53 protein-coding genes, 1 tRNA gene and 1 rRNA gene (1 of these 55 cut by a window edge) are annotated in these 48,309 nt (G+C 54.9%); 21 read left to right on the top strand and 34 right to left on the bottom strand.

Annotated features, from left to right (window positions below; genetic code table 11):
- A 5S ribosomal RNA gene (rrf, locus tag E3E51_RS12245) occupies window positions 1–76 on the bottom strand; the annotation flags it as partial.
- A gap of 55 nt (window positions 77–131) precedes the next feature.
- Here rrf and E3E51_RS12240 point away from each other — a divergent pair.
- Together E3E51_RS12240 and E3E51_RS12235 are read left to right on the top strand one after the other, a co-directional pair.
- Window positions 132–1,667: a hypothetical protein gene (locus E3E51_RS12240; protein WP_167913376.1), complete on the top strand. Its 1,536-nt coding sequence runs from the start codon at window positions 132–134 to the stop codon at window positions 1,665–1,667.
- Window positions 1,668–1,671: 4 nt separating this feature from the next.
- A complete protein-coding gene (locus E3E51_RS12235; protein ID WP_167913375.1) occupies window positions 1,672–2,046 on the top strand; it encodes a ribonuclease P protein component 4 in 375 nt (124 codons plus the stop codon).
- A 47-nt stretch (window positions 2,047–2,093) separates the two neighbouring features.
- Here the strand turns inward: E3E51_RS12235 and E3E51_RS12230 are convergent, their stop codons facing one another.
- Together E3E51_RS12230 and E3E51_RS12225 are read right to left on the bottom strand one after the other, a co-directional pair.
- Window positions 2,094–3,254, bottom strand: coding sequence for a cell wall-binding repeat-containing protein (locus E3E51_RS12230; protein WP_167913374.1), 1,161 nt, complete (start codon window positions 3,252–3,254; stop codon window positions 2,094–2,096).
- A gap of 239 nt (window positions 3,255–3,493) precedes the next feature.
- Window positions 3,494–4,063, bottom strand: coding sequence for a cyclase family protein (locus E3E51_RS12225; protein WP_167913373.1), 570 nt, complete (start codon window positions 4,061–4,063; stop codon window positions 3,494–3,496).
- A 53-nt stretch (window positions 4,064–4,116) separates the two neighbouring features.
- Between E3E51_RS12225 and E3E51_RS12220 the strand changes: the two genes are divergently transcribed.
- The gene (locus E3E51_RS12220) at window positions 4,117–5,382 is read left to right on the top strand and encodes an adenosylhomocysteinase (RefSeq protein WP_167913396.1); all 1,266 of its coding nucleotides are present in this window, start codon (window positions 4,117–4,119) and stop codon (window positions 5,380–5,382) included.
- Between the two features lie 28 nt (window positions 5,383–5,410).
- The gene (gene tsaA, locus E3E51_RS12215; RefSeq protein ID WP_167913372.1) at window positions 5,411–6,079 is read left to right on the top strand and encodes a tRNA (N6-threonylcarbamoyladenosine(37)-N6)-methyltransferase TrmO; all 669 of its coding nucleotides are present in this window, start codon (window positions 5,411–5,413) and stop codon (window positions 6,077–6,079) included.
- On the opposite strand, the gene wtpC is transcribed toward tsaA, so the two are convergent.
- Window positions 6,051–7,085, bottom strand: coding sequence for a tungstate ABC transporter ATP-binding protein WtpC (wtpC, locus tag E3E51_RS12210; RefSeq protein ID WP_167913371.1), 1,035 nt, complete (start codon window positions 7,083–7,085; stop codon window positions 6,051–6,053). The genes tsaA and wtpC overlap by 29 nt on opposite strands.
- The gene (gene wtpB, locus E3E51_RS12205) at window positions 7,078–7,824 is read right to left on the bottom strand and encodes a tungstate ABC transporter permease WtpB (RefSeq protein ID WP_167913370.1); all 747 of its coding nucleotides are present in this window, start codon (window positions 7,822–7,824) and stop codon (window positions 7,078–7,080) included. Before wtpB ends, wtpC begins: the two co-directional genes overlap by 8 nt.
- Before the next feature lie 357 nt (window positions 7,825–8,181).
- On the opposite strand from wtpB, the gene E3E51_RS12200 reads away from it, so the two are divergent.
- Window positions 8,182–8,748: a hypothetical protein gene (locus E3E51_RS12200; RefSeq protein ID WP_167913369.1), complete on the top strand. Its 567-nt coding sequence runs from the start codon at window positions 8,182–8,184 to the stop codon at window positions 8,746–8,748.
- Between the two features lie 35 nt (window positions 8,749–8,783).
- On the opposite strand, the gene wtpA is transcribed toward E3E51_RS12200, so the two are convergent.
- From wtpA to E3E51_RS12180, 4 genes are all read right to left on the bottom strand, one after another.
- A complete protein-coding gene (wtpA, locus tag E3E51_RS12195; protein ID WP_167913395.1) occupies window positions 8,784–9,821 on the bottom strand; it encodes a tungstate ABC transporter substrate-binding protein WtpA in 1,038 nt (345 codons plus the stop codon).
- Window positions 9,822–9,957: 136 nt separating this feature from the next.
- Entirely contained in the window at window positions 9,958–11,313 is a 1,356-nt protein-coding gene (locus E3E51_RS12190; protein ID WP_167913368.1) for an ATP-binding protein, read from the bottom strand.
- A gap of 22 nt (window positions 11,314–11,335) precedes the next feature.
- Complete coding sequence (locus E3E51_RS12185) at window positions 11,336–11,893, bottom strand: HD family hydrolase (protein ID WP_167913367.1); 558 nt, start codon at window positions 11,891–11,893, stop codon at window positions 11,336–11,338.
- Window positions 11,894–11,895: 2 nt separating this feature from the next.
- Window positions 11,896–12,210, bottom strand: a complete 315-nt coding sequence (locus E3E51_RS12180) for a GTP-binding protein (protein WP_167913394.1) — start codon at window positions 12,208–12,210, stop codon at window positions 11,896–11,898.
- A 49-nt stretch (window positions 12,211–12,259) separates the two neighbouring features.
- Between E3E51_RS12180 and E3E51_RS12175 the strand changes: the two genes are divergently transcribed.
- The gene (locus E3E51_RS12175; protein WP_167913366.1) at window positions 12,260–12,817 is read left to right on the top strand and encodes an Era-like GTP-binding protein; all 558 of its coding nucleotides are present in this window, start codon (window positions 12,260–12,262) and stop codon (window positions 12,815–12,817) included.
- Here E3E51_RS12175 and E3E51_RS12170 read toward each other — a convergent pair.
- From E3E51_RS12170 to E3E51_RS12160, 3 genes are read right to left on the bottom strand one after another with little or no spacing between them, the layout of a single operon-like run.
- On the bottom strand, window positions 12,814–13,218 hold the full coding sequence (locus E3E51_RS12170) for a secondary thiamine-phosphate synthase enzyme YjbQ (RefSeq protein ID WP_167913393.1): 405 nt from the start codon (window positions 13,216–13,218) through the stop codon (window positions 12,814–12,816). The genes E3E51_RS12175 and E3E51_RS12170 overlap by 4 nt on opposite strands.
- Window positions 13,218–13,511 carry a hypothetical protein gene (locus tag E3E51_RS12165; protein WP_167913365.1) on the bottom strand — a complete coding sequence of 98 codons (294 nt, stop codon included), beginning with the start codon at window positions 13,509–13,511 and terminating at the stop codon, window positions 13,218–13,220. Before E3E51_RS12165 ends, E3E51_RS12170 begins: the two co-directional genes overlap by 1 nt.
- Entirely contained in the window at window positions 13,490–14,773 is a 1,284-nt protein-coding gene (locus E3E51_RS12160) for a prenyltransferase (protein WP_167913364.1), read from the bottom strand. The genes E3E51_RS12165 and E3E51_RS12160 overlap by 22 nt, the downstream gene beginning before the upstream one ends.
- 119 nt (window positions 14,774–14,892) lie before the next feature.
- On the opposite strand from E3E51_RS12160, the gene E3E51_RS12155 reads away from it, so the two are divergent.
- The 3 genes from E3E51_RS12155 to E3E51_RS12145 are packed head-to-tail and all read left to right on the top strand — an operon-like array spanning window position 14,893 to window position 16,458.
- Entirely contained in the window at window positions 14,893–15,993 is a 1,101-nt protein-coding gene (locus tag E3E51_RS12155) for a TRM11 family methyltransferase (RefSeq protein WP_167913363.1), read from the top strand.
- 43 nt (window positions 15,994–16,036) lie between these two features.
- Window positions 16,037–16,246 (top strand): hypothetical protein, encoded by a 210-nt coding sequence (locus E3E51_RS12150; RefSeq protein ID WP_206204575.1) that lies wholly within the window; start codon window positions 16,037–16,039, stop codon window positions 16,244–16,246.
- A gap of 23 nt (window positions 16,247–16,269) precedes the next feature.
- The gene (locus E3E51_RS12145) at window positions 16,270–16,458 is read left to right on the top strand and encodes a PIN domain-containing protein (RefSeq protein WP_167913289.1); all 189 of its coding nucleotides are present in this window, start codon (window positions 16,270–16,272) and stop codon (window positions 16,456–16,458) included.
- An 80-nt stretch (window positions 16,459–16,538) separates the two neighbouring features.
- Here the strand turns inward: E3E51_RS12145 and E3E51_RS12140 are convergent, their stop codons facing one another.
- Window positions 16,539–16,967, bottom strand: coding sequence for a CoA-binding protein (locus tag E3E51_RS12140; RefSeq protein ID WP_167913362.1), 429 nt, complete (start codon window positions 16,965–16,967; stop codon window positions 16,539–16,541).
- Between the two features lie 67 nt (window positions 16,968–17,034).
- On the opposite strand from E3E51_RS12140, the gene E3E51_RS12135 reads away from it, so the two are divergent.
- A complete protein-coding gene (locus tag E3E51_RS12135) occupies window positions 17,035–17,472 on the top strand; it encodes a hypothetical protein (protein WP_167913361.1) in 438 nt (145 codons plus the stop codon).
- 138 nt (window positions 17,473–17,610) lie between these two features.
- Here E3E51_RS12135 and E3E51_RS12130 read toward each other — a convergent pair whose 3' ends face one another.
- From E3E51_RS12130 to E3E51_RS12100, 7 genes are all read right to left on the bottom strand, one after another.
- On the bottom strand, window positions 17,611–18,306 hold the full coding sequence (locus tag E3E51_RS12130) for a DUF3800 domain-containing protein (RefSeq protein ID WP_167913360.1): 696 nt from the start codon (window positions 18,304–18,306) through the stop codon (window positions 17,611–17,613).
- A 77-nt stretch (window positions 18,307–18,383) separates the two neighbouring features.
- Window positions 18,384–18,701 carry a hypothetical protein gene (locus E3E51_RS12125; RefSeq protein WP_167913359.1) on the bottom strand — a complete coding sequence of 106 codons (318 nt, stop codon included), beginning with the start codon at window positions 18,699–18,701 and terminating at the stop codon, window positions 18,384–18,386.
- The gene (locus tag E3E51_RS12120) at window positions 18,698–20,008 is read right to left on the bottom strand and encodes a restriction endonuclease subunit S (protein WP_167913358.1); all 1,311 of its coding nucleotides are present in this window, start codon (window positions 20,006–20,008) and stop codon (window positions 18,698–18,700) included. Before E3E51_RS12120 ends, E3E51_RS12125 begins: the two co-directional genes overlap by 4 nt.
- Window positions 20,005–21,501, bottom strand: a complete 1,497-nt coding sequence (locus tag E3E51_RS12115) for a type I restriction-modification system subunit M (RefSeq protein ID WP_167913357.1) — start codon at window positions 21,499–21,501, stop codon at window positions 20,005–20,007. Before E3E51_RS12115 ends, E3E51_RS12120 begins: the two co-directional genes overlap by 4 nt.
- Before the next feature lie 3 nt (window positions 21,502–21,504).
- Window positions 21,505–24,030 (bottom strand): DEAD/DEAH box helicase family protein, encoded by a 2,526-nt coding sequence (locus E3E51_RS12110; RefSeq protein ID WP_167913356.1) that lies wholly within the window; start codon window positions 24,028–24,030, stop codon window positions 21,505–21,507.
- A gap of 40 nt (window positions 24,031–24,070) precedes the next feature.
- A complete protein-coding gene (locus E3E51_RS12105; RefSeq protein WP_206204574.1) occupies window positions 24,071–24,460 on the bottom strand; it encodes an NfeD family protein in 390 nt (129 codons plus the stop codon).
- Window positions 24,461–24,462: 2 nt separating this feature from the next.
- On the bottom strand, window positions 24,463–25,113 hold the full coding sequence (locus E3E51_RS12100) for a SprT family zinc-dependent metalloprotease (RefSeq protein WP_167913355.1): 651 nt from the start codon (window positions 25,111–25,113) through the stop codon (window positions 24,463–24,465).
- 39 nt (window positions 25,114–25,152) lie between these two features.
- Between E3E51_RS12100 and E3E51_RS12095 the strand changes: the two genes are divergently transcribed.
- Window positions 25,153–25,953 (top strand): radical SAM protein, encoded by an 801-nt coding sequence (locus tag E3E51_RS12095; RefSeq protein ID WP_167913354.1) that lies wholly within the window; start codon window positions 25,153–25,155, stop codon window positions 25,951–25,953.
- A gap of 220 nt (window positions 25,954–26,173) precedes the next feature.
- On the opposite strand, the gene E3E51_RS12090 is transcribed toward E3E51_RS12095, so the two are convergent.
- The 8 genes from E3E51_RS12090 to E3E51_RS12055 all read right to left on the bottom strand — a co-directional run bounded on the left by E3E51_RS12090 (window position 26,174) and on the right by E3E51_RS12055 (window position 34,786).
- Window positions 26,174–27,502, bottom strand: coding sequence for a glycerate kinase (locus E3E51_RS12090; RefSeq protein ID WP_167913353.1), 1,329 nt, complete (start codon window positions 27,500–27,502; stop codon window positions 26,174–26,176).
- A 23-nt stretch (window positions 27,503–27,525) separates the two neighbouring features.
- The gene (locus E3E51_RS12085; RefSeq protein WP_167913352.1) at window positions 27,526–28,542 is read right to left on the bottom strand and encodes a TrmB family transcriptional regulator; all 1,017 of its coding nucleotides are present in this window, start codon (window positions 28,540–28,542) and stop codon (window positions 27,526–27,528) included.
- Window positions 28,543–28,551: 9 nt separating this feature from the next.
- Window positions 28,552–29,655 (bottom strand): ABC transporter ATP-binding protein, encoded by a 1,104-nt coding sequence (locus E3E51_RS12080; protein WP_167913351.1) that lies wholly within the window; start codon window positions 29,653–29,655, stop codon window positions 28,552–28,554.
- Between the two features lie 9 nt (window positions 29,656–29,664).
- On the bottom strand, window positions 29,665–30,498 hold the full coding sequence (locus E3E51_RS12075) for a carbohydrate ABC transporter permease (protein ID WP_088180868.1): 834 nt from the start codon (window positions 30,496–30,498) through the stop codon (window positions 29,665–29,667).
- Window positions 30,495–31,346 carry a sugar ABC transporter permease gene (locus E3E51_RS12070; protein ID WP_167913350.1) on the bottom strand — a complete coding sequence of 284 codons (852 nt, stop codon included), beginning with the start codon at window positions 31,344–31,346 and terminating at the stop codon, window positions 30,495–30,497. Before E3E51_RS12070 ends, E3E51_RS12075 begins: the two co-directional genes overlap by 4 nt.
- 13 nt (window positions 31,347–31,359) lie before the next feature.
- Complete coding sequence (locus tag E3E51_RS12065) at window positions 31,360–32,649, bottom strand: ABC transporter substrate-binding protein (RefSeq protein ID WP_167913349.1); 1,290 nt, start codon at window positions 32,647–32,649, stop codon at window positions 31,360–31,362.
- Window positions 32,650–32,768: 119 nt separating this feature from the next.
- Window positions 32,769–33,782 (bottom strand): Gfo/Idh/MocA family oxidoreductase, encoded by a 1,014-nt coding sequence (locus E3E51_RS12060; RefSeq protein ID WP_167913348.1) that lies wholly within the window; start codon window positions 33,780–33,782, stop codon window positions 32,769–32,771.
- Entirely contained in the window at window positions 33,779–34,786 is a 1,008-nt protein-coding gene (locus E3E51_RS12055) for a Gfo/Idh/MocA family oxidoreductase (RefSeq protein WP_167913347.1), read from the bottom strand. The genes E3E51_RS12060 and E3E51_RS12055 overlap by 4 nt, the downstream gene beginning before the upstream one ends.
- Window positions 34,787–34,877: 91 nt before the next feature.
- Here E3E51_RS12055 and E3E51_RS12050 point away from each other — a divergent pair, with 91 nt between their 5' ends.
- Window positions 34,878–36,020 carry a glycosyltransferase gene (locus E3E51_RS12050; protein ID WP_167913346.1) on the top strand — a complete coding sequence of 381 codons (1,143 nt, stop codon included), beginning with the start codon at window positions 34,878–34,880 and terminating at the stop codon, window positions 36,018–36,020.
- On the opposite strand, the gene E3E51_RS12045 is transcribed toward E3E51_RS12050, so the two are convergent.
- Window positions 35,999–36,949 carry a carbohydrate kinase gene (locus tag E3E51_RS12045; protein ID WP_167913391.1) on the bottom strand — a complete coding sequence of 317 codons (951 nt, stop codon included), beginning with the start codon at window positions 36,947–36,949 and terminating at the stop codon, window positions 35,999–36,001. The two genes, E3E51_RS12050 and E3E51_RS12045, sit on opposite strands and share 22 nt — an antisense overlap.
- 88 nt (window positions 36,950–37,037) lie before the next feature.
- Here E3E51_RS12045 and E3E51_RS12040 point away from each other — a divergent pair, with 88 nt between their 5' ends.
- The 4 genes from E3E51_RS12040 to E3E51_RS12025 are packed head-to-tail and all read left to right on the top strand — an operon-like array spanning window position 37,038 to window position 42,278.
- Window positions 37,038–38,516, top strand: coding sequence for a fucose isomerase (locus E3E51_RS12040; protein WP_167913345.1), 1,479 nt, complete (start codon window positions 37,038–37,040; stop codon window positions 38,514–38,516).
- A 3-nt stretch (window positions 38,517–38,519) separates the two neighbouring features.
- On the top strand, window positions 38,520–40,385 hold the full coding sequence (locus tag E3E51_RS12035) for an amylo-alpha-1,6-glucosidase (protein ID WP_167913344.1): 1,866 nt from the start codon (window positions 38,520–38,522) through the stop codon (window positions 40,383–40,385).
- Window positions 40,372–41,301, top strand: coding sequence for a glycoside hydrolase family 130 protein (locus tag E3E51_RS12030; RefSeq protein WP_240924336.1), 930 nt, complete (start codon window positions 40,372–40,374; stop codon window positions 41,299–41,301). The genes E3E51_RS12035 and E3E51_RS12030 overlap by 14 nt, the downstream gene beginning before the upstream one ends.
- Before the next feature lie 38 nt (window positions 41,302–41,339).
- Window positions 41,340–42,278, top strand: a complete 939-nt coding sequence (locus E3E51_RS12025; RefSeq protein WP_167913342.1) for a DUF835 domain-containing protein — start codon at window positions 41,340–41,342, stop codon at window positions 42,276–42,278.
- On the opposite strand, the gene E3E51_RS12020 is transcribed toward E3E51_RS12025, so the two are convergent.
- Window positions 42,275–42,694: a DUF371 domain-containing protein gene (locus tag E3E51_RS12020; RefSeq protein WP_167913341.1), complete on the bottom strand. Its 420-nt coding sequence runs from the start codon at window positions 42,692–42,694 to the stop codon at window positions 42,275–42,277. The genes E3E51_RS12025 and E3E51_RS12020 overlap by 4 nt on opposite strands.
- A gap of 91 nt (window positions 42,695–42,785) precedes the next feature.
- Here E3E51_RS12020 and E3E51_RS12015 point away from each other — a divergent pair, with 91 nt between their 5' ends.
- From E3E51_RS12015 to E3E51_RS12005, 3 genes are all read left to right on the top strand, one after another.
- The gene (locus tag E3E51_RS12015; RefSeq protein WP_167913340.1) at window positions 42,786–42,941 is read left to right on the top strand and encodes a hypothetical protein; all 156 of its coding nucleotides are present in this window, start codon (window positions 42,786–42,788) and stop codon (window positions 42,939–42,941) included.
- Window positions 42,942–43,414: 473 nt separating this feature from the next.
- Window positions 43,415–43,618 (top strand): 30S ribosomal protein S17e, encoded by a 204-nt coding sequence (locus E3E51_RS12010; RefSeq protein WP_167913339.1) that lies wholly within the window; start codon window positions 43,415–43,417, stop codon window positions 43,616–43,618.
- A gap of 127 nt (window positions 43,619–43,745) precedes the next feature.
- Window positions 43,746–43,853 (top strand) — tRNA-Met (locus tag E3E51_RS12005).
- A 434-nt stretch (window positions 43,854–44,287) separates the two neighbouring features.
- Here the strand turns inward: E3E51_RS12005 and E3E51_RS12000 are convergent.
- The 3 genes from E3E51_RS12000 to E3E51_RS11990 are packed head-to-tail and all read right to left on the bottom strand — an operon-like array spanning window position 44,288 to window position 46,470.
- Entirely contained in the window at window positions 44,288–44,902 is a 615-nt protein-coding gene (locus E3E51_RS12000; protein ID WP_167913338.1) for a rhomboid family intramembrane serine protease, read from the bottom strand.
- Complete coding sequence (locus E3E51_RS11995; protein WP_167913337.1) at window positions 44,892–45,659, bottom strand: bifunctional fructose-bisphosphatase/inositol-phosphate phosphatase; 768 nt, start codon at window positions 45,657–45,659, stop codon at window positions 44,892–44,894. The genes E3E51_RS12000 and E3E51_RS11995 overlap by 11 nt, the downstream gene beginning before the upstream one ends.
- A 1-nt stretch (window position 45,660) precedes the next feature.
- A complete protein-coding gene (locus E3E51_RS11990; protein WP_167913336.1) occupies window positions 45,661–46,470 on the bottom strand; it encodes a DUF63 family protein in 810 nt (269 codons plus the stop codon).
- 73 nt (window positions 46,471–46,543) lie between these two features.
- Here E3E51_RS11990 and E3E51_RS11985 point away from each other — a divergent pair, with 73 nt between their 5' ends.
- Together E3E51_RS11985 and E3E51_RS11980 are read left to right on the top strand one after the other, a co-directional pair.
- Window positions 46,544–47,584 carry an NAD(P)-dependent glycerol-1-phosphate dehydrogenase gene (locus tag E3E51_RS11985; protein WP_167913390.1) on the top strand — a complete coding sequence of 347 codons (1,041 nt, stop codon included), beginning with the start codon at window positions 46,544–46,546 and terminating at the stop codon, window positions 47,582–47,584.
- Between the two features lie 33 nt (window positions 47,585–47,617).
- Window positions 47,618–48,052 (top strand): UPF0179 family protein, encoded by a 435-nt coding sequence (locus E3E51_RS11980; protein WP_088180730.1) that lies wholly within the window; start codon window positions 47,618–47,620, stop codon window positions 48,050–48,052.
- On the opposite strand, the gene E3E51_RS11975 is transcribed toward E3E51_RS11980, so the two are convergent.
- Window positions 48,049–48,309 carry the final stretch of a biotin-dependent carboxyltransferase family protein gene (locus tag E3E51_RS11975; RefSeq protein WP_167913389.1) on the bottom strand. It continues 744 nt past the right edge of the window, so only the last 261 of its 1,005 coding nucleotides appear in the window; its start codon lies beyond the right edge, outside the window; the stop codon is at window positions 48,049–48,051. The two genes, E3E51_RS11980 and E3E51_RS11975, sit on opposite strands and share 4 nt — an antisense overlap.

Genomic DNA, 48,309 nt, shown 5'->3' with positions numbered 1-48,309 from the left:
ACCCGGGATCGCTGGCGGGCTTAACTTCCGGGGTCGAAACGAGACCGGGTGTGACCCCGCCGCTATGACCGCCGTACCGATACATACCTGCCGCGGAGGGTTTATAAACTTTACGGTCAATGAAACCACCGATGGAGAGGGAGATACTGGAACTGCTGATGCTGGAGAGGACAAGGGAGCCGCTGAGTCCAGGCAGACGGCTCAGGGAGTTTCAGTTGAAAATCCAGCGGATTAAAAACGGCGAGGACGTTGAGATAGCCGGTTTTCTGCTGGGCAGAAAGCCCCCCAACGCCCCCAGGGACGCCGCGTACTACCTCCTGTCCCCCCTCTCCCCCTCGGAGCTGGCTGGGCTCGGGAGGGACGAGTTCAGGACGTATCTGGTGATACGGGCAACGGAGGGCACGAGGGTCAGCGGGAACGTCAGGCCAGGAAGCTACGTCGTGGTGAATGGAATCGCGGACGCGTACCGCTGGGGAAACCTGAGGATGATCCACGCCGCCTCAATCGAAGGAAGGGACTATTCCGAGTACTGGAAGGACTACCGGGAGTTCGCGCTGAGCAGGCGCGAGGTGGTTGACCTGTTCGAAAGGACCATCTACGTCCGCAAGGACATGATGAAGGCCCTCATCTATTCACTCTACGGCGTCCCGTACATCCTCTGGGGAAGCGAGGCCCCCCAATGGGGCGAGGGCTTCGAGTACACCGTCTACAAGTACGGGGAAAACATGGGGCTCCTAGCCCTCTGGAAGGCCCTGAAATACTTCCAGTCAAGCCTGCCGTGGGAAGTCCGCCTGAGAAAAGAGACCGTCCTCGAAATAATCGACCCGGCACTGGACATCGATTTCCGGATACGCAATCCCAACTGGACGGACATGAGATACTACACTCCTTCCTCCAGGAGGGGACTGGTGAGAGTGCCGAAATGGAGCGAGGGGCATATAGTGAACAAAAGGGCGATCGGTCTGCTGCCCCGGGACGTCGAGGCAAACCCAACAGACCCCCTGGCCAAAATCTCCGAAACACCCTTTGTCCTCATGCCTTGGGAGGAGAAGCCATACTTCGAGGAGAACAGGGAATTCCGGCAGCTGATTCCCAACCTGCTCGTGACCATTTTCATCAACAGGGAGCGCTATCTATCAATGAGCCACGAGGAGCTGAGCAGACTGAGGGACGAGCACCTGAAATGGAGGAGATGGGGCAGGAGAGAGTACAGAGAAACGTTCGAGAAGCTGACGACTCCCAGCGGCGTGCTCCACCTGGGGATGAGGTTCTATCTCGACAGCAGACTCTTTGGGGCCATCACCCGGTTCTACGGAAAGGTAACCGACAGGGCGGTTAAAGACGTTAGGGAGATTGACGATACGATACTGAACGAGTGGAGCTTGTTCTTCGACGAACTCGTTAAAAAGCGGCCGGAGGTTATAATGGAGCTGGAAAAGGAGTACGAGCGCTACATCCCCTACGACGTCCGTGCCCAGAAGGCACTTCGGATATTCCACGACCTCGTTTCCACAAGCCCCCTCGGAGAAGTCACCAGGGAAGAGTTCCTGAGTGAGTTGCTGAAGAACGGCTTTAACGAACGGGACGCCCTCAACTTGATTGAAAAGTTTATAGCCACCGGCTACATTTACGAGCCGTTTCCTGGAAAGCTGATACTGATACGGTGATACCATGAGCAAGAAAAAGTTCATCCGCCAGAGGGAGCAGAGGGAAAAGCGCAGAATCGCCCGCGAGAGGATTGAGACCCTTTTCACACTCGCTGAGAGGGTCTTCCCCTACGAGCCGGAGCTGGCCAACCGCTACGTGGAGATAGCCCTCGCGGTTCAGCAGAAGGCCAGAATCCGGATGCCGAGAAAGTGGAAGCGCCGCTACTGCAAGCGCTGTCATTCCTTCCTCGTTCCGGGCGTCAACGCCAGGGTGAGGCTCAGGAACGGTCACGTTGTCATCAAGTGCCTCAACTGCGGCCACATCATGAGGTACCCGTACATCAGGGAGCAGAAGAAAAGGAGAAGGGAGCGGCAAAAAGAGGCTGATTCAAGCCGCTGATTTTACATCCCATACCCTTTGGTGGTGCTCAACGTGTGTTAGCTTATTCACGGCCGCGAGGAACCCATTCCGTGGGTTTTTTGGGCACTGTCCTTAATGTCCTGCCTCCCTTTCCGATAGGCATCCTTTATCATGGCCTTTATCTGGTTCATGAGTTCCTTGGCCTCATCGTACTGTCCGTTCTGAACCGCAACCTTGAGCCCCTCCATCAGAGTGTTGATTGAGCCCACGTCTATTCCCGCCCTCTCCATGACGCTTATCTGGGCTTCCAGTTTTGCCATCTCATGCTCCAGGGCAACTTTTTCGCCCCTCTCCATCATCGCCTTTATCTCACCGTTAGCCGTCTTGAGGCCAAACTCCGTCCGAACCTGGAGTCCGAGCATCAACCGGTACGCCTCGGCATAGTTTCCGGCCTGAAGCGCCTGGTTGGCCTTCTCCATCGTCATCTCCATGACCCTAACCTGCTGCATGAGCTGGGTGGAGTTGGTTTCGTTTGCCATCCTCTCGATAGTTTTGAGCCTCTCCTGAACTTGAACCATCAGCTGAAGAACCGTCTCCTTGGTGACGTTGGCCTGAACCTCCATGGCGGTACAGTTGCACTCGCGGAGCTGCTCCTTAACGTGCTCCATGACCCTCTCAGATGCCTGCGTCTTGACCACAGTGGCCGTTTTCACCTGGAACCGCTCCATGACTCCCGTGACGTTGGTGCTCTTGTTAACGTAGACAATCACCGCCCCGTTCTGAACCGCGAGCTGAAGGGCGTTCTGAATGGCCAGGCTGTCGTTCCCGGGGGCTATGACGCTCCCGTTGAACTGGAGCTGGAACTTTACCCTCGCCTGTTCCATGACCATGAGGTTGGTCTCGTACCTGTTCTGGCCGCCCCAGCGTTCGACGTTGATGTTGAGTTCCTCCAAGTCCGCAACGTATTCATCGACCACCGCGTCAGGGCCGCCGATTATTATCACCTCGTCCGGGGCGTAGCTCATAATCTCCGCCGTAACGTTCGGATCGTAGACGCCCCACGTTGTCGTGACTATCACGGCTCCGGTTTCATTGGCCAAGTACTCGGCGATTGCCTTGTCGGCCGCGTTGTCGCTGACCAGTATCACTGTAACGCTCCCTTCCGCCGCACTGACGCTTCCAACTGTCAGCGGCATTCCCAACATCAGCAGCCCAAACAGGATTGCCGCCAGTTTCTTCCCAATCATAGCTCTTCACCTCGCTTGTCTTTATGAAAAAAGGCTTATTTAAGCTTTTTTAACGAAATCGTCCACGTACGTTGGCGATTGTTTAGAAAAAAGTCTTGAGAACCGAGGTTTATCTTTTAACTGTTAACAAAGGTTTCACAACGTTTAACTCTGTTTAATCTAGATTAAGCTGGCACGAATATACGAATAAGGGAACAATAATTCTGCATCAAGCGAAACAAGCGAAATAAGTGTGCATTTCACTCCACAAAGGCTACCGCCCTGACGGGGCTTCCCGAGCCGCCCTCTATTCTCAGGGGAAACGCTGCAAAGGTGAATTCCAGCCCGATGAGGAGTTCCAGATTGGCCAGGTTCTCAAACACAGGCACCTCTGCACTCAGGAGTATCTTGTGAACGGCGTCGTCGCCGATGCTCATGGCATCAGTCCCGACGGCCCTTGCACCCTCCGCCACCAGAAACAGCGCCACCTCCGGGGAGAGCTCTCTGCCGCCCGTCAGGAAAAGCACCATCTTTCCAAAGTAGCCGCCGTCGGGAATCTCGTCGAGTCTTACCGGCCCATCCCCATCCCTGACGTCCAGAACTATGCCCTCACCGATGAACTTCTCAAGCGGCATCTCGTCGATGGTCTTACCCCCGGGCACGAAGTGCGCCGGCGCGTCAACGTGGGTGCCTGAATGCTCCCCCATCTTCAGAACGTTCATGTAGTAGCCGTCCCTGTCGATGACGGCCCAGAGCTTCACACTCACGGGCGGGTCGTCCGGGTAAACCGGGGTGTTCTCCGAGATGGGGAGGGAGAGGTCGATTATCATAGCGACACCAATCCTTTTTAACCCTCCAGATTAAAAACCCTGCGGTGATGATGATGAACTGCACGAGGGACTACTGCGTTAAGGACATCAACCTGGCCCCCAGCGGGGAGAAGAAGATAGACTGGGTCTCGCGCTTTATGCCGGTTCTCCAGACGATAAGGAGGGACTTCGAGGAAAAAAAGCCCTTCAAAGGGGTCAGAATCGCGACGACGCTGCACCTTGAGATGAAGACCGCTTTCCTGCTCCTCACGCTCAAGGCTGCTGGTGCGGAGGTTTCAGCGGCGGCGAGCAACCCGCTCTCGACACAGGACGACGTTGTCGCCGCTCTGGCAAAGGCGAGGGTCAAGGTCTACGCGATCCGCGGGGAGGACAGGGAGCAGTACTACGAGTTCATGCACAAGGCGCTCGACATAGAACCGAACATAATCATAGACGACGGTGCGGACATGGTCTCGACGGTGCTGAAGGAGAGAACAGAGCTGATAGACGAGCTCTGGGGTGCGAGCGAGGAGACGACGACCGGAGTAATAAGGCTCCGTGCCATGGAGAAGGACGGAGTTCTGAGGTTCCCAATCATAGCCGTGAACGACAGCTATACCAAATATCTCTTCGACAACCGCTACGGCACCGGCCAGTCAACGTGGGACGGAATCCTGAGAACCACCAACCTGCTGATAGCGGGTAAGAACGTCGTCGTTGTCGGCTACGGCTGGTGCGGCAGGGGCATAGCCATGCGCGCGAGGGGACTCGGAGCGACGGTGATAGTGGTGGAGGTTGACCCGATTAGGGCGTTGGAGGCGAGGATGGACGGATTCCTCGTCATGGACATGACGGAAGCGGCGAAGGTGGGCGACATCTTCGTCACCTCGACGGGCGACATCAACTGCATAAGGAAGGAACACTTCGAGGTAATGAAGGATGGGGTAATCCTCGCCAACGCCGGCCACTTTGACGTGGAGATAAGCAAACCCGACCTTGAGAGCCTGGCGGTCGAGATAAGCGAGCCGAGGCCCAACATAACCGAGTACAGGATGGCGGACGGAAGGAGGCTCTACCTTCTCGCTGAAGGCAGGCTGGTTAACTTAGCCGCCGCTGACGGCCACCCAGCGGAGATTATGGACATGAGCTTCGCCCTGCAGGCGAAGGCGGCCGAGTACATATTGAACAACCACGAGAGGCTTGAGCCGAGGGTCTACGTGCTCCCTAGGGAGATAGACGAGATGGTGGCGAGGATAAAGCTCGCCTCGATGGGGATAAAAATCGAGGAGCTCACCGAGGAGCAGAGGAAATACCTGGAGAGCTGGGAGCACGGCACCTAAGTCCTTTTTTTCTTTTCGGGTGGTGGCCATGAACTTCGAACCCTTCAAACTCGTTCCCGTCGGCTACGTGAGAAAGGACGGAGAGACCTTCATCGAAATCCTTCCGGGGTTCAGCGATGCCCTCCACGGTCTCAACGAGGGGGACTGGATAAAGCTGATCCTCTGGTTCCACGCCAGCGATAAACCGGAGAGAAGGAGCGTCCTGAAGGTTCATCCCTACAACAACCCGGAGAACCCGCTCAGGGGAGTTTTCGCCACGCGCTCACCGGTCAGACCAAACCCGCTGGCCATCTATGCCGTCAGGATAAACCGCATCGAGGGAAACAGGCTCTACATCGACTGGATAGACGCGATGGACGGAACCCCGGTCGTGGATATAAAGATACTCGTGGAGAGGCTGGACTGCCCGAGGGAGACCCCGATTCCAGAGGAGGAGCTTGACATACCTGCATCAAGGCAGGTTGGAGAGGTCAACCTGATACCCCGGAAAAGCGAGCACCTCGATGAGCTGGAAGAGGTCTCGCCCGAGGAGTACGAGGCGCTGGTTCTTGAGCTGGGACCGAGGACGGAGGCCCTGACAGCGAGGGAACTGGTCGAGCTGATCAACGCCCTGGAGGAAATATACGAGAACCTGCCCGTGGAGATAAAGGACAGGCTAAGGGGAAACCTCAGAACACGTGCAACGCGCTCGCCTTGAAGCTGACGTAGACCTCCCGTCCCTTCATTATTCCCATCTCCAGCATCGAGGAGCGGGTTATGAACGCTCTCAGATGCAGGCCGCCGATTCTCAGATGAACCCTGACGAGTGGGCCGAGTTCTTCAACCGACTCGACCAGGGCTTTAAACTCGTTCCTCGCGGACGTTCTAATTGGCCCTAACGAGAGGATTATGTCCTCGGGCCTCAGGCCAACGCGAACCCTTCCCCTCGCCTCTGCCGGAAGCTCTATCTCGACGCCGTTGCTCCTCAGAACCCTTCCCTCCGCGGTGCCCTCTATGATGTTCTCGAAGCCGAGGAACCGCGCGACTTCTTCACTAGACGGTCTCGAAAAGACGTCCCTAACGGAGCCGGTCTGGACGAGCCTCCCGTTGAGCATGACCCCCACCCTGTCGCCCAGGCTCACCGCCTCCTCGAAGGAGTGGGTAACGTGCAGCGCGGTAAAGCCGAGCTCTCGCTTCCAGCGCTTCATTTCGCCCAGAAGCCTCGCCCTGGTTTGGACGTCGAGGTTCGCGAAGGGCTCGTCCATGAGCAGAAGCTCGGGCTCCACAACGAGGGCCCTGGCTATGGCCACGCGCTGGCTCTCACCGCCGCTCAGGGTTTTTGGCTTTCTGTGGAGGAGGTGGGCTATGCCCAGAACCTCAGCTATTTCCTTAACTTTCCTCTCGATTTCCGCCCTCGGAACCCTACGGAGCTTAAGCCCGAAGGCTATGTTATCGAAGACGCTCATGTGGGGAAAGAGGGCGTAGTTCTGGGGGATGTAGGCGAGGCCGCGCCTCTCCGGCGGCCAGTTGGTTATGTCCTCACCGTTGAGAAAGACCCTCCCGGCGTCGGGTTCGATTATGCCCGCTATTATCTCAAGGAGCACCGTCTTCCCGGCCCCGCTCGGGCCGAGGATTATGAAGTGCTCTCCCTCGCTCACCTCAAAGCTTATCTCCCTCAGCCGGAACTCCTTCCAGTCCTTGGAAACGGACTTTACCTCAAGCATTGGCCTTCCTCCCCACGAGCCAGCGCAGGATAACGAAAACGGTGAGGCTCATCACGATGAGGATAACGGAAATCGGTCTCGATGCCCTCAGGCCGTAGTTGTTGAAGTACTCCATGACGAGAACCTGGGCCGTCTTCGGGTAGTACGCGACGATGAGTATCGCACCCACCTCGCTTATAGCGCGGGCCCACGTCATTATGGCCCCGCTCGCTATGGCCGGAAACGCCATCGGGAGTGCCACGGAGAAGAACGCCCTCAGGCGTGAGGCACCGAGGGTTCTGGCAACGTGCTCCAGCCCCTCGTCAACCGCCAGAAAACCATCGCGCGCGGCGTTTATCGCGAACGGTGCGGAGACGAAGAGCATCGCGGCTATTATCCCAGTGTAGCTGTCGAGGATTGCGCTCGAAAAGGTAACGAGGAGCATTATTCCAACGACTGAGTGCGGAATGACGATGGGAACATCAACCAGGGCCTGGACGAGGCTTTTCCCTGGAAACTCTTTTCTCGCGAGAACGTAGCCGAGGGGGACGCCGAAGAGGAGAGCTATGAGAGCTGTCGCCGTCGCTGTAAGGAGGGAGTTCCTGAGGGCTTCGATAACGTAGGCGTCGTGAAGGGCCCTGAGTAGCATGTCGAAGTCCGAGAGCTGTTTGGCGAAGATAACCACTAACGGAAGGGCTATATAGACGATGAGGAAGCTCCCCATTGCCGCGAAAAAGTAGAGGGTGTAGTCGCGCTTCATCTCTCTTGAAATCTTGGTTAATTTAAAAAACGTTATTGTTTAATGATTATGTTTAACTCTGGTCTACTCGGCCAGCCGGGAGCAGGGCAGGGCCGACTCTCTTGGGCCATCGTAGGAATGAATCCCAGGAACACTCGGTGGTGAGGTGTCATAAGGGCGTGTGAATCCACCGGATTGAAGGCCTGGTGCTCACTTCAAGATGGAAACATTTATATTAAACTACAGCATATCCGGTAATGGGCTATGAAGCTAAGTGGAAAATTATTTGCAGTGTTTATGATTGTGAAAAAGACAGTCTCGGCGTGGGGAAATGCTAAAACATTCGAATTGTTATCTTGAAGGAAGGGGGGTTCATCCATGAGAAAGGCTTTGAAGCTCTTCGTTGCCCTATTTGTATTTATTATAACTTTTCCCCTAGTTCTCACACATGCAAAAGTGCTCTACTATGACCTCCGGTACGGGGAACCGGTGGAGGAAGGAAGGCTTCCGGACGAGGTGAAAAGCTTCTCCTTAGAAGGTGAACCCAAATGCCGCGTTAAGGTTCGTGAGGGCGTGATGCTGATTGAAACGGAAAATACAAGTTTTGAGCTGAACACTGGGATGAATGTTAAGTACTCTGAAGGAAGCTGCCTGCTTCGCGGTGGTAGGATATACGCGGTCTTTGTTGAAACAGACGGCATTGTGGGGGTAGAAGGCCTGTACAGGGACATAGACGTCGTGTACCATATTCAGAGGCACCATGTTGTTGCGTTTAAAGGTAATGGGGCCGTAGAGTGGCAGTACCTGGAAACGGCAGGATGCAGGCCTGGTGGGGGTTGCTATCCCCCTGAGGAGCCCCGTATGAACATCCAGGATGGGAAGCTGTACGTGACCTTGGAGCCGCCAGAGAACAGAACGCTGGTGTTCAGTTTGGAGTCAACATGAGGGGTGAAAACATAAATAAAAGGAGGGGAACAGATTTACCCCTCAACCTTGACCTCGTCCTTGATCTCATCCGGAACGTTGCCGAAGGCAACCGGCGGCCAGATGAAGTCCTGGTGGTTCTCCTGGAAGACCCGCCTGCCGTTCTCGCCCAGGAGGTACTTGAGGAACTCCATCGCCAGCTCCCTGTTGGGCGCGTCCTTCGGAACGGTAACGCCGTAAACGATGGGCTTGGCCTTGATGACCTTGCCGGTGGACCCGATGTAGATGCTGACCTTCCCGTAGAAGTCGGCCTTGTTGAAGTCCTTGAGGTTTATCTCGTTCGGGAGGGTGATGTAGCTGAGGTTGTGCTGCTCGGCCACGCTCTTGTAGATGAAGAAGTAGTCGAGGCTTCCGCTCTCGACGAGGGCGGTAAGGTCAGTCTCCTTGGGCCTTATGACGACCCTGTCGTTCTTTATCTGGATATCCTTAGGGGCGACCACCATGCTCCCGTTGAAGTATATGTTCGTGTTCTTCTCGACCAGGGTCTCGAATACCGGTTTGTCGTAGTAGTAATCGGCCAGCTTCATGACCATGACGGAGCGGTAGCCGCAGGGGTCCTGGTTGGGGTCGGAGAAGCCAAAGGAGACGTCGTCCCTCGCCAGTATCTCGTACCACTTCTCCGGGTGGGCCTTCATCTCGTCAGCGTACCTGCTCTTCTCAGTGAACGCTATGACTATCTCGTTGGTGGCGAAGATGACGTAGAAGTCCGTGTAGTTGGGAATCATGAGCTGGGGAATGAGGGTGTAGTCCGCAACGCCGACCACGTCTGCCTTCTTGCCCAGGTCAGTAACCTTTCTGACGGCCTTGACGCTGCCGCTGGCCTCGTCCTGGAAGGTCACCCTGTAACCGAGGTTCTTCTCAGCGTAATCCGAGAACTCCTTCTCAAGCTGCTGGAAGGGTATACTCAGCGAACCCGCGTGGAAGACCACGAGGGTTGCCTCTTTGAGCTCTGAGTTCTCGGAGCCGTTTATGCAGCCCGCCGCGATAACGGAGAGCACGAGAAGCGCAATCAGAGCAATGCCTTTCCACCTCATTGGAACCACCAATGGAATGGGCAGAATCGTGTATTTAAGCATTTTGAGCAAACAAAAAAGTTAACGTTAACGGTTTTGTTTTCCCCGGATGAAGAAAGACTGTGGTCCTGTCGATTGAAGGATTGGAAGGCCCTCCTTACCGGGCCCCCATAAAGAGATCGCCAAGCTCAAAGATGATGAAGCCTTCCTCCTCAAATTCCTCCCTGCCCTCAACGCTCCTGGCAACGAGGCCGAATCTATTCATTTCCACTCCGGTTTTTACGTTTCCTGCCTTCTTTTTGAGTCTTTTGAGAACCTCAGCTGCCTCCCGGCAACTCAGGCCGCCCCATTTGACCTCGAAGAAGTACGCGGTTTCGTCCTTCAGGCCGACGAAGTCGATCTCCTCACCCTTTCGCCACCATCTACCCCCCTTCTCAAAGGCAAACTTTTTCCACAGGAAATCCGAGGCAGTCTTTTCAAAGACTGGACCCATGTAGTGGTCAAAATCCTGCCTGACGCGCTCCAAAACATCACCGTAAAACTCCCGTTCGATTCTTTCCCTGTCCGGATAGACGAAGCGGAACCAGAAACGGAAGTAGTTGTCGGCAAACTCGTAGCGCGTGTTCCTTCTCGTCTCCGGTTCAAAGGCAGGGTAAACCTTTCTGATCACGCGAATCCTCGCGAGGTTGTCGAGGTAGCGCGAGACAGTACCCCTGTCGAAGCCCGTGAAGCTCACGATGTCGCCGAACTTGGTCTTTCCGAAGGCTATGGCTTTGAGTATCGAGAAGTAGCGCGCGGGTTCCCGGAATTCCTGTCTCAGCAGGAATTCGGCCTCAGTGTAGAGCGGGCTTTCCTTCCGAAGGAAGAGCCTCTCAACGTTTTCCCAGAAGGAAGAGTTTCCATCGAACTGGTTCAGGTACAGAGGTATCCCATCGGCAACGCCGTAAACCCTCATCCAATTCTCTGGGGAATAAGCGGGAAGAAACTCCGGAACGTGCCAGTATCTTAGGGGTGTCACGTCGAGCTGCATGGTTCTGCGACCATAGAGTGGACTTCTGTGCCCAAGGAGCCTTTCCATCATCCCAGTGGACGAACCGATGAGGACGAGCTTAATCTTCGAGTTCTGGAGGTGGAGATCCCATGCTTTCTGGAGCAGGGAATGAAACGCTGGGTTCGCCTCAACGAGGTAGGGGAGCTCGTCTATAACGACCACACCATCTCCCCGCTCCGCAAGGAGCTGAAACAGCTCAAGCCAGCCAAGATTCGAGCGGGCAATGAGGTCATCCCCCAAGAACCCCGCAACCTTTTTCCTGAACTCGGCGAGATTTTCGTTTTCACTCCTCTCATCGGCCAGGAAGTAGAGGTGATGAAACCCCTCCACCGCTTTCAAGATGAGGGCAGTCTTCCCAACTCTCCTCCTGCCGTAAATCACTATCAGCTCAGCTTTATCGCCCTTAAAAGCCCTTTCCAGGGCTTCAAGTTCGCTCCTCCTATCGATGAATTGTTGCATCATGATTAGACTAATCGCCTTACAACTATTTAACCGTTCTCCTTATCTCCGCAAGCTCCTCAACAAGCTCCCGGAAGTGCTCGTAGAACTCGCTCTCCTTAAGGGAATCCAGCGCACCCCAGAACTCGTCGAGGTCTTTGAAGCCGGCCTTTTCGTACTCGTGGGCCTGAACCAGCATCTCCAGCTTGTCGGCGAACTTTACGAGCCTGCCCTCCAAGCTAAGTCCCTCTTCGTACTCTCGCCAGAGCCTGAAATACTCCTTTGGGTTTGGAGTCTTTATGAAAAGCTCCATCGCGGCCTTCTTCTCGGCCCTGCCCTTGTCGAGGTAGTACTGCGCCGTCAGGGGTATGTCGGTGACCCTTGCCTCGGCGAGGTCGTGGAGAACCGCTATCTTGAGGGCCCGCTCAACGTCTATCTCAACGCCTCTCGCTTTTAGCTCGTCGGCCAGGAAAAGAGTTATCAGGGCAACGCGGTAGCTGTGGTCGGCTATGCTCTCCGGGTTTGAAACGCCTCTGAGGAGCCAGCCCGTTCTGGGAAGTTTTTTCAGGTTCCCAGCCTCGATAAAAAGGTCGATGAGGGACATTTTCATTCCTCCGTCGTGAAAACCGCCCTTTTGGTTTCGATGGCGCTCGCCATTATGCAGTCTCCCAGAAAGCGGCCGTAGACCTTCACCCACTCGCCCTTTCCGAGGCACGGGCTTCCAGAGAATTCGACCCGGAGGCCGGAAACTTTAAAGGTCGTACGGTAGCCAGGCAGTTCCATGGGAAGGAACTCCACCAGGGGCTTGTCCTCTATGGTCCCCTCGATTACGACGTTCTTACCGCGAAAACCTCCGGAATTCAGCTCATCAACCGTAACGATGTAATAGTAATGATGACCGAGTTTGACCCGCTTGGGCATGCTCATCACCTTTAAAGGCCAATCCTGCAAATATCAGTGGGGTGATGGTATGATAAAGGTTGCGATTATCGGTGCCGAGAACGCCGGCAAGTCAACCCTCATGAACGCCCTCATAGGCGGCAAAATATCGGAGGTGGAGAACCTTCCCGGAACGACCAAGGGTGTAATCAGAAAACGCTTCGGAAAGCTCAAGATACCGAAGAGCATGAAGAACCCCCTGGGAGGGGCCGACGAGTTCGTGCTCATAGACACCGCCGGCCTCTTCGACCCCCAAAGGGAGCTGAGGGGCAAGGTTCTGAGCGAGGAGAAGTTCCGGGAGATAATCGACGAGATAGTCTCCGCGGACATAGTCATTCACATGGTTGATGCCACCGTCGGCCTGCACAGGGGCATGGAGAAGCTCCACCACATGCTCAAGTTCCGCTACGAGAAGCCGATAATCGTCGTCATCAACAAGATAGACCTCGTGACAAGGGAGCGGGTCGAGGAACTCAGGGAAACGATAAAAAAGCGCCTTGAGCAGGATGCGATACCCCTCTCGCTGGTCACCTACGAGGGGTTCAACGAACTAATCAAGAGGCTGGCGTACTACGCCCAGTACGTCTAGCACCTGCATATCTTCACCAGAACCCTCCTGTGCCTCGGACCGTCCAGTTCGATGAAAAGGATTCTCTGCCAGGTTCCGAGGAGCAGTTCACCGTTCTCTATCGGCACGACGACCTCAGGGTTCAGGAGAAGGGTTGCCCTTAGGTGCGAGTGGGCGTTGCTGTCTATGCGGTCGTGGGCATAGCCGGCGCCCTTTGGAATCAGCTCCTTCATCTTTGCCCTGATGTCCTGGATAAGCCCCTCCTCGTTCTCGTTTATGATGAGGCCCGTCGTGGTGTGGGCGGTGAAAACGACGGCGATGCCGCTGGTCACGTCACTCTTCCACACGAGGTGCTGAATCTGCTCGGTTATATCCACAATATGGAACCTCTCACCGGTTGAAACTTTGACCTCGAACAGCATTACTCCCACCGGATGAGTGCTTTCTTTATCTCAAGTAAAAGCTTATCGGTGGACTCAATCGGCCCGGAAACGACCGCCCTCAGAAGGACGGCCTTCTCGTAGGCACCAATCAAGTCCTTTCTGCCGTTGTCCACTACCTCGGAGCGGAGGGTTCTGTATATCTCCTCGACGGCGTCCCTGAACAGTATCTCGTCGGAGTAGAACTCCTTGTTCGTCAGGATGATGGTTATGAGGTAGCTGACGAAGTCAACCTTGTCCTCATTTCTCCCTATCAGTGCCTTGAGCCGTTCCATGACTTGACCCTCCCGGGAAGCTCCTGTTCCAGGGCCTTGATGAGTATCTCAGAGACCAGAATTGAGGAAAACCTCGGGTTCCTGACCTCAAGTGCGGCATCGATGGCCCTCTCAACCTCCCCCCTCTTGAGGAGGTGGTGGGCAACATCAGCCATGACGACGGAACGAAGCTCCCCGTTTTTTAGGAGCAGTCCTATCCGTATGGCGGCCTCAAGCTCGCCCATCAAAACATAATACCTGGCTATCTTGGCCCAGACCTCCTCGCTGGATGTGCTCTTGCCAACGGCCTCGACAACTTCCCAATCATCCCTCCGGGGGTTTCTCAGTATGACGTTCATAAGCTCCCTGCCAACGAGGGTCGCCTCCTCCTCGTTCAGCGCCGAGATGAAGGGCGGGAGAACGTCGTGGTCCCTCTTGAGAAGCTCAAGGGCTATCCTCACGAGGATGGACGGGGAATCCTCCAGCTCCCTCACCATCCTAACCGCTGCCACACCCTCTCCGACAAGCGCTAGGGCAAGGGCCAGCTCTACTGTGAACTCATCCCCGAACTTCTCCACGAGGGCACGGGCCACCGTTTCGATGGAGTCGATATAGTGCCCAAGAAGCCCATTTTCCTTCAGGTAAAAGACGACCTCCTTGAAAGTCTGAAGGGCAACGTCCTTTCTACCTATTTCCTCCAGGAGTGACACCGCGTTTTCGTAGGTTTCAAGGTAGAGATAGGCGCGTATAAGCTCACGGACACCCTCGGAACGGTGGGGCTCCATGTCAAGGTAATCCAGAATCAGCTTGCTCTTTCTCAAACGATAGGCAGCCTTGAGGCTTTCATTCCCTATCATCCTGGTGTTGAATCGCATAATCTCAAGGAGAAGGTCGTTCTTCAGTTTGCGGTTCTTTATCTCCATGGCATAAGTTAGGGCCTCACCAACTTCTCCCAAAGCAAGCATGTAAGCCGCGGCTCGTCTCATAAGGGAATCCCGCTGGATCGGGGGAAGAACCCGGGATTCCTCCATAACCGTTGTATATATCCTCTTGGCAGATTTAAGGCCCGCCCTACCCATAGAATATCCAACAGAGAGGAGAGCTTTAAACATTGTAAAGGGGTCGTCTATTTCCCTGGCAGTCTCGACCGCACGAAGGAATGCATCCTTGTAAGAACCGTGCTTGGCATTGGCGAGTTTTTCACCTATTTTAGCGTACGTTGCAGATTTCACATATGGATCTGCAATAACCTCAACAGATGCGAGCACTTCATTGATTAACATCCAATATGCCCCCAGGACATTGTGAATACTGCCAAGATCCCCTGGATGTATTTACGCATTTTATCTTATTAAGTTAACCCCTTAGGAACGTTTTTAAAAGCTCCTTTCAATGTTTAACCATGTACGCAGTCATATTTGGCAAAAATCGAGCCCTCAGCGAGGCGGAATTTTATTCCTTTGCTAAGAGATTCGACCTCAAGGTTCGGTCAGTCCATTCAAGTCGTTACTGGTTGTTATTTGATTCATCAACCAAAGTGGAAAGATACTTCAACCGCCTCGGCGGCTCTCTGAAGCTCGTCAGGATAGTCGGAGAGGGCGAGGATGCCATAGGCAATCTAGAATACGCGAGGCTCTTCACGGTCAGCCTCTACGGTGAGAGCGACTGGAAGCTCTGGCGGAAGCTGGGGAGCGCGGTAAAGAGGGAGTTCAAGGCGAAAGGCTCCTCGAAGTTCTTTAAGCCGGCAAAGACCTACGCCATGCCCGCCGAACTTATCCTCAAGGGCTTTCCAGAAGTCAAGGACTTCGTCTTCCTCTTCCGTGAGGACGGTGGCTTCTGGGTCGGCGAGACCGTGAAGGTCACCGACCCCTTCGAGCTGAAGAAGCTCGACGTGGAGAGGCCCGTTCAGAGGCCCATCCTTTCCATCCCGCCCAGGCTCGCGAGGATAATGGTGAACCTGACCGAGGTGAGGAAAGGCTCCTTCCTCGACCCATTCTGTGGAATAGGAACGATAGTCCAGGAGTTCGTCCTCCAGGGACTGAGTGCCTACGGAAGCGACCGCGACCCGGAGAGAATACGGGACGCCAAGAAGAACCTCACGTGGCTCAGAAAGGAGTTCCGTCTGAAGAACTCGGCACACCTTGAGGTCTGCGACGCGAGAAAGCTGAAGCGCTGCTTCCGCCAGCGGTTCGACGCGGTGGTTACGGAACCCTACCTCGGAAAGCCCCTCAAGAGGAACCCGAGCAGGGGCGAGGCGATAAAGCTCGCCAACGAGCTGGACAGGCTTTATTATCCCGTCTTCGAGAGCATCTCCGACGTTCTTAAGAGGAACGGAAAAGTGGTCTTCGTCTTCCCTGCCTACAGGCTGAGCGGAGGGGGAATATACAGAAAGGAAAGGAAGTGGCTGACCAAGCTCGGCTTCGAGGTCGTTGGAAGGTACACCGACTACGAGGAGAGGCACAGACTCGTTAGGGACATCCACGTGCTGAGGTATCGGGGCTAAAAATCGTTATAAGGAAAAAGTGAATAGTTCTACCGGTGGTTGAATGGGAAGCATAGTTGTGAGAGTGCCCCCCACAGTGGATGAAAAACTTGCAAAGCTGATAGCCAAGGCCATAGTAGGCCGTTTGGAGAGCCTTGAGCGGGTAAACGAACTCCTCAAGAACTCAGAGTTGACGGAGGAAGAGGCAATAGAACTCGAAGGAAGGCAAAGGCCGGACTGGGCGAGTACCTTGAGAGAAAAATATTCGCCATAGAAGAGCTGTACAAGCATAAAGCTGTGATAACGAGGAAGGCGAAGATAAGTCATGAAGACTTTGAGTTCCTGATTTCTACACTGCGGGAGCACGTAATGTTTGTTGGAGAGGAGTTCTACGCCGAGTTCATCCCCGTTGCCCTGGAAATAACCCCCGACAAAGACGATGCCGATTTTATTGCGCTCTCGTTAAAGGTAAACGCCCCGCTCTGAAGCAACGATAAAAGGCTGAAAGAGGTAAATGAAGTTCAAGTTCTAACAACGAAAGAGATCCTTGAACTTCTCGGCATCGATTAGCCGATCAGCCTCGCGTGCTCCTGCTTTATGCAGCGGTGGGCAGCCACGGTTAGGCCAGCCTCCTTGGCCTTTTTGAACGCTTCCCGGTTGTACGTGTTGAACTGGAACCAGACGACCTTCGCGCCCTTCTTTATCGCCTGGTTTATGTACTCCATCGTGAACTCCGGGCGAACGAAGAGGTCAACAATCTCTACCTCGTCGGGAATATCGAGAACGCTCGGATAGCACTTCCTTCCGAGGACTTCGGAATAGTGGGGGTTGACTGGATAGACTTCGTAGCCGTGTTCGAGGAGGTAGCGCATGACGTTGTTCGCATCGCGCTCTGGCTTTGGGGAGGCTCCAACGAGGGCTATCTTACGGTACTTCGTCAGAATCTCTCTAACATCATCATCGGTCAGCCTATCAACGGGCATTATCCTGACCATGCTATCACCGGAGGAGTTTGGAAGCCAACCTTTAAAGCTCTAACCAAGAAGTTTTTTCGGTGAGAACATGGCGCTCTACGAGGAGAGGCTGACGAGCAGGGTTCTGCAGGTCGTTCTAATTGTTCCCATAATCTCAATGCTCGCAGGCCTCTATGCGACGTATCGGGTTGGAGAAGGCGTTGAGATAATGCTCGCGGCCACTGTGGGGGTTGCGGTTCTGCTCCTCGACGTCATGGCAATCAGAATCGAGATAGACGAGCGAGAGCTGAGGATAAGGGGCATCCTTGGGCTTATAGTCAGGAAGACGGTACCCATCGAGAACATGGCGAGCTTCCGGGTCGGAGAGGGCTGGACCTCCTGCTACGGGACGGTGCACTTCAACCTGCCTGCTAAAGGCTGCGTCACGATACACCAGAAGAAGGGCTGGACGGTTTCTTTCACGACCAACAACCCGGAGGAGGTCGCTAGAGTTCTGGCTACCCTCGGCGTTCCACGAGAACCCTAAATTAGAAGAAATGCAAAATGTTTAAAAAGAATGCAACAAATATATAATGGAGATGAGGGTAAGTCCCGGTGTCCGCCGCGTACCTTGAGGTACGCGCAAACGGCGGCCCGGGGTCCGATTCCTGCTTCTTGTTTGGTTTCAGTAGATTTGCTTGAATCTGAGAACTCTTCCTGAGCTCTCGAACTTTGCGAGAAGGTTTCCCTTTCCATTGAGCTTTCTGTAAAACGCGTTGACAACGAAGTCAGCGACCTGAATCAGAGGTTCTCCCTGGGAGTCCTTCTGATGCACGAGCACGTTAACTTCGTATGGGAAGGCGTCCCTTATCATCTTCCTGATGTACTCCTCCAAGTTCTTTTTCCGGAATTTTGTTGTGTGGTACCTGTCAAGGAATATCTCAACGGTTAGGGCCTTGTCGGAGGTGTAACCAATGCTTTGGAGGTAGCTTTTTAGCGACTCGATTATCAGAACCCTCGCAAGATAGTTGTAGTGAACTGCCTTCTGGAAACTGTTCTCCTTAATGTAGTCGTAAGTGTTCGCCTTGTTTACGTAGACCGCTGAGACATGAGCGCTTTGGCACTTATAAAGCTCATCGAGAACGAATTTCCTTATTTTGTCGTTGCTCTTTGAGGCCTTAAGTTCAGGTATGTCCTTTTTCTTCTTGCCGAGTTTCTCTCTGGCCTTCTTGGGAATCCTGCGGATTTTCTTAACGTCTTCCGCTTTAGCTACGATGGCACCCATAACGAAGTACCTGCTACTGCCTTTTGAAAAGCCCATGTCGCCCGCTTCGTCGAGGATGATGTAAATGTGAACCATGAGCCTTCCCTCGCAGTACAAACGCCGTTTTCTGCGGAATAAATATACCTTGCCGTTGTCGCTGTTAACCCTTTGTTAAAGTTTGGATTCATGATTTGTCATTCTGTTAGTGACCTAAGCTTTCCGTAGAGGACGAACAGGGTTATGCTGAAGTACAGCAACAGTTCAGGAAGGCTTAGAAAAGTGGGGCCGATGTAAATCAACCCCAAGAGCCAGCCTAATAGATATGACATGGACCAGAAGGGCATTTTGTCAATCAGGCCTATTGTCAGAAGTATCGAAAGAACGTTGAACAAAAAGGATACCCATGGAAGACCAAAACTGTAAGCGAAAGCCCTGACTACGAGGGAGAGAACAAAGCCGCTGACTATCTCAAAGATTGCCCTCTCAAAGCCGTATTCCATTCCCGGAATCACAGCTCACCCCTAAACGCCCTGTCAAGCACCGCGGGGAAGAGCTTCTTAAGCTCCTTCTCCCTTTCCTCGTAGAGCTGTACCAGCCTTTGGGCGTGCTCGTGTATCGAGTCGAGGTAAGCAACGATGCGTTTTTGTTCTTCGAGGGGCGGGAGGGGGATTTTTAAATTGAAAAGGTCCCTATCGGTTATGGCTGGATAGTTAGCGCCCCTCATCATTGGTTTTATTTTTTCAATTGCAAAATCCGAGACCAGATAATAAAACATCCATTGGGGAATTGTTTTTTCAGGATTTGCCCTTAGAACTGCAAATCCTGTTGAACAAACTTGATTATCAAGCCAGTCAGGAACTATGGCAACATTCTTAAGATATGGTCTCGTTGTTGCAAAGATGACATCACCAGCTTTGACAAGCTTTCTAGCTCTGCTCGGTGCCTCTTTTCCCTTTAATAACTTAGGTTTTGAGATTTGATACGTTGCATTATCAATGCTTGCAATGTCAATGTACCAGAATTCCAGATTAGGGGTCTTGGTCGGGTTTACACGTTCAGTATCAGTCGCAATGTCCTTAATTTTTACCCACTCCCATCCTCTCTCCTCGGCCTTTGAGAAAACCTCGTGCAGGGCGGAAGCCATCAGCCTTTCCGCTTCCTCCCTCGCTTCTCTTGCGAGGCGCTTTGCTTCCTCTATGCGTTTGTTAAGTTCGTCGAGCTTCGCAACGATGCGCTTTTGTTTGGAGAGGGAGGGGAGGGGAACAGGAGTTTTTATAAGTGTCCGTTGATTAATTTTTGCCATGCTCTGACTAGTCCCTTTTGCGTTTGATGCAAAATATTGGCGAGAATAGGGGCTCCTAAGCCAGTAAACTAAGAATTTTTTATCAACTACTTCTTCGTTAACTCGAATTCTCATCATTAAATCGGGAAATATGACATCTCTCTGGTTTCCCGTGTAAATTGATGAAAGACCCACAAGTTCTTTAGTGTTAGCTCGGCTGACTAAAATATCTCCCGATTGCAAAAAGAACTCTCTAATTTTATTCTCAAGTGGGGCAGGTTTAAGATGGGGGGTATCGTCTTCAATCTCTATTGTAGATAGAGCACTCAAAGAAAGAATCCATACACCCGTAGGATTCTCGGCAGGCTGAGGAGAATACCCATTCTGAACAGGCTCCTTTAGCAAATTCCCAAGCCTCACCCATCTCCACCCTTCGGGCAACTCCCACGGGCCCTTAAGCCCCTTCGGCTTTTCGGGCTTTTTCTTCTCCTTCGTGCCCTTCTCCGAAATGAACTCGGTAAGCGGTCTCTCCCTCATGGCTTCTCACCGAGGATGGATTTAATCTCGCCCAGCAGCTCCGCTATCTTCCTTTCCTTCTCCTCAAGGCTCGCGATAATCTCTTCGGGAGCGGGATACTCTACCGTTAGCTTCCTGTTCGGGTTCTTCGCGCTCAGGTCGTAGTCGTTCTCCTTGATATCCTCGATGCTCACGACCCACGAGTTCTCCGAGATGGCCTTCTTCTTCCACTCCTCGTCGCCGGTTTCGAGATATTTCTTCCAGGCCTCGAACTTTTCGAGAGCATCACTGAGGTCTTCGTCCTTAACCGGGTTCGCCCTCGTGTAGTTCTTCCCGTTCGGAGGAACGAGCTCGTAATACCAGATTTCCTTCGTCGGCTTTCCGCGCTCGAAGAAGAGCAGGCTCGCCTTCGGCCCGGTTCCGCCCTTGGGTGAGATGTTGGCGAAGACTCCCTGGGGAAGGCTCACTATCGCGAAAACGTTGTTCTTCTCGACGAGCTCTTTCCTTACCTTCACGTAGGACTTGGTAACGTTTGAGAGAACGCCATCTGGAAGAACTATGCCGACCCTCCCGCCGGGCTTCACCTTTCTCATAACGTACTGGAGAGCGGCTAACTCTGTTTTGCTCGTCTTTATTGGAAGGTTCTCTTGGTTGGCTTTTGTAACCTTGCCACCGAAGGGCGGGTTGGTGAGTATCACGTCGTAGAGCTTTCCGGGATTGCGTATGTCCTCGCTGAAGGTGTCGGTCTTGACGAGCTTCGCGTTGACCCCGTGGAGGAGGGTGTTCATGTTGGCTATGAGGTAAGCGGGTGGCTTGAGCTCCTGCCCGTAAAACGCCTCGTCGAGCTTCCTGAGGTCTTCGGCAGTCTTTGCCTGGGGATACATGTGCCTGTAGGCCTCCACGAGGAAGCCACCGGAACCGCAGAAGGGGTCGAAGACTGTCTCGCCTATTTTCGGGTCAACGACCTTCACCATGAACCTGACGATGGGCCTCGGCGTGTAGTACTCTCCAGCCGCCCCGCCCTCGCGACCCATCAGCATAAGCGTTTCCTCGTAGAGCTGGGACATTATGTGGCTGTCCTCCCCGTCTATGCTTATGTCCTCGATGTTCTGGAATATCTCAAGCAGGTTGTGCGGGTCGCGGATTTTGAGGGAGATGCTGGAGAATATCTCGCCTATCTTGTTCAGCTCGTCGCTTCCGCCGAGGGAGCTCAAATACGGCCACAGCTCGTTGGCCACAAAGTTGTAAAACTTCTGGGCGTCTTTTACCTTCTTGAGGTTGTCAACGCCGAAGCGCTTCGGCCAGTTGTGGAAGAGGTATTCCTCCTTTATCACCGGCCTGTATTTCTCCCCCCTGAGTTCGGCCTCAAGCTTTCTCTCCTCCTCTCTATCGCTCAGAACCTTGAGGAAGAGCATCCATGAGAGCTGTTCAACGTAATCAAGGAGCGAGAGGCCCTCCGCCCTCATAATTTCATAGATGTGCTCAATCCTGTTCGCCAAAGCCTGCCTGTCCATACGTCATCCCTCCATTAAATCAGCGTAGAGACCTTTCTCAATTTCCTCAAGAACCTTTTTAAGGCCCTTCGCGCCCTTGAAGAGCCTTATTACTCCCTTCAATCCGCCGTAGGCCTCCTTAAAGCCCGGAAGCTCAAACACCTTAGGGTCTTCAATCTCACTCAGGCCGTAGAGGCGGTAGTGGTCTATGAGGTCTATTATCACGCTCCTCCCCTGCTCACCAAACTCCCGGAGGAACTCCTTTTTAACCTCGTAGAACAGGCGCGCCCTCTCGTCCCTCGAAACTATCGGCGCGTTGAAGAGCAAATGGGCAAGTAAGTCAAACTCGTCTGCCTCTGGAACCTTCTCGGCGAGGGAGAGCACCTTGAGGTCTATGCCGGCTTTCCTCAGGTCCTCCTTGAACTTTAGCCTCGCATCCCTGTTGAGCCATATCCTCCTCAGGTCGTTCAGGCTGGCCACCCTCTTCATGACCTGCTCCCTGGTGTACCGCACGTACTCGGCTTCGAGGAGCTTGTTGCCGTGCACCTCGATTTTAACCCGATTCTCTTCCTCTATGAACACCTTGAGTCCCTTAACTGTTATCGGCGCTTTGTTAGCGGGCTTCTGCTTTCTGAGGGTCAGCGTTGCCTGGTTGTTTGGGGCGGGGAACGTTGAGACGTACGTTTTCTTCGGCCTGTATCCGCTCGCTCTAACATCAACGAGAACCGCTTCCCTCGGCACGTTTCTCAGGAACACCCTGCCGTCATCCCCGGCAACCACGTGAATAGGCTTGCCCGGTTTGATGTGTACAACCACATCAGCCCCTTTGACGGGCTCAAGTGTCTCGTCGTCAACTATAACCATGTTGAGGTACCAATCGGTTGGCCCCTCCTTGGGTTCGAACCTTGGAACGTCCCACTCGTCAAAGAGCCTTGTGGCGCCTGTGAAGTCTATAACCCTGAAGGTGAACTTACGACCCTTCTCGTAGAGCCTCGACGCCCTGCCGATTATCTGGTGAAACTCAACCTTCGAGCCTATGTGCTTGAGGAAGATGATGTTCTTTATCGGTGGAACGTCTATCCCCGTGCTGAGAACGTCAACCGTTGTCGCTACGACCGGAAAAATTTCCTCCGAGCTGGCGAAGCTGTTTCTCAGAACCCTATGAGCCTCCGGGTCGTCCGAGACTATTGGGTAGGCATAGTTGTCAACGTTGAACTTAGGGTTAAAGTGGTTGTTGAGGAGTGCCGCAACCTCTCTCGCGTGCCTCTGGGTCGGGCAGAAAATTACAGTTTTAGCAAAGGGGTCGGTTTTCTCAAGGAAGTCCGCTATCCACCTGACGATTGCCCGCGTCCTGTCGGGGAGGATTATCGTCTTCTCAAATTCCTGAGCCGTATAATAGTCCTTGAGCTCGGGTTCGCCCTCCCCGGGAACTTCAATTATCGCTCCTGAGTTCCTGATTTCTTTGAACGTTATCCTACCTTCTTTGTCCACGTTGGTATAAACCCTGATAATCTCCTCGGGAGGCGCGAGATAGCCGTCCTCAATTCCTTGAGCAAGCTTGTATTCATAAACGGGCTCTCCGAAGTAGCGGTAAACGTCAACGTTGTCGCTTCTCTTCGGCGTCGCCGTTAATCCTAGGTGGATGGCATTCCCAAAGTGCCTTAGGATGTCGTGCCAGCGGTTCCAGCCGGAGCGGTGGCACTCGTCAATTATAACAAGGTCAAAATAATCGGGGTCGAACAGTTCGTAAATCCTCTTACCGTTCTTCTTGCTGTACAGCGTCTGGTATGTGGCAAAGTAAACATCCTTGGCGAAGTTTATGTTGTCTCCCTTAAGCTCCCAGCGCGCGTTTCCGAAGGCCTCAAAGGCGTTGTAGGCCTGTCCGCGAAGGTAAACCCTGTCCACGACGAAGAGAATCTTCTTCACGAGTCCGCTTCTGTACAGCTTCCACGCTATCTGAAAGGCCACGAACGTCTTACCACTTCCCGTTGCCATCGTGAGCAGGAGCCGCTTTCTTCCGCGCAGAATTTCCTCGATTGCGCGCCTAACCGCGACTTCTTGGTAGTATCTGGGCTTTTTATCCCTGACGTAGAATGGCACTGCGAGGGGGTTAGTCGCTTCACCCTCGACCTGGGGGATGTTCCTGTACTGCTGGTATCTTTCCCATAGCTCTTCGGGCGAGGGAAATCTATCAATTTTGGCGGTCTGTTTTGTTATGAAATCATATTCAATAATTTTCAGACCGTTGGTAGAATACGCAAAGGGCACATCGAGACGCTTCGCATAATCCTTAGCCTGCTCAAGGCCTTTATACGGGTCTTCACTCGCCTTTTTTGCTTCAACAACGGCAAGAGCGTGTCCGTTTATATCGGGGTAGAAAAGCACGTAATCGGCTCTCTTTGCGGAAGTTCGGCTTCCATCGCTGTTCAGAATCCTTCCGACTGATATAACATACTCCCTTCGGATTTTGCCCTCATCCCATCCGCTCTCGTGGAGCTTTGGGTCTATCAGCTTGCTCCTCGTGTCTGCCTCGCTGTACTCGATAGTCATTCTCACGCCCCACATGTTGTAACCTGGAGGGGTTAAATTCTTAACGCTCCACGATAAGTTTAGTCCCCTCAACCCCCACGATCCTGACCTTCTCTCCCCTCCCCGCAGTCCCGTGAAGGCATTTCGCGCGCCAGAGTTCCCCGTCGAGTTTAACGACCCCCTCAGGGGAAAGGTCTTCCACAACGAGGGCGGTTCTCCCTATCAGTCCCTCCGGACCTGCACGGGGCCTTTTGTCCGCCCCGCCGCCGAGAATGAAGGGCGCTATGACGAGATCCTTGGCCAAAAGGAGGGACATCACAAGCAATCCCGCCCAGAGGGGAATCTCCACGCCTATCCCCGGGAGTATCAGAAAAATGAAAATGCCAACGATGATTTCATCGGCCATCAGCGCGAGGAGCTTGAGCAGATTCCTGGCTTTTATATGCCCCATCCCTAGACTTCACCCCTGGCCAACCACTTCCAGTGTGGGTTCAGCTCGACTATCGTCCACCACTTCTTAAGCTCCCTTCTGGCGGTTTTGTAGTCGGGATAAAATCTCCCAACGAACTCCCAGAAGGCCTTCGAATGGTTCATGTGCTTCAGATGGGCGAGCTCATGGATCACAACGTACTCCCTGAGCTCCCGGGGGAGGACTATGAGGCGAACGTTGAAGTTCAGGTTTCCCCTGGGGGAGCAGCTTCCCCAGCGGCTCTTCTGATGCCTGATGTAGACCTTTCCAGGCTCCACCCCCATCCTGCGAGCGTAGGAATCCACGAGGGGCAGAAGCTCCTTTCTGAGGATTTTCTTCAGGCAGTCAACAACATCGTTGGGGTTGGGGGAGAGGACGACGGTCTTGAACCGCTCGTGAACCTTGGGCTTTCTCCCGTGGATAACCCGATAGAACTCGCCGTTGATGGGAAAGCCCGACTCGGCTATCTCCCGGAGACCCTCAATCTCGGCCAGCTTGCCCTCAAGCCAGCCCCGGTGCCTCTCGATCAGGTTATCAACGTCGAAGCCATCGGGGGCGGTGACCAGAACCGTTCCGTCAGGCCTCACCTCAAGCCGTGCATACTTGACCGGCCGACGGCGAACCCTCAACCTCATGCCGCTCACCTTTTAAGGAGAATTGGATGAAAAGTCCTTATGAAGGTTCGGGTTGTAGAGAGGCGCGCCAAGGGCATCTACACCAAATCGAAGATTCCGGGCGTGGAGTGGGCGGTCAACCAGTACGTCGGCTGTGCCTTCGCATGCGAGTACTGCTACGCCAAGTTTTTGGCGAGGTGGAAGGACTACGGGAGATGGGGAAGCTGGGTCGAGGTCAAGACCAACGCGCCCGACCTGGCGAGAAAGCACGTTTCCGGGAGCGTGGTCATGTCAACGGTGAGCGACCCGTACCAACCGATAGAGGCCGAGTTAAAGCTTACGAGAAGGGTTTTGAGGTACATGGACAAGAGGAACGAACTTTCGGTGCTCACCAAGTCCCCTCTGGTAACCCGTGACATCGACCTTTTCAAGGAGTTCCGAACGATAGAGGTCGGCCTCACGATAAACGGCTTTAGGGGGAGAGAAAAGGGGCTGTTTGAACCGCTGACGCCGGTCCACGAGGCGAGGGTCAACGCCCTTAAGGAACTCCACGAGGCGGGCTTGAAAACGTACGCCTTCGTCAGCCCGATAATTCCAGAGATAACGGACGTTTCCGCCATAGTAGAGGACACGAGGGGCTTCACGGACTACTACTTCTTCGAAGTGCTCAACCTCCGTGCGTCGGGAAGAGAATTCCGGGAACTCCTCCGCGATGAGTACCCGGAAAGCTACGAGGTTCTGAGGGATGATGAGGCATTTGAAGAGTTCCTGTGGGAGCTGAAGAAGGAGATAAGGGCCCTACATGTGAAGGCGGAGGGAATAGAGACGCACTTCAGAGGGTGGGGTTTCGTGAGAATTTGAATGCACATAGTTGAGAGGTCATCCCATCGTGGGATTCTCTCTTTTTTAGACAGCACCGCTCGACCGTGGGCATCATTGTATCATCTTGCCCGTATTTTGGGTTTTGACTACGACGTGTCCCCCAACGAGAACGATACGCTCGCATTTCGTCCTTGCGTGAGGACAAAACTCACCGCAGGCGAGCCAGAGGAGAGCGGTCGCGAAGGGGACGCCGACATCCTCAAGGGGCGTCGCTACCGTCTCTAACAACCGCTATGACCATCGAGTTCACGTTCGTCCCGGTTGGGCCGGTTTTCAGGAGCGCGCCAACCTTTTCCAGCGCGTGATAGGCGTCGTGCCTTCTGAGGACTTCCTCGACGTCTATTCCCGATTCCCTGAGAAGCCCAAGCGTTTTCCCGTCCACTACCCCACCCGCTGCATCAGTCGGCCCGTCCGTTCCATCGGTATCGACCGCCAAAACCACGGCGTTAAGTCCATCTATCTTTCTGGCAATACTCAGGGCAAACTCCTGGTTCGGCCCGCCGAGGCCTGCTTTTCCCTCGATGGTTACCGTCCACTCGCCGCCGGCTATTAGAACCGCCGGCTTTGGAACCGGTCGGTCGTATTTGGCTATTTCCTGGACTATCGAGCCTACCGCCAGGGCTATCTCGCCGGCCTCGCCTTCGAGGGTCGTGGTGAGAAGCAATGCGTTGTAGCCGAGCTCTTTCGCCTTCGCCAGGGCGGATTCGCAGGCGAGGGTGTTGCTCCCAACTATGAAGTTGCGGACGTTCGAGAGGTCTTCCTTGAGGGTTTCCTCGGCCTTTCCCTCCAGTCCCAGCTCGATGTGCCTCTTAACGCTCTCCGGCAGCTTCTCCCAGACGCCGTAGAGCCTCAGGATTCTGAAGGCGTCTCCGAAGGTGGTAGGGTCCCTCACGGTCGGGCCCGATGCTATGGCTTCGAGCGGGTCTCCGACGACGTCCGAGAGGATCAGGCTTATCACCCTTCCCCTCACACGCTTCGCCAGCTTGCCGCCCTTGACGGCCGAGATGTGCTTTCTTACGGTGTTTATCTCGTATATCTTTGCCCCGCTCTTCAGAAGGAGTTCGTTCGTTTGGATTTTGTCCTCAAGGGTTATCCCCCTCTCAGGGAGGAGGAAGAGCGCACTTCCGCCGCCGGAGATAAGGACGAGGAGGATGTCGTTCTCCCCAACCTTCTCGGCCAGTTCGAGGCCGAGCTTTCCGCCCAGGAGGGAATTCTCGTCCGGAACGGGATGTCCCGCCTCGATGACCTTCAGCTTTCTTAACTTGGGGCAGTTCTCGGCGTAGCCGTACTTGGTGATTATTACTCCCTCCTCAATCCGCTCCCCAAGGAGGTCAACGACGGCCCTTGCCATGGAGCAGGCGGCCTTGCCGAAGGCCAGGAGGTAAACCCTTCCTGACAGGGGGAATTCCTCCCCTGAAACCACCAGATGGCCTCCCTCAAATCCAAGGCTTCTTCTCACGGCAGTGTAGGGATCAGCGCTGTTGATGGCCGCGTTCATAATCTCCAGCGCGACGGTTTTGGCGTCCATTCACCCACCTCCTGGAAAAGAGTTCACTCAAAGAGGATTATCCTCTCGGCCTCTATGTCCTCAAGGGAAGCGTTCCAGCCGCCCACGACGTGCCTCTCACCCTCTTCCGTCTCCACAGTTATATTCGATATAACCTTGCCCTTGTCCTCGTAAAACTCCACGACCTTTCCCACGAGGTGAACGGGCTCCCCCGAGCGAACGAAGCGGCCGAAGACTTCCACCTTCGCATCCCGGATTCCGAACCGGCGCAGGTCGGAAACAAGCTCCCTTATGTGTATGTACTCCCTCGGAAGCTTGAGCGCCCTTTCTTCCCTGTAAGCGACCCTGCCGGTCGGCCAGAGGGCGTGGTAGAAGTAGCGGTCAAGCATGAAGAGGAGGTTGTTGTCCTGGATTATAAGGCCGTAGCCGTGAAGGGAGCTGCCGCCGGTTAGGGCCTCGTAGGGGAGGTATATCCCCATGTCCCTGTCCTGGATTATAATTATCGGGTCGGGCACGTCCCTGGTACGTATCTCGTTGGCCACCCGCGGAACATCGCCATTCCCGTAAAGGAAAAGATTTATGCGGACGTTGTTCTCTTTCTTTGCCATCAAGTCCCTCTCCAGCCTCTTAAGAAAATCCTCGGGAACGGCAATGCTTATGTGGAACCGGGCGTTCTTTATTGCTCTCCTGACGTAGTCCTCCAGCGTTATGCGGCTTTTAACCACGATTACGCTGCCTATCTCGCCGTGAGGAGTGTAAATTTCCTCAAGGGCGGATTTGAGAGCCTCTATTCTCTCGTCGTACCGCCGCTTAATGGCATCCATGACGCTCTCGGGATTGAGGGGAATGACCTGCTTGGGTCTGCCCTGGCTTGTAGTAACGAATCCCTTGGCCATGAGCGTCCTTATCACGTCGTATATCCTGGGCTGGGGAACCTTTGAGAGCGTCGCGAGTTCACCCGCCGTCAGAGGCCCGTTCCTGACGAGGGTGAGGTACGCCCTAACCTCGTACTCGTTAAGGCCGAACTCGCGGAGGAGGGACTTTATCTCCTTCTCGTCCATAGGCAGGCCTCAGATTATCGCTTTCTCCGTGTCTCGGTCAAAGATATGGATGTTGTCAAGGTCTATCTCTATTTTAATTTTTTCTCCGACGGGGAGGGGTATATGCCCGGGCAGCTTTATCTTGATTATGTTCTCCCCAACCTTGGCGTGAACTATCGTATCCGTCCCCAGGGCCTCGATGAAATCCACTGTTCCCTCTATCTCCGCCGTTCTGGTTACGTGTTCGAGGGTCGAGACGCCCTTCACCGTCATGTGCTCCGGCCTTATACCGAGGAGAACGTCTTTCCCAATGTGGTCAAGAAGCAGCTCCCTGAAGTCCCCGGGCAGGGGGACGATAAAGCCATCGCCTTCGAGCGCCAGCCCTTCCCTCTCCGTGACCGCTGCGCTGAGGATGTTCATCTCAGGAGCGCCTATGAAAGTCGCCACGAAGAGGGAGTTGGGCTTGAGGTAAACCTCTGTGGGGGGACCCACCTGAAGGAGCCGGCCCTTGTTCATGACCGCTATCCTGTCGCCCATCGTCATTGCCTCCACTTGATCGTGGGTGACGTAGATGGTTGTGACGTTAAGCTTCGTCTGGAGCTTCTTTATCTCGGCGCGCATCGCCACCCTGAGCTTTGCGTCGAGGTTGCTCAGCGGCTCGTCCATGAGCAGAACGTCCGGCTCAACCACTATCGCCCTGGCGACGGCCACACGCTGCCTCTGGCCACCGCTGAGCTGTCCGGGATAGCGGTCGAGGAGGCTCTCTATCTGGAGCAGTTCGGCCGCCCATTTTACCCTCCTCCTTATCTCGTCCTCCGGATACTTCTTCACCCTGAGCGGAAAGGCTATGTTGTCAAAGACCTTCATGTGCGGCCAGACGGCGTAGCTCTGAAAGACCATCGAGATGTTCCTGTCCTTGGGGGGCAGGTATGTAACATCCCTGTCGCCGAAGTATATCTTGCCTTCGCTGGGCGTCTCAAGGCCGGAAATCATCCTCAGCGTCGTTGTCTTTCCGCAGCCGCTCGGCCCGAGGAGCACGAGGAACTCTCCATCCTTTATCGTCAGGTTCAGATCCTTAACGGCCTCAAAGTCCCCAAACCTCTTAGTTATTCCCTCAAGCTTGACCTCAACCATGGTAACACCTCACTTGAGCGTTATACCCCACATCGTGACCAGATACCTCCTGGCGAAGAGGATGAACAGCATCGCCGGAAGGGTCATTATGAACGCCGCCGCGAACTTGTAGTAGTCCGGTGCGGCACCTCCGCTGGAGCCGGCCATTATCGAGAGTATCTGCGCCGGCAGGGTTCTGTTGTTCAGGGTGAGAATCGAGGCGACGAAGACCTCGTTCCAGCTCATGACGAAGGTGAACATAGCGGCAGCGGCCAGCCCCGGAAGGGCCAGGGGGAGGGTTATCTTCCTGAAGGAACCGAACCGGGTAAGGCCGAACACCATGGCGGCCTCTTCGTACTCCTTGGATACCCCCGCGAAGATGCTCGACGTTATGAGGACGACGAAGGGGAGCGCCATCGCCGTGTGGGCCAGAGCCACTCCGAGGAGCGTATCAGCCAGGTGGAGGTCTATGTAGAGAACCAGGAGCGGTATGGCCATGACCGGAATCGGGAACATCCTGAGGGCAACGATGGAGAGCTTTATGTGGTCCTTGCCCGGGAACATGTACTTGGCTATCGAGTACCCGGCCGGAACGCCGAGGATGAAGCTTATGATGATGGTGAGCACCGCCACTATGACGCTGTTCTTTATTCCGTCCCACGCACCGAGGGTGAAGAGTATCGTGTGGACGTACTCGCTCGTGAAGCTCGTCGGGATTATCTTGGTCGGGTCGTAGTAGTCGGCCTTGCTGGTGAAGGCGTAGAGGAAGGAGATGATGATTGGAATCACTATCCAGACCGCGGCCGTGAAAACGGCGGTGTAGAACCCCACCTTTTTGAGGGCGTACTTGGTCTCGTCGTTCATTCTCCCACCTCCAGATACTCAGCGCGGAGGAACTTAATGTACAGCGCACCGAGCAGTATGGAAAGACCGGCTATCACGAGGGCGTATACCGATGCAACGCCGGCGTCTTTTATCTCCGTGAGCTGGTAGTAGCCCTCACCGGCGAGAACCGGGATGTCCCTGCCTGCCAGTATCCAGACGATACCGAAGATCTGCATCGCGAAGAGAGTCCTTATTATGAGGGCGCTCTGGATGCTGGGCTTCAGGAGCGGCAGAACGATGCGCCTGAGCCTCGTCCAGTAGCTCGCCCCGAAGACCTCGGCAGCCTCGATGTACTCCTTGCTTATCATCTGAAGGCCGGCCAGGATTATCACAAAAACTATCGCCGTGGAGCGCCACAGCTCGGCTATAACTATCGCGAAGAACTCCCTCATGCGGTATTCGTAGCCGAATACGTATATGGGCTGGCCTATCAGCCCCAAGTTCATGAGAAGCTTGTTTATGAAACCGTAGGGGGAGAGCATGGAGTACCATATCAAACCGGCCGCCACGTCGCTTATGGTGAGGGGAATTATTAGGGCGTAGAGGGCGGCGTCCTTGCCCTTGAAAACGCGGTTCATGAGGAGAGCGAGAACAACCGCGAGGGCAACCTGGGTCGGGACTATAATACCCGCCAGAAGGATTGTGTATTTAAACGCGCTCCAAAAGTAGTAATCGCTAACGGTTCTACGCCAGACTTCCAGGGAGAACGCCCCGTTCTGGGTGAAGGCCAGGTAGAGGGCCTGAACGAGAGGATAGCCAACGAAAAACAGCAGATACACGAAAGCCGGCAAAATTAAAAGATAGGGAACAAGAGAGCGCCGTTCCATGGGACCTCCTCCTTCACGGTACCGGCACTCCAACGTCCTCGAAGAGCTTTACGAGGTCGGGCTTGATCTCCTTGGTGACGGTCGCTGGGTCCTCGTTGTTGAGGACTATCCTCTCAAAGGCCTGCTTGTAGTACTCCTTGAACTGTCCTCCCTTGTCTCCAAGGTTCGGTATCATGGCGACGAGGGCATCTTCGGTGCTGGCCTGCGCCTGAACGCCTTCCGCGAGTATCTTGAGGGGGCCATCCGGCAGCTTTCCGCTTGCCTCCTCAACCGTCGGGAAGAATCCAGTCTTTTCGAGAACCTTGACCTGGGTGTCCGGCTTGGTCAGGTAGTCTATGAGCTTCCAGGCCTCGTCCTTGTGCGGTGCTCCCTTCGGTATGGCAAGGCCGGCGAGAACGACGATGAATCCCCTGCCCTTCGGTCCCCTCGGAACCGGGACAACGACGAACTGGTCCGGCTTGGTCTCGATGGCGTTCTTAATCCTCGCAGTGTGGTCCCATGCTATGAGAACCTCTCCCTTCAGAAGCGGGTCTGACATGGCGTCCCAGGTGGTGCTCGATGGGTGCACGTAGGGCCAGAGTTTCTTGAGGTAGTCCCACATCTGGACGGCATCCTGGCTATCGAACTCCTTCGCCTGGTAGCCGGTGTAGCTGGGGTATATGTAGCCGTGGAGGAACCTGACGAAGAGTCCTTTAGGCCCTGCCGGGAAGCCGAGCTCGGGCTGGCCCTTGGCTTCTTTGAGGTTCTTGGCCCACTGGAGGAGGGCGTCGTAGGTCCACTTGTCGGTGCCCTTCATAACGTCCTCTTCGGTAAGCCCTTCCGGCAGGTACTGGAAGGCCTCCTTGTTAACGACCATAACGTAGGTGGCGCTCATCCAGGGAACGTAGGCCTTCTGGCCGCGAATGTTGGAATACTTCTCGAAGGTGCTGATGAACGTCCTGCCCTCAAGCTTGGGCATCGAGCTGAGGTCTTCAAGCCAGCCCTTAGAGGCCATGTAGTCCATACCACCGTGGAGGTCACCTATGACATCGATGGTGACCTTTCCCGCCTGCATCTCGCCCTCAAGCCTCGTAACCATGTCCGTGTAGGAAATCGGGACGAAGTTAACCTCGATATTCGTGTCTGAAGTAAACCCCTTCAGAAGGTCCTCCTGGACGAAGGCCCTCTCCTCGGGCGGGTTCAGCTGGGTTGACAGAAACGTCACTGTTACCTTCGTCTCTCCTCCGGGGGAGATACAGCCACTGGACACTACGGCGAACAAGACAACCGCCGCCAATAGAACACCAAACAATCTCCTAATCATGGGCATCACCCTATCCCTCAAGTAAGGTACTTCAACGAACTTATGTGAACAACATATATAAGATTTGTGTTTAGAACCACTAAAAGTGGTTGTATTTACAAAAAAGTAAAAGTTTGGAATTAAAGCCGAGGCTTCACGGTTTTGCCTTTTCTGGATGATTCATAGGCCGCCAAAATTATCGCAAGGTTCTTCTTCGCATCCTCGCCGGTTATGGGGACGTCCTCATCCTTCAGAACGGCCCTGGTGAATGAACTCACTATCCCCCTTACGTCCGGCCTGTCCCAGTATATCTTCTCGGCCCTGTCCTGGTAGACGGTGAAGTCCGGATAGGCCGTTCTCACGTCGAGGAATCCATCCCTTCCGACGAGGTAGTACTTTATCTCGATGCCGTAGGAGTAGCCCCTCGGATTGCCCCAGCCGGCAGTGAGAACGGCCAGAACGCCGTTCCTGAACTCAAGGACTGCGGTGCCTATATCATCCACCGGGAAGCCGTATATCTTGGCGCCTATGTCCGCGTAGACCTTCTTGGGGAGGTCCCCAGTGAGCCAGAGGAGGGAGTCAACGCCGTGGGGCGCCGTGTCCATGAAGCCCCCGCCCCCGGACTTGTTCACGTCCAAAAACCAGCCCATGTCAAGACCCTGAAGGAATATCGGGGGCTTAACGTTCTCCGAAATCGTCTGGATGTACTCGATGGGGCCTATCTCGCCAGTGTCAATCATCTCCTTCGCCTTCATGAGGGGCTCCGTGAACCTGGGGTTGAACGGGAGCATGAGCTTTACGCCGGCCTTTTTGGCGGCCCTTATAACCTCGTCCGCATCCCTGAGGTTCAGGGCTATGGGTTTCTCAAGGAGTATGTGCTTGCCCTCCTCGGCGGCCCTGACGGCTATCTCCCTGTGCCTGTACGTCTCGATGGCTATGTAAACCGCCTCGACATTCTCATCCCTCAGGAGTGCCTCGTAGTTTCTGTAGAACTTCGCCCCGTACTTCTTCGCCTCGGCGCGTGCAACGTCAGGGTTGGAGCCATCGCCGGATATGGCCACGAGCTTCGTCCCCCTGCCCCCCGCGATGGTGGAGGCAAAGCGGAGGGCGTGGGGATGGGCGTAGCTTATTATTCCGAAGTTGAGCTTCTTCATACCTCAACCACCTCCCCCTTGCGGGCGCTCTCCTTTGCCCTCTCGGCAATCTTCAGTGCTATCAGGGCATCCTCGGCGGTAACCACCGGCTCTTCCTTCCCCTTGATGCACCTGAAGAAGTGCCTCAGCTCCCTCTCGAAGGCGTCGGGGAAGGTTGAGAGGAGCGGGGAGAAGCGCGGCATCTCGAAGTTGGCCTTTGCAACGCCAACCACGGGAGTGTCCAGCGGGGTGTAGCGTATCCTGCCGTTCTTCCCTATGATGTCAACGTGGTGGTAGAAGACGCCGTAGCGCGAGGGATACGGGTAGGCCCAGCTGACCTCCGCTATGCCCGTCTTTCCTCCCTCGAACTTTATCATCATCATGAAGTGGTCGAACGTTCCGTTGGCCCTCGCCTCCTCCTTGATGGACTTCCCGACGGCGTAGACGCTCACCGGTTCGCTCTCGAAGAACCAGCGCAGAAAGTCCGTGACGTGGACTCCGAGGTCAACGGCGACGCCGCCGCTCCTGTTCTCGTCCCAGTACCAGTAGTCCTTCGGGAAGGGGAGGTTCTGGACTTCGGCCTTTCTGATGTGCATCGGCAGGATGTTGCGCTTCTTAATGACCTCCTTCATCTGCATCCATCTCTTGTCAAACCGCCTCACGTGACCAACGAAGAGGTGCAGGTCTTCCTTCTCGGCGGTTTTTATCATACTCTCGCCCTCTTCAACGGTGAGGGCTATCGGCTTCTCGACTATCACGTGCTTTCCAGCCTTGAGGGCCTCAACGGCAAGTTCTGCGTGGGTGTAGGTTGGCGTGAGCACCTCAACGACGTCAACATCGGTATCCAAAAACTCGTCGAGACTCGTGAACGCCTTCGCCCGAAACTCCTTCGCACCCTCGCGGGCCCGTTCTGGGTCTACGTCCATGCATGCAACGACCCTGATGCCCTCGATTCCCCTGAGGGCCTTCTTGTGGGCAAGATTGAATATGTTTCCGCAGCCTATCACTCCGACCTTCAGCTCCATGGGGATCCCCCAAGGGAGTAGGGGCAAAAAGTATATAATCCTTTTCAAAATAAACCACTTTAAATGGTTGTAAATTTATGGGGTGGAAGAGATGAGGGTCATCGTTGGAATTCCCAGTTACAACAACGCGGAAACAATCCCCTTTGTCGTTAAGCAGGCCGCCGAGGGGCTGATGAAGTACTTCGGAGGGGGAATCGTCGTCAACGCCGACGGAGGAAGCACCGACGGGACGAGGGAGGCGGTTCTGGGGACGAAGGTTCCAGACGGTGTCGAGGTTCACAGCTTCGTCTACGGCTGGCCGATTCCCGGGAAGGGCAGCGCCATGAAGGAGCTCATGGAGTTCGCCCTCGGAAGAGACGCCGACGCGCTCGTCTTCGTGGACAGCGATCTGAGGAGCATAACCCCGGAGTGGATATACCGCTTCGCCAAGCCCATCGAGGAGGGCTATGACTTCGTGGCACCGCTCTACATAAGGCACAAGTGGGATGGAACCATAACCAACAACATAGCCTACCCAATGACTGCCTCGCTCTACGGAAAGAACGTCAGACAGCCGATAGGCGGGGACTTCGGAGTGAGCAGAAAGCTCATGGAGGTCTACCTCGAAGACGAGGAAGTCTGGAAGACCCACGTCGCGCGCTTTGGCGTGGACATATTCCTGACGACGACGGCCATAGCGAGGGGCTTCAAAATCACCCAGACGGCCCTGGGAATGAAGATACACGACCCCAAGGATCCAGCCGCTTCCCTCGGCCCCATGTTCAACCAGGTCGTCGGAACGCTGTTCATGCTGATGGAGAAGTACGAGAACGTCTGGAAGGACGTGAGAACGATAGAGCCCGTTCCGGTCTTCGGGGAGCTTGAGAAAGGCGAACCCGAGCCCGTAAAGGTGACCCTGGAGCTTCTCGAAATAAGGGCGAAGGAGCTCTTTGCCCAGCACGAGCCGGTGCTGAAGAGGGCACTGGGCAAAGAGACGCTCAAGGGAGTGGTGGATGCACTCAAGACCTTCGAGTTCGACGACAGGCTCTGGAGCCACGTCCTCTACGACGGAGCCGTGGCATACAAAAACGGAATTCTAACCGAGGCGGAACCCCTCGTGCCGCTGTACTTCGCAAAGACGGCGGATTTCATCAAGAGAACGATGGACATGAGCACCCTTGAGGCCGAGAAACTGATAGAGGAGAGGGCAAGGGTATTCCTTGAGGAGAAGGACTACCTCCTTGAGCGCTGGTAGAGCTCCCAGAACTCCCTCATCAGGACCACTTCTTCCATTTTTGGAACGCTCCAGGCTCCTCTACGGGTCGTTGAAAGCGCCGCTACAAGGTTTGCAAAGCGGCCGATTTTTCTGAGATGCTCCTCACCCATAGAATCCTCACCGAGCAGGTTCGAGTAGTGGAGACCAGCCAGGAGGGCAGCCGTAAAGGCATCCCCGGCACCGGTGGTGTCAACCGGCTCCACCCTGTAAGGGGGGATGTGAACCCGGGCGCCCCCACTCATCATATAACTACCCTCCTCACCCAGAGTCACCGCGAGCAGTTTGAAGTCGAAATCTTCTGGATTTATCCCGTTGTTTTTGAGGTACGCCAGCTCCCCATCGCCGAGCTTAACTATATCCGCCAGCAGGAGGGCCCTCTCAATATCCCGGAGCATCTCTCCCTCCCTTCCGCGCCAGAGGTCGGGCCTTATGTTAACGTCGTAGCTCAGAGGAACCTTCCCTTTAAGCTCCTCCAAAACTCCGAGGAGCGTCGAGCGGGATGGCTCCCTGGCGAAGAGCACGGTACCGAAGTGAACAACCTCTGCGCCTTCTAGGAGGGCCGTTTCCACGTCCTCCGGCTTCAGGTTGAAGTAGGCAACGCCGTCGTAGAGGATGAACTCCGGCCTGGCACCGATGAGCTGAACGAAGACGACGCCGGTGTGCTTTTCGGCGTCCCGAGATATATGAGTCCTCACTCCCTCATCACGAAGCCTTTCGAGCAGAAAATCCCCAAAGGGATCGTCGCCGACCTTGCTTACCAGCGCACTCTCAACGCCGAGCCTTGAAAGACCAACCGCAACGTTTGCAGGAGCACCGCCAGGATGCTTCTCGAAGGACTTCACGTCCCTGAGCTTTCCCTCCTGGAGGGCTATGAAATCTATGAGGACCTCCCCTACAGAGACCATCATCGTCATCACCACGGGCAACAACTTTTGGTTGTTTCCTCTAACAACCGTTATATACGTTTCCCGCGATTGGAATACCAGGGTGTTGCCAATGATAGCGGTGGTAACGTTCACTGACCCCCGGCCCACGGCGCTTTCTAGAGAGCGCGAGAGGGCTTTGATGGAAAAGCACTCCCACCTCATCGAGGAGCTGAAGAGGGCCGGCTTTGAAGTTCTCGACGTGAACGAGAGGCTTGGAAAATACGAAGCTCTCAAAGCAGGGAAGAACTTCGGGGTAGATTCGATGGAGGAGAGCTTCAGGGCTGGGGAAATCATAGCTGGGGGCTCCGCCTCGGGAATAATAGCCGGCCTCTGGCACTGGACGGAGAGCAACCTAGTCACTGCGCTCGTCAGGGGAACCGAGAGGCCGATACTCCTCTACGCCGACGATGACCCCGCGTGGGCCGGAACCACGTGCATCACGTCTGTCGGGGCCTCACTCTGGGAGAGTGCTGTGAACGAGTACGCACTGAACCACGTCCGCCTCAAAGGGGACGTTAAAAAGGTAAAGGCCTGGGTCAGAGCCGCTGAGGCTGTCTCAAAGCTCTCCAAGAAGTCCCTCCTCCTCTGGGGCGCGCCCTACACCCTCGGGATGGAGCACCTAATGGACGACCTGCCGAGGCTTAAGAGAATCGTCGGCGACTTCATAATGCTCGACCAGTATGTTCTGGTGAGGAAGGCGGAGAAGCTCCTCTCGGACGAGAAGCTGAGGATTCGTGTGGAGGAGTTCTACGACTGGCTGACAGAGAAAACGGAAGTCAAGTTTGACGACATCATGCTGACACCAGAGGCACTGAGGAGGCAGATAGCGCTCTATCTCGCCGCAAAGGAGAGCTGGAGCGAACAGGGAGGCGTTTCGGCCGTCTCGATAAAGTGCCAGCCAGAGCTGAGCGAGGTCTACGGCGTTACGGCCTGCCTGATTCCTGCGCTGTTCCCGTTCAACCTAGACGCCGAAGGCGAGAAGGAGGTAATCCCGGCCACCTGCGAGGGCGACGTCAAGGGCACGATAAGCTCGGCGCTCCTCTTCTATCTGAGCGGGAACCCCCCGCTCTTCGGGGACATAAAGTACGTGGACGACGAGGTCGTCATGATAGCCAACTGCGGCGCGGCTTCGCTCTACTACGCCAGGCTGAGCGAGAACCCGGAGGAGAACCTCAGAGCCACCACAGTTCAGGGACAGTGCCAGGGAGCGAGCGGCGGGGCGCTCACTTACAGAACCCCACCGGCGAAGTTCACCGTGGCGAGGCTCATACGGCGCGGGGGAGAGTACTACCTCCTCTACTTCCTCGCGGAGGGGGTCGAGATAACGGAGGGGCTGGAATCAAAGCTCAAATGGGGCCGGCAGTGGCCGCACACGGCCATAAAGAACCCGCTCGACAAGGATGGCTTTATCTCCGCCATGGGAGCCAACCACCTCTCACTTGTTCCCGGCGACTACACCGAGGAGCTCCGCTTTACCGCGAGACTCTGGAGGGTAAAGGCAATCAACCTTGAAGACCCAAGGGAAGTAAAGTCCTTCCTTGAGGGATAGCCCATGAGAACCATCCTAGCCGGCAACGGTGCCTTCGTGCTGGGCGATGAGAGAGGGGACATGCCCGCCCATTACGACGGTTTTTATTTTCTCGACACCAGGTTCGTCCGGAGGGCAAGGCTTGAGGTCTCTCCAGACCCGGAGTTCCTTGGAACATCCTCAACCTTCACCAGGGCAGTTTCGCACTTTTCCCTCGACGGACGGGCAATTCTGGTGAGGCTGAGAACGCTGGATGGGGTTTACGAGGAAAGATTCGCCTTCTACAACACGTCCGGCGAACCGCTCAAGGTCCGGGTCAGGTACTCCTACGAAGCGCCCCTTGAAGACATATTCCAGGTCAGGGGATTCATGGGGCTGAAAAGCGGGGAGGCGATAGCCCCGGCCGGGGGGAGGTATGTAAAGGAGGGCCCCGAGGGAAGGAGGGTTCTCTTCCTTGAGACCAACATGGAAAGGGAGGGAAGCGTCCTAAGGGCGGAGCTCGCGATACCTCCCCTTGGAAAGGCAGTCCTCTACGTCCGCTTCATTCCAAAAATCGAGGGCAGGGTCTCGGAGATACTCGCGGAGAAAAGGAAAACGATAAAAAACGTTGCCTTCACCGGCTCATCCAGCATCGACGGGATATTTGAAAGGGCCGTGGAGAACATCAACGCCCTGACGCTCTTCACGCGCTTCGGCCCGGTTCCCCTCGCCGGAATCCCGTACTTTGCCTGTCCCTTCGGAAGGGACGCGATAATAACCTCACTCTTTCTCCTGCCGTACTACCCGGAGTACACAGCGGGCACGCTGAGGCTCTTTGGGCGGCTCCAGGGGAAGAGAACCAACCCGAAGAACGAGGAGGAGCCGGGAAAGATACCCCACGAGTTCCGCCTCGGGGAGCTTGCGCAGTCGGGGAGGGTTCCCTTCGCGCCGTACTACGGCACGGTCGATGCCACCCCACTCTACGTGGCGCTGGCGGGCGAGTACCTGCGCTGGACCAAGGACAGAGGGCTGATTGAGGAACTGAAGCCTAACCTGACGGCTGCCGTCGAGTGGATACTCGGAAAGCTCGATGATGGCGGCTACATAACCTACGTTCCAGGGATACTCGGCAACAAGGGGTGGAAGGATTCAAGGGACGCGATAGTTGATGAAGAGGGAAAACTTCCAAAGCCGCCGATAGCGCTCGTCGAGGTGCAGGGCTACGCTTACTGGGCGCTTAAGCTTGCGGGAGAGCTTGACCTGACAGACCTCGATGAAAAGACCCTCCTCACGAAGGCAGAGCGGCTCAGGAAAAGGTTCAACCGCGACTTCTGGATCGGCTCCTACTACGCCCTCGCGCTGGACGGGGAGGGGAGGCCACTTAGGGTTGTCTCCTCGAACATGGGGCACCTGCTCCTGACGGGGATAGCCGAGCACGGGGAGGAGCTTGCGGAGAGGCTTTTCCAGCCGGACATGCTCTCCCGGTACGGGATAAGAACCCTGAGTGCCAGAGAGAAAGCCTACAACCCGTTCAGCTACCACCGCGGAAGCGTATGGCCGCACGACAACGCGCTGATAGCACTCGGCTTGGCGAGGGCTGGAAGAACGGACATGGCAAAGACGCTTATGGACGCCACCTTCGACGCCGCAAAGCTTCTGCCAGCGAGGGAGCTTCCGGAGCTGTACAGCGGCCTGAACGAGCTCGTTCCCGTTCCGAGGGCCAACTCCCCGCAGGCATGGAGTGCGGCGAGCGTTTTCGCCTTCATCACCGCCGCGCTGGGAATGGAGGCAGGGGATGAGCTCACCATCCGGCCGGTGGAGGGTGTGAATCTCCTCGTGCGCGAAGTGAGGTTCGGGGGCAGGAGGTATTCGATAAGGGCCAATGGAGGAGTCAGCGTTGAACCCCTATGAGTTCAGGTTTGAAAAACTACCAAACCCCGTGCTCTCCCCTTCCGACGGAGGATTCGACTCAAAGAACGTCTACAATCCCGCGGTGGTCAAAAGGAGAGGAAAAACAGTCATGCTCTACCGGGCGGAGGCAAAGGAAGAGGAGATAACCGGAAGAATCGGGCTGGCGCTGAGCGAAGATGGAATTCGCTTCATCAAACACCCAGAACCTGTTATGGAGCCGGAATACGGGTGGGAGAGCCTCGGCGTTGAAGACCCCCGTATCGTGAGAATCGGAAAGACCTACTACATGACCTACACCGGCTACGATGGAAGGACGGCGCGGCTCTGCATCGCCACCTCGAAGAATCTGCTGAACTGGAGGAAGCACGGGGTGGTTTTTGAGGAGTTTCCGTTCCTCAAGAACGGAAAGCCCAACTGGACCAAGAGCGGGGCCATCCTGCCCGAAAAAATGAAGTCCGGGCCGTTCGGGGGGCACTACATCATGTACTTCGGAGATTCCAATATCTGGCTGGCATATTCAAGGGACCTCCTCCACTGGGAGTACGAAAAGGAACCCGTCCTGAGGCCGAGGGGACATCTCGCTGAGCCCGGGCCCGCACCCATCCTCACGGAGGAGGGAATACTCCTGATACACAGCGAAGCCTTCTACGAGGACGGAAAGCTCGTTTACTACACACACGCGGCCCTCTTTGGCAGGGAAGACCCGAGAAAGCTCATCTGGAGAACAGAGGAGCCTATCCTCAGGCCGACCTTCGACTGGGAGAGGTACGGCTGGGTTGACAACGTGGTTTTCGCCGAGGCAATGGTGGAGCACGGGGGCAGATACTACCTCTACTACGGCGGGGCGGATAGACACGTTGGCTTAGCGGTGGGAACCATTAAGCTGGGAAGTTCCCAAAAGTCCAGCAATGTTTAAGTACAATCATAACATGTATTTTAAGAGGGGCGGGCACGTTGGGGATTCACAACCTTGGTGGCCTAATCGCAGGGTTGATAATCCTGGTGATTTCGCTGATAACCGCGTACAAATCCTACGGGTACCTTAAAAAGCTTGAAACCCCTCTAGCAAGAAAACTCGCGCTCACAGTCTTCGTCTCGGCAATATTGGCAATCATCGGAAGCCTAGGGACGAGTTTCCAATCAACAACCGGAGCGAATGTGTGGTGGATTATGGCCACTTTCTTCACAGGCTCCTACACGGTAATAATAATGGCGGTTTTTTTGTATTTAGACCTCCTATACAGAGCCACAACTGGGGAGTTCGGGCGGGGAACGCCAAAAGAACTCAGAAAATCTCCCCCACTTCCAGACAAAAAGCAGACAAACCCAGTTCTTCCATCCGGAGCTTTCACTGTACCCCCGGAACACATGTCCGGACTTCGCCAGGTCTGCAAGTTTGCCACATCAACCCTTTACGTCGGGAGAAAGCCGGACGTGAAGTGGTGTCAGTTTGATGACGTTATCTGGATTACCAGAATAAACGCGCCGAACAGCATCAACCCATCAAAGCTCCACGTTCTGCAAGATGAGATAATGCACTTCGTATCAAGGCACGGCGAGGGCTCCCTAATAATTCTCTGCGGAGTTGATCACCTAATACTCTACAATGAGTTCAAAAGTGTGGTAAAATTCCTAACCATAATGAAGGATTACATGATCCTCACAAATTCGACACTCATAGTTGTTATCGACGAGAAAATCTTCGACGAGAGCCAAATGGCGATCCTGAGAAAAGAACTTCCCCCGCTGGAGTGGAAAAAAATCGCCCAGACAATGGGGGATGCAGCGTTGTTTGGGGCCATCGCAAGGGAGGAACTGCGACACAAAACAGCGGGAATTTCCAAAACCACAACTACCGAGGATGTCCAGGAGGAATCCACAAACAGTGGCTAACCTATAATCACCAGCTCAATCTCAGCCGTGGTTTCGGGGCTCTTCAGGAGCTCCACTATTTTTCTGTCTATATCCCTCGCGGCTTTGTTTGCCCTTACTGCGAGGGTTCTGGCGTCGATGTAGTCGCTCTTTCGAACCACCATCGAAAAATCATGGTCGAGTATCAGCCCAGGACTGCCCTCGGCGAGAACATCATCCACCAGATTCCCAACCTTTATCCTAATAAGGAGCCGTTTTCCGGCCCTCAGAGCAGATTTAAATTCATCGCTAAGGTCGTTTATGCCCTTATCGGCCTCGATGCAGAGGATACAGTCTCCACGCGGCGTTAGATAGTCTTCCTTTGTGAACTCCAGCGTCGATTTGTGCGTTGCCCTGACGTTCTCGTGACCCCTGCAGCGAATTACCTCCCTCAGCATGGATGGGGGTACCCTCCCGCCTATTTAAACCTCACGAAAATCTTATAAGTGAGATACGCTTCATATTTTATGAACGAACAGAGGTGGTAACATGGTGAAGGTCTCGGTGAGGAACATTTTGAAGGGGCTCGTGAGGATAAACTCTGGCTTCGCCCTCGTTAGATGCTACTCCCTCGACGTCGTCTGGCCCAGAAAGACCTCCGTGCATCTCGGCGAGTGGCTCTACGAGAAACTGAGGAGGAAGTAAGCCCCCCCTTTCCTTCCCCGGGCCACTTTTAAAGGCATTCCCCTGATGTGAGGTACATTTTTTCTTTGAGGGCTGCACCTTCAGGGCGAGATGCAGTGAACTGTCCAAGAAGTCCCGGACAACCGAAACCCTTAAATGTTGTTGCCTTTTGATAAGGCCTCGGAGAGGCCACGGAAAAACAACCCCTCTCATAGGGTTCACGCATCCTCCCACCGGCGGGGGAAGACGCCGTAAGGCGTCCTTTCAATGACCGTTTGGTGGGATGGCTAAAACTCCAAGAACGGCCTTTAAAAGAAACCCCGAGCGGGCTTTGCCCGTTGGGGTGATGGGCCCGAGACCGGGCCCGCGGGCTGAACCGAAACCGGTGACGGGAGTAGGAAAGGCCCGCAAACCAAACCGCACGACAAGGGGTTAAACCCCCACAGCGGGGAGGAGGTCAGGCTGCCAGAGTCAAGCTAACGGGGGGATTGATGATGGGAAACATCAAGCAGACGTTCATCAAGAGGGTTGCCCGGGAGCTGTTTGATCGCTACCCGAACGAGTTCACCAGCGATTTCGAGCACAACAAGAGAAAGGTTGAGGAGCTCACCAACGTCACCAGCAAGACCATCAGGAACAGGATAGCCGGCTACATAACCAGGCTCGTGAGGATGAAGGAAGAGGGCAAGATGCTTTGAAGCTCTCCTTTTCCTCTTCTGAGTTTCTTATAATCGACCCCTTCGGAACCCTTCTGTCCGTGCCACTGGAACTATCGAAAGATTTAAAAATGCCCCCCGGGAGGTATAACCCGGGCGCTCGGGCAGTGCCGGGGTAGCTTAGCCTGGTCAGAGCGCTCGGCTCATAGGGCCGCTCCCCCTCGGGGGAGCCTGAGAAACCGAGAGGTCCGGGGTTCAAAGCCCCGCCCCGGCACCACAGAAACTTTGTCTGCGCAAAGTTTCATCAAAGGTTGTAGCTCCTTTTTTGAAGTGCAATTTTGGAGTTGATTTTCCTTGCCTACTGCCACTCCTCAAGCGAAGCTTCTTTAGGACGCTTTTCTGAGCTGGGTTTACTTTTGAATGAACGCCCAGAGGGCGTCGGAGGAGAGAAACCCCTCGAAAGTTGCAGTTTTGAAAAGAGCTTCCTAATTCACAGCAACTTCCCAAAAGAAAATCGGAACTTTTAGGGTTCTTCCACAGGAGCTACAAACTTTTCGCCAGCCTTTTCAAAGGCTGAGCGCTGGCGGAAAGATGGGGTGCAATTCCAAGGGCATTGCCTCTCAGATGATCCACTCTTCAATCGGCAGGTTTTACAGTGTTTAACTCCCAAAAAAGGCTTCCAAAAAATATATAGCGAAAAAGAAGGCAGGACTACCACCCGTAGCCGTACAGCCTCGCCATCAGGTGCCTTTTGATCCGTTTGCCGTAGTAGTAGCCTATCGCCATGCCCACAAGGAGGCCGCCAAGGTGGGCGTAGACGTTGACGCTCGGCAGGAGGCTGTTTATCAGGAAGAGGACAAAGGCGTTTATTAACGCCCCCTGCATGTTGCCGCCGACGACGCCGGTTATGAGTATCAGCGCCCCAACTATGCCAAAGAGCGAGCCGCTCGCGCCGGCACTGACCGAGTTGGCAGGCAACAGGAAGAGAGTCAGCAGGTTACCTGCCAGGCCCGAGACGAGATAGACCATGACGAGTCTCTTTGGCCCAAGGATTCCCTCAAGCTGTCTCCCCATCATCAGGAGGAAGTACATGTTGAAGCCTATGTGAAGTATGCCCACGTGCACGAACATCGCTGTGAGGAGCTGCCACCACCATCCGTAGTTGAGAACGGCGTAGTTCCACTGGCCGAGCCTTGCCAAGACTTCAATGCTTATGCTGAAGGGATTCCCGCTGAGTATTGACTCCAGGACGTAAACCACTACGTTTATCAGGAAGAGGGTGAAGGTCGCCTTCCCGTAGCGGTGGAAGTAGCCCTCAAGACTCATTTTCCAGCTCCTCCAGGATTATATCCAGCAGGTAGCGGTCGTTAACGGCTATGACGTTAGTCTTGGTGGTCGCGTCGAGCCTCAGCCCCAGCTCCCTACCGGTCTCGTCGGTGACTATCGCTCCAGCTTCCTTGGCTATAAGCACACCCGCGGCTATGTCTGTCGTCCTCACGTAGTTCCTTATGTCCAATACGCCGTCGAGGGCCCCCTTGGCGAGGTAGGTCAGCTCAACCGCTATGGCCCCGAGGACCCGAACCCGCTTGACCCGCTCTATTAATCCCAGACACCTGCCGCGCGTGTAGAAGCTCAAAGCTTCCTTCCCGCGCCCGGGTTTTCTTACCCTAATGGGCCTTCCGTCCATATAGGCCCCCCCACCCGGTACTGCCTCGTAGAAGTGCCTCGGCACGAACTCGTATATCGCACCGTAGATGGGTTCGTTTCTCCTGAAGACAGCGAAGCTGAAGGCGAATATTGGTATCCCAGCGGCGAAGTTGTAGGATCCGTCTATCGGGTCAACGATGACGGTGTAGTCGCTCCCGTTGTCTATGAAGCCTATTTCCTCGCTGACTATGTTGACCCCCAACGGCTGGAGCCTGCTCAGAACGACGTCCTCAGCCACTTTGTCAACGTACTTGGTAACGTCCCCACTGACGTTTTCTCCCATTTCCTCCCCGGCCTTTGGGGTGCCGAAGAGGGGCATCACTTCCTTCTCAACCTCCCTCGCGGTTTCGAGGGCTATCTCGTTCCAGTTTATCATATCAACCACCCATCAGCATTATCAGCAGATTCCTCGTTCCCGGGCCAAAACCCAGGATGAACATCGTGAGCTTCACGAAGTTTATTAAATCCTGGTCCTCCTCCGTCATGGCCCTGTCCAGTATCCAGACGATTGGAAGCAGTATAATAAACTTCTCGGCGTATATAACCGCCGGCGTTCCAAAGGTATCCATCAGCCATCTCGCGAGGACGTGCTGCTCCCAGAAGCCAAGGAACTGAATTCCAACGAACGTTGTTGTCGCGTCGTAGAAATGGGTGTAGAAGAGGAGCGAGTTAGCCCTAACGAGGGCGAGCTTCTTCGAGACGAGCCATATGAAGGCCTCGGCTATTATCAGCGCCGGGATGAAGTATTTGAAGACCCCGGGGTTGAAGTCAACCTTCCCCAGGTTTATTATCAGGACGAAGACGAGCCCGCCGAGCAGAACCCATCCAAAGTCCCGGTAGAGGGAATAGAGCTTCTCACCCGGGCAGTTCCTCCAGACGACGTACAGAGAGGCTATCGCAAAGGCCGCTATGACGAAGTAGCCGCCGGGGCTGACGGTCAGGTAGGTTCTAGGCAGAATTCCGACGTCCGTCATGCTCCTCATCAGCGGGCCGAGGATTATGTACGGAATGAGGGCCCTGAAGAAGCGGTCGTCAACCTTTACACCCATCCGCTTGAGCATCCTGTAGAGCAGAAGAACCGCCACTCCAAGGATTATGGCGTACACAGTCGTGTTCACCAGGTTGTAACCCTGATTCTCCTGTATAGGTCTGATGAAGTACTCGTAAAAGAACTCGTAGAGCCCCATTCGACCACCATAGACCGTTGTTCCGATAGCCTTAAAGCTTTTCCCACCCTATGGTTAAGCGGTGAGGGAAAAAGTGCACCTGATGCAGCTCCCGCGGGAGGTTTTGCTCGGCGAGGATCTCAAGGGGGAGGCTGTTAACGTTGCGAGGAGGCTCGGCCTCGGCGAGAGGGCTCTAGTGCTCTACGGACCAAAGACCAAGAAGATAGCCGGAAGGGACATCGAAGAGAGCCTCAGGGAATCGTTTGATGTAAACGCGCTGGTACTTCGAGAGGCCAGCATGGAGGAGGTTGAGAGAACCCTTGCTAAAATCAGGGACGATAACATTGACTGGCTCATAGCCGTCGGCGGCGGAAGTATAATCGACGTCGCCAAGCTCGCCTCTTTCAAAGCGGGGATTCCATTCATAAGCTTTCCGACAACCGCTTCCCACGACGGCATAGCGAGTGCAAATGCATCCATCAAAGACCTCGGAACCAAGACCTCCGTCAAGGCCGTGCCGCCCGTGGCGGTGATAGCCGACGTCAGGGTCATCAAAACCGCCCCCTACCGCTACCTAGCCGCTGGAGTGGGCGACATGATAAGCAACCTGACCGCTGTAAAGGACTGGCAGCTGGCCCACAGGATAAAGGGCGAGTACTACAGCGAGTACGCGGCTTCGCTGAGTCTGATGAGCGCCAAGATGGTGATAAAGAACGCCGACATAATAAGGCTGGGCAACGAGGAGAGCGTGAGAAAGGTTGTGAAGGGCCTCATCTCGTGCGGCGTGGCCATGAGCATAGCCGGCTCTTCAAGGCCAGCGAGCGGCGCGGAGCACCTCTTCAGCCACGCGCTCGATGCCATAGCACCGAAACCGGCCCTGCACGGCGAGCAGGTCGGCGTTGGGGCGATAATAATGGCCTACCTCCACGGCCTAAAGTGGGAGAGAATTAGGGAAACCTTAAAGAAGGTCGGGGCGCCAACTAACGCATACGAACTTGGGATCGACCCGGAGTACATAATCGAGGCCCTCACGATTGCCCACACGATAAGGCCCGAGAGGTATACGATCCTCGGGAAGGACGGTCTCACGCGAGAGGCAGCCGAGAAGGCCGCTAAAATCACAGGAGTCATCTGAAGATCACCGCTTCACAAAACGGAGGTGTTTGGAATGGCAATAATCACGTTAGTTGGGGAAAAGCTGGCAAGACCAGGGGTTGAATTCATATATTACGGCCCGGCAGAACCGTGCAAGACGTGCAAGCTCGCAGGAGTCTGCGTCGGAAACCTCGAACCCGGCAGGAGGTACAAAATCCTCCGGGTAAGGAGCATGCCCTCACACTCCTGTCCGCTTCACGAGGGCAAGGTTAGGGTTGTTGAAGTCGTCGAGCCGAGCATCGAGGTCGCGATAGAGCCGAGGCTGGCCATAGCGGGCTCGGTGATAAAGCTCCACTTCGCGGACTGCAGCGACAAGGAAAAGGCCGACCTCTTCAGGCCCGAGGGCCTCTTCGAGGGCGACCACGTGAAGATAATAGAAATCCTCGACGACGTCGAGTGCGACGGCAAGACCTACAAGGTCGTCAAGGTCATGCGCAAGAAGGACTAACCTCCTCCTTCCACTTTTGTGAACGCAATCATCTCTTCTTCCCCTGTTCTTATCCTGTAGGCGCGCATCTTACCGTCGAGGAAGTCCCTGATTGCCATCAGGGTTCTCTCGCGCTTAATCAGCAGCTCCCGGGCTTCGTCGACGCTCACCGCCTCAAACCTCAGCCTCTCCCCCGGCCGGCTCTGTGCAACTAGGGGGAGGTCCGCCGTTGAAACGACGGCTATCTTCGCGTAGCCACCGGTCGTCTGGGCGTCGCG

This window comes from Thermococcus sp. 21S7, from assembly GCF_012027615.1.
Classification (GTDB): Archaea; Methanobacteriota_B; Thermococci; order Thermococcales; family Thermococcaceae; genus Thermococcus.
Note: the sequence above shows the minus strand (reverse complement) of the source record. Positions and strands in the feature narration are given on the sequence as shown.

Excerpts from the sequence above, each read along its gene's own strand:
- E3E51_RS12095 (WP_167913354.1), top strand. The coding sequence starts at position 25,153 with ATGAAGGTTCGGGTTGTAGAGAGGCGCGCCAAGGGCATCTACACCAAA.
- E3E51_RS12180 (WP_167913394.1), bottom strand. The coding sequence starts at position 12,210 with ATGCCCAAGCGGGTCAAACTCGGTCATCATTACTATTACATCGTTACG.
- E3E51_RS12230 (WP_167913374.1), bottom strand. The coding sequence starts at position 3,254 with ATGATTGGGAAGAAACTGGCGGCAATCCTGTTTGGGCTGCTGATGTTG.
- E3E51_RS12050 (WP_167913346.1), top strand. The coding sequence starts at position 34,878 with ATGAGGGTCATCGTTGGAATTCCCAGTTACAACAACGCGGAAACAATC.
- E3E51_RS12120 (WP_167913358.1), bottom strand. The coding sequence starts at position 20,008 with ATGAGGGAGAGACCGCTTACCGAGTTCATTTCGGAGAAGGGCACGAAG.
- E3E51_RS12085 (WP_167913352.1), bottom strand. The coding sequence starts at position 28,542 with ATGGACGAGAAGGAGATAAAGTCCCTCCTCCGCGAGTTCGGCCTTAAC.
- E3E51_RS12045 (WP_167913391.1), bottom strand. The coding sequence starts at position 36,949 with ATGATGGTCTCTGTAGGGGAGGTCCTCATAGATTTCATAGCCCTCCAG.
- E3E51_RS12075 (WP_088180868.1), bottom strand. The coding sequence starts at position 30,498 with ATGAACGACGAGACCAAGTACGCCCTCAAAAAGGTGGGGTTCTACACC.
- E3E51_RS12160 (WP_167913364.1), bottom strand. The coding sequence starts at position 14,773 with ATGTTAATCAATGAAGTGCTCGCATCTGTTGAGGTTATTGCAGATCCA.
- E3E51_RS12170 (WP_167913393.1), bottom strand. The coding sequence starts at position 13,218 with ATGCTGTTCGAGGTCAAAGTTTCAACCGGTGAGAGGTTCCATATTGTG.
- E3E51_RS11990 (WP_167913336.1), bottom strand. The coding sequence starts at position 46,470 with ATGGGGCTCTACGAGTTCTTTTACGAGTACTTCATCAGACCTATACAG.
- E3E51_RS12135 (WP_167913361.1), top strand. The coding sequence starts at position 17,035 with ATGGCGCTCTACGAGGAGAGGCTGACGAGCAGGGTTCTGCAGGTCGTT.
- E3E51_RS12020 (WP_167913341.1), bottom strand. The coding sequence starts at position 42,694 with ATGCTGAGGGAGGTAATTCGCTGCAGGGGTCACGAGAACGTCAGGGCA.
- E3E51_RS12155 (WP_167913363.1), top strand. The coding sequence starts at position 14,893 with ATGTACGCAGTCATATTTGGCAAAAATCGAGCCCTCAGCGAGGCGGAA.
- E3E51_RS12010 (WP_167913339.1), top strand. The coding sequence starts at position 43,415 with ATGGGAAACATCAAGCAGACGTTCATCAAGAGGGTTGCCCGGGAGCTG.
- E3E51_RS12055 (WP_167913347.1), bottom strand. The coding sequence starts at position 34,786 with ATGGAGCTGAAGGTCGGAGTGATAGGCTGCGGAAACATATTCAATCTT.
- wtpA (WP_167913395.1), bottom strand. The coding sequence starts at position 9,821 with ATGAGGTGGAAAGGCATTGCTCTGATTGCGCTTCTCGTGCTCTCCGTT.
- E3E51_RS12105 (WP_206204574.1), bottom strand. The coding sequence starts at position 24,460 with ATGGGGCATATAAAAGCCAGGAATCTGCTCAAGCTCCTCGCGCTGATG.
- wtpB (WP_167913370.1), bottom strand. The coding sequence starts at position 7,824 with ATGAAGCGCGACTACACCCTCTACTTTTTCGCGGCAATGGGGAGCTTC.
- E3E51_RS12190 (WP_167913368.1), bottom strand. The coding sequence starts at position 11,313 with ATGATGCAACAATTCATCGATAGGAGGAGCGAACTTGAAGCCCTGGAA.
- E3E51_RS12240 (WP_167913376.1), top strand. The coding sequence starts at position 132 with ATGGAGAGGGAGATACTGGAACTGCTGATGCTGGAGAGGACAAGGGAG.
- E3E51_RS12090 (WP_167913353.1), bottom strand. The coding sequence starts at position 27,502 with ATGGACGCCAAAACCGTCGCGCTGGAGATTATGAACGCGGCCATCAAC.
- E3E51_RS12175 (WP_167913366.1), top strand. The coding sequence starts at position 12,260 with ATGATAAAGGTTGCGATTATCGGTGCCGAGAACGCCGGCAAGTCAACC.
- E3E51_RS12225 (WP_167913373.1), bottom strand. The coding sequence starts at position 4,063 with ATGATAATCGACCTCTCCCTCCCCATCTCGGAGAACACCCCGGTTTAC.
- E3E51_RS12150 (WP_206204575.1), top strand. The coding sequence starts at position 16,037 with ATGGGAAGCATAGTTGTGAGAGTGCCCCCCACAGTGGATGAAAAACTT.
- E3E51_RS12015 (WP_167913340.1), top strand. The coding sequence starts at position 42,786 with ATGGTGAAGGTCTCGGTGAGGAACATTTTGAAGGGGCTCGTGAGGATA.
- E3E51_RS12140 (WP_167913362.1), bottom strand. The coding sequence starts at position 16,967 with ATGGTCAGGATAATGCCCGTTGATAGGCTGACCGATGATGATGTTAGA.
- E3E51_RS12070 (WP_167913350.1), bottom strand. The coding sequence starts at position 31,346 with ATGGAACGGCGCTCTCTTGTTCCCTATCTTTTAATTTTGCCGGCTTTC.
- E3E51_RS12060 (WP_167913348.1), bottom strand. The coding sequence starts at position 33,782 with ATGAAGAAGCTCAACTTCGGAATAATAAGCTACGCCCATCCCCACGCC.
- E3E51_RS11995 (WP_167913337.1), bottom strand. The coding sequence starts at position 45,659 with ATGATAAACTGGAACGAGATAGCCCTCGAAACCGCGAGGGAGGTTGAG.
- E3E51_RS12100 (WP_167913355.1), bottom strand. The coding sequence starts at position 25,113 with ATGAGGTTGAGGGTTCGCCGTCGGCCGGTCAAGTATGCACGGCTTGAG.
- E3E51_RS12185 (WP_167913367.1), bottom strand. The coding sequence starts at position 11,893 with ATGTCCCTCATCGACCTTTTTATCGAGGCTGGGAACCTGAAAAAACTT.
- E3E51_RS12035 (WP_167913344.1), top strand. The coding sequence starts at position 38,520 with ATGAGAACCATCCTAGCCGGCAACGGTGCCTTCGTGCTGGGCGATGAG.
- E3E51_RS12110 (WP_167913356.1), bottom strand. The coding sequence starts at position 24,030 with ATGACTATCGAGTACAGCGAGGCAGACACGAGGAGCAAGCTGATAGAC.
- E3E51_RS12200 (WP_167913369.1), top strand. The coding sequence starts at position 8,182 with ATGAGAAAGGCTTTGAAGCTCTTCGTTGCCCTATTTGTATTTATTATA.
- E3E51_RS12115 (WP_167913357.1), bottom strand. The coding sequence starts at position 21,501 with ATGGACAGGCAGGCTTTGGCGAACAGGATTGAGCACATCTATGAAATT.
- E3E51_RS12165 (WP_167913365.1), bottom strand. The coding sequence starts at position 13,511 with ATGGAACGGCTCAAGGCACTGATAGGGAGAAATGAGGACAAGGTTGAC.
- E3E51_RS12220 (WP_167913396.1), top strand. The coding sequence starts at position 4,117 with ATGAACTGCACGAGGGACTACTGCGTTAAGGACATCAACCTGGCCCCC.
- E3E51_RS12000 (WP_167913338.1), bottom strand. The coding sequence starts at position 44,902 with ATGAGTCTTGAGGGCTACTTCCACCGCTACGGGAAGGCGACCTTCACC.
- E3E51_RS11980 (WP_088180730.1), top strand. The coding sequence starts at position 47,618 with ATGGCAATAATCACGTTAGTTGGGGAAAAGCTGGCAAGACCAGGGGTT.
- E3E51_RS12235 (WP_167913375.1), top strand. The coding sequence starts at position 1,672 with ATGAGCAAGAAAAAGTTCATCCGCCAGAGGGAGCAGAGGGAAAAGCGC.
- E3E51_RS12080 (WP_167913351.1), bottom strand. The coding sequence starts at position 29,655 with ATGGTTGAGGTCAAGCTTGAGGGAATAACTAAGAGGTTTGGGGACTTT.
- E3E51_RS12040 (WP_167913345.1), top strand. The coding sequence starts at position 37,038 with ATGATAGCGGTGGTAACGTTCACTGACCCCCGGCCCACGGCGCTTTCT.
- wtpC (WP_167913371.1), bottom strand. The coding sequence starts at position 7,085 with ATGCTTGAGGTAAAGTCCGTTTCCAAGGACTGGAAGGAGTTCCGGCTG.
- E3E51_RS12065 (WP_167913349.1), bottom strand. The coding sequence starts at position 32,649 with ATGATTAGGAGATTGTTTGGTGTTCTATTGGCGGCGGTTGTCTTGTTC.
- tsaA (WP_167913372.1), top strand. The coding sequence starts at position 5,411 with ATGAACTTCGAACCCTTCAAACTCGTTCCCGTCGGCTACGTGAGAAAG.